Raw genomic sequence first — 57671 nt, 5'->3', positions numbered from 1 at the left:
TAAATATGGTTTAGAAAATGCAACTTTTTCTTTTCTTTCATCTGTTATAGAATATCCATTCCATATTACATCTATTTTTCCACCATTAAGTTCGCTTTCTTTCATTGTCCAATCTATTGGTTGAAATTTAACTTTTACTCCTAGTTTTTCCCCAACAGCTTTTGCTAAATCAACGTCAAAACCATTAATATCCCCATTATCATCTTTGAATCCCATTGGTACGAATGTATCATCTAATCCAACTACCATTTCGCCCTTATCTTTTATTTTTGCTAAATCAGTTTTATCTGACTTCTTTCCACACGCTATAAATGTTGTAGCTAGCATAGCTAAACTTAATACCACTGCAATTTTCTTTTTCATATATTTGTCCCCCTTAAATATCACTTTATTACTTTATCATTCTAAAGCATTAAAGGGGACATGTCAATATATTTTTGTAATATAATATCAATTAATATAAACTATTTTATATACCATTTTTAGGAGGTACCTTATGGAAATTAAGATTTTAACTTTAGACTATCTAGATGAATTTATAAATTTAGATTATACAACTTTCAATAGAGATGTCCCCAGATCAAAGGAAATGGGCTTATCAATGCTTAGAGATTGTAAAGAGGGAGCTTTCATGGCTATAGAGAACAACAAACTATTAGGCTTTGTTTTTTGTAGAGCTTTAGGTGACACAGGATATATTGGACCACTGGGAGTAGCTAATAATCTATACGGAAAAGGGATTGGTTCAAAACTTCTAGATAAAGCCATGGAGTATCTTAAAAATAAAAATTGTAAAATAATTGGGCTTGAAGCTCTTGCTGACAATCCTTCTGCACTATCTCTGTATATAAAAAAAGGGTTTACTCTAACTCTTCCCACATTAGTACTAAGAACCCCAGATACTTTGGCCAAATCTGGATTAACTGTAACTTCCTTAAAAACTAATTCTTCAGATTTCAATGATATAATTAGTAAAATCTCTACTCTAACCCGAAATGAAAGCTACGATTTTACTTGTGAAATTCAAAATTCTTTAAATAATGGGGGGTATCTATGCTACTACCAAGAAGGAGATAAGGTATTAGGGTTTATAACTTATAATAAAAATCAACTAGGAGATATGTGGGGATTAGTAGATAACTGTGATAATAAAAATGAAATTTTCATTTCTCTCATAAATAATTTAATTGATATATTACCAAATGACGGAGTAACTTTTAGAGTTAATAGCAAATATACAGATTTTATTACCTTTCTAGTAAATAACAAATTTGAACTAATGCGTGGAAATATACGCTTTGTGCTAAAAGATTACGAAGGTTTTAGCAAAGAAAGTAGTAACAGATTCCTACTAAGAGGATGGATAGTATAAAATGTAAAAATGATAGAAATCAGCCTTTGATCTCTATCATTTTTTGGCTCTTATTTACTTATAAATGAAATAGTTATTCCTAAAAGCAGAATTAATCCGAAATATTCTATTGCAAAAACAACTCGTTCATAAGGTTCTAAGTCATAATATAAATTATTATTATTTTTTTTCCTATTAACCAATTGAATTATACCTAATAATAAAATTAGCAGCATGACAGGATTGAAGCTTACAAATATAGCAATTATCGCTATAGGAATACCTAAAAACCACAAAAATGGTGATATTGCAGATGCAACCCTTCCTCCATCTAGTGGATATATAGGAATAAGGTTAAATAAATTAATAAAACAACCTGCATAACTTAATGCCAATAAGAAATCATTTTTAGTAACTAAATAAAACCCTAGACATATAAAAGCTATAAAGCTTCCAAAAAGAGGTCCTGCAATGGCTATTTTCGCTTCTTCTTCAACATTTTTAGGTTGCTCTTTTAATCTAATAAAAGCGCCTACAAATGGAATGAATAGGGGAAGAGAAACATCAACACCCAATCTTTTTGCCATTATAAAATGTCCCATTTCATGAAAAAATAATAACAAAACAAAACCTACTCCAAATGCAATACCATAAACTTTTCCATAAATAATAAACATGAAAAGCATTGATAATAGAGTTGCCGTAAAGTTTCCAAGCTTAAAAACCAACATTAGTATTTTAAACTTTGAAAGAATTAAGAGTAACAAACCTTTAGCTTTAACTAATATAGCTAATATAATACCTACAATACCTAACTTTCCCTTATTACTTTTAGATTTATTTATTAAATCTTTACTTTTATCCTCTGTATCTTTTAACAAATCAGTTTTATGATATTTATTTATCTCTATAGCATCATAGCTATTTTCCGAAGTTTCTATTGGCCTTTCATTTAATTTATACATGACTCCCCCTTAAGTGAGATTTCTGGAAAATATATGTTAATTATAATACACCAAATATAAATAATAAAGTTCAGTTATATTTACTTAAATTATACAAATGAATTTAATGCTGCGACAACTGCTACTGATGCTGCAATTATTACTATAATGTTTACCTTTAAATATGTGAGTATAACTGCAGTTACTCCTCCTGCAAGTCCAACTATTGGATACTTCCCTACAGATAAAATTCCTGGAAAAATCATTACTCCCAAAGCTGCATAAGGTACTGCACTAAGAAATTTATTAACTCTTTTAGAAAACTTAAAATTGCTAGTTATAAATAATGGAGTAATTCTTGAAAGCTGACTTATTACTCCCATAATAAGTATCACTAATAAATACCTCATATCTCTTCATCTCCTATTAACCATATTCCTAATGATGCACCTAATATTATTGAAATAATAATTGCCCATCCTTTATTAATATACTGACTCATCAACCAATTTAAAGCCATGCTTGTTATTGTTATAAGGCCAAGCTTTGATTTTTTTGATAAAGCTGGAATAAGAAGTGATATAAATAGTGCATAGAGTCCAATTTCCATACTTCTGCTTAACCAAGTAGGGATTATCGATGCTGATATACAACCTATTAATGTCCCGAAAAACCATGAACTATAAGCTGTAAACATAAGTGCTGCCATATATTCTTGAGATTTATCTTTTTTCATAGATATGACTGCAAAACTCTCATCTGTAATACCCAATGACAAGCCAAACCTCCACGGAAATGTTAACTTTTTATATCTATTATGGAAAGTTAATTCCATTACAATATGTCTTAATGTTAACATACCTGTAGCAATTATTATCTCCATTGCTCCTACCCCTGAAGCAAACATTGATACTGCCATGAATTGTCCAGCCCCAGTATACATCCACGCACTCATAACTAAGATGTCATAGGTTGGTAATGCTGCTTGTTTTGCTAATGCCCCGAATGTTATAGCTATTGGAATATAACCCAATGCTATTGGTACCCCCGCTTTTATTCCTTGATTAAAATGATCCCATTTTTTGTTTTGCCCCATTTTTTCTCCTTTCAAGTTCTTGCCTACTGCCTAAATATGTTTATAAAAATTATACTACTTAAGTTATTTCTTCCTCAAATAAAAATAAGAGCATTTAAGCTCTTATTTTTATGATTTCTTCTTTAAGTATATGTACACTGGAATTCCTATTAAAGTTATAACTATTCCAAAAATTGCATTCTTTGTATCAGTAAATAATGTATTTACTAATATATATATTCCACCTACTATTCCTATAATCGGAATTATAGGGTAAAGAGGTACTTTATATGGTCTTTCTAAGTCTTTATGTTTAGTTCTTAATATAAAAATTCCTGCTACTGCCATTACAAAGAATATCCAAACAACAAACACTGCTAAATTGGTTAATGTATTAAATGACCCGCTTAGTACATAAAGTATTGCAAGCACAACTTCTAAAATAAAGGTATTTAATGGTGTCTCAAACTTATCATGAACCTTACCTATTGTTTTAGAAAAAGGTAATAGATTATCCTTTGCCATAGCAAAAGGAATTCTAACGCCTGTTAATAAATATCCATTTAGAGCACCAAATATTGAAATCATTATACCTATTGCTATAAGTGCAGCTCCTGAATTCCCAAACAAGACTACCGCTGCATCAGAAGCAACTTTATCAGATGCCATAATTTTTGATAAAGGGAGTATGTTTAATATCGCAATATTAATAGTAATATAAACAACTATTGTAACAAGCAATCCTAAAATGATTGATCTCGGTAAATCTCTCTTAGGATTTTTAAGCTCTCCAGCCATGTTTCCTACTCCAACCCATCCGTCATAAGCCCAAAGGGTTCCTAACATAGCTGCTCCAAAACCTGTGGCAGCAACTGTACCTGCACTTGCTGCAGGGGTTCCAAAACTATGAGCTCCTCCATTAATCAATCCAAAAATTATAATTACTAATATAGGTATAAGCTTGGCTACTGTAGAAACTGCCTGTACTTTACTTCCTAGTTTTGTTGATAAGATATTTACAAAGAAGATAAATAAAATGATGACTATTGCCAATATTTTTTGCTCAGTTCCTGTCATTGGGATAAAGTATGTTGCTTGAGTTACAAAAACTATTGATAATGCCGCCACTATACTAGGTGTGTATACAAGAGTTTGCACCCATCCATATAAAAAAGCCCATTTCTCTCCATATAATTCTTTTAGGTAAACAAATACACCACCGGTCTTAGGAATAGCTGCCGCAATTTCTGCTATTGTAAGTGCAGATGCTATAGTAATAATTCCTCCTACTACCCATGCTAATATTCCTAGAAAAGGAGTTTTAGCATTGCTAAACACTACTGAGGCTTTAAAAAAAATACCTGATCCTATAACTACGCCTATTACCATTGTTATAGCTTCAAATAACCCAATTTGCTTTTTCAGGCTTTTTTCAACATTATTTTCAGTTTGCATAAATTTAAGTTCTCCTTTGCTGTAAAGAATTTATTCTGATATTTTTGGATTATATGCTTACATAATAAATTTATTGTATTAGCAGGGTTATTATCTGTCAACTGGAATTATACTCATATAGTGCAAATAGCAGAAACTATTTGTTCCTGCTATTTATCAAACATTTTTCTTACTATATTTAATCCGTCTAAAATCTCTTCTTTAGAAAAATTATATTTAATGAGTTTCTCCTCATCCCATTTGCTAATCTCATCATAAAAGGATAGTGCTGTCTCTAAGTTTCTAGAGGATTTACGTGACTCTAATGCTTCAAATATAAGATTTTCAGCCTTATTAATATCCCCTTCACTTACATATTTATTAACCATAATTTCAAGAAGTTGATCCTCTCCAATTATAATATCATCACTTTTTGCATCAATACTACTTTCTATAGCATCTCTCCCTTTAACTATAGCCTTTATTACCTGCATAGCTGCTTTTATCATTTTCATGATATAGTCATTTTCATACATCTATAAATTCACTCCTTGCTGAGCTATATATCTTTTAATATTTTCCATATCTCCTTATATCTTATTGTACATTAACCAAATTAATATGTAAAATTTTGTATTATATAGTGCAAAAAGATGATCTTATATTAAATATAAAAATCATCTTTATCAGTACAAATACTTAATCTTATATTTTTCTTATACTAAAACCAAACTACTAATACGTTTGAGCCTTCTTCACCGTCAATTGAATCTCCAGTAATATTCATACCTTCTATTTTCTCTACAATCTCTGGTGATGTAATTACTACTTTCCCATCAATTATATCTATATCTTCTAATGCTATCTTTATTTCTTTTTTGTTTTCATTACTCATTTTTATTTCCCCCTTCTAAAACCAAACTACTAATACATTTGAGCCTTCTTCTCCGTCAATTGAATCTCCAGTAATATTCATACCCTCTATTTTCTCTACGATCTCTGGTGATGTAATTACCACCTTTCCGTCAACTACTTCTATGTCCTCCAATGATATTTTTATTTCTTTTTTATTCTCATTACTCATTCCCATTCTCCCCTTTTCATATTTAATTTCAATAATAATTTATACCTCTTAAGTAAATTCAAATCTTTTAATCATTTGTCCTCTATTAAGAGTACTTATTCTCATCACCTCCTAACACCTATAATCAATGGCTATTTCATACAGCTTCATATTATTTCAAGCTCCGAAAAGCTAAAAATACTTAGTTAGAAAATAACATGCACTTAATCTCATTTTTCAATATCATATAATTGCTTTTTCTATTTTTGATCTATTGAGTAAGGCCCTAATAGAGTAATAAATCCATACATTTCGTCCTCATCCAGTTCTTCCATCGAAGCAAACTTATTGCATAGAATTTCTAATTCTGATTTAAATTCAACTATTTTTTCAGGAGCCACCTTGATAAACATTGCTCTTACATCATTCGGTTTGCTTTCATTATTAGATATATTATCAATAATCCTTGTGGCTAAATTAGAGAAATTCATTGCAGTAACCTTAGCTCTATTTTTATTGATATTAGTATCATTTCCTTGATTGTGCACGCGTATATTGTTGGTAGTTAATTCATATACCTTTTCCAATCTACCCTCTACAATTCTATTTTCCTTAAGCTTTACTACTTCTTTTTTTATCATTCTATTTATTGCAAGTTGAATAATATGAGGTGAAATTTTTAAATCGTAAGATAGATCTCTAATTGTACTTGGTCTAGTAGATAATGCTAATATAATTTCAGTATTTTTTATAGTATTATCACATTCTCCTGTTACATCATCGCACTCAGTTATTAAGTCAAAATTATATATTGTTTGAACCTCTCCCATAACTATTCCTCCTTACTATATTTTTAATATTTCAACAACCTTATCTGAGTTAAATCTTCCAATTACTGCCATTCCAATGTTATCATTAATAAATATATCATTCATAGCATCATTAATCATAAAATCAGTACATTTATTAATTTTTCTTATCTCATTTTCTAATGAAAAAACTTTATTATTTATCGCATTATTTGCTAAAAATCTTATATGTTTAGTTAAGTCATTCATACTAATTATTGCTCTTGTTTTAAGTATATTTTTTGCTTTACTAATTTCACTTTCAGTAAATCCTTCTGTCTTAGCTTTTCTGATTTCATTTAATATTAATTCCATTACTTGTTCGACGTTTGAGTTACCGCATATCCCTGCAAATGCTAGATTTCCTCTTTTGCTATATATAGATGTAAATGAATTAAGACTATATGCTAAACCTCTTTTTATTCTTACTTCATTCACTATTCTTGACTCTAAACCCGAATAGCCTAATATGGTTGAAATTATATCAACAGTTGAATTTGTTTCACTATGAGTATCATTCAACCTAAAACCTATAGAGAAGGCTGTATTTATACCTTTGTTATCACTATTTATATAAATACTTGATTCAGAGTTTATTAGTTCACTATACTTTCTAGTTTCTATATCTTCCCAACATCCAAACTTTTTCTCAATTAGATCTAATACATCATCGTAATCTATATCACCAATAATAACTAGCGTTGAGTTTTCAGGAGTATAACTTTCATGAATTACTTCTTTAACCCTATCTAACGTGATATCATTTATGCACTTAGATGATCCCACTATTATTCTTCCTACATCTAAATTCCCCCATAAAGCTTGGCTTGTCCTCTCTGTTATTTGATTAAATGATGAATAAAAATTGCTAGCCTCATTTAATACTATCTTTTTTTCCAGTTCAAACTTTTCACTACTAATATCTGAGTTATATAACACAATGTTCGCTAGTGCATCTAGACAAGTTGGTAACATGGTATTTATCCCGGTAAAATAGTAGTGTGTATGTTCCTTTGTTGTTGTTGCGTTATACTCAACTCCATTAAAGGTTATCTCATTCATAATTTCTCTATATTTATCATTATTAGTATTTGATGATGATACCACTAAATGTTCTATTAAATGTGATATTCCATTTGTCTCATCATCTTCATACTTGCTGCCTTGCTTAATCCATATACCGCATGACATTATATTTGTCTTGGGAATCTTATGCATAACTACATTTAGACCATTACTTAAACAAAATGACAATACCTCGTACAAGACACCTACTCCTTTAACTAATTTTTTTTATATTTATTTTATTTCCATCTATCCTTGTGAACAACACATGTATTTGATTTAAACTAATAGTTTCAAGACTATTTGTATTTTTTTTATAATCGTATACATCATACTCATAGCTCTTTTCAACTTTTGGTTTTTTACTAAAATACATAAATTCTATAATATCTCTTTCAAATGCAAATACCTGTACCAATCTACCTTTGTATTCCGAATAGTCTATATCATTTATTAAATTTTCAACGCATTCTATTTCACTATTAGGATCGATCCTTAGATGATTCTTATCTCTGCTTAGCATTTCAAACTTCTCCATGTTAGCTATTTTTAAATTTCTAAATACCTTATAGTGACTACCAAATATACTATATAGCATTCTATATGTTGTACTCATATACTTCATTAGTGTTTTAGATATAGAGTATACATATATATCTAAATATTCACTTTCAGTCCTAGTTTGAGTACTAAAATCAAAATATTGAGAGAATATTGCTGTATTATTTAAAATACTTTTTTCAATATTAGTATTGATATATTTAGTAAATGAACTATCTGATAATTTATTTGTAAATATTAATCTTTCTTTTAACTGATTATAGTATTCAGTTCCTGGTAGGACTGTAAATAAGTGAAGCTGTGTATCTTCTACTTGCATCATCCTTAAATCAAAAATCAACTTAAGAGTCAACTCTATATCCTCCAGAGTTTCCTCTGGAAACCCATACATAAAAGAAGCTCTGACTATTATGTTATATTTTTTTAGCAGTCTAACTACCTCATATACTTTATCTATTTTCAGGTTTTTATTGATTACTTTTTGTATTTTTTCAGAACCACTTTCTATCCCCAAGAAAATACTTCTGCATCCTGCTTTTTTCATTTTAGCTATACTTTCTTCATCTAACGTATCTACTCTTGAGCTGCAGGTCCATTGGAATTTTAACCCTAAGTCAATAACCTTATCACAAAATTCAATTAGCATTTTCTTGTTAGCAGTAAATAAATCATGTTGAAATATAAAATTATCTATACCGAATATCTTCTTATGATATATCATTTCGTCTATAATTCTATTTGTACTTTTTAATCTAAATCTTCTCTTCCAAAACATTTTAGTAGAACAGTATTTACAGCTAAACGGACAACCTCTACCTACATCTAATGAAATAGCTTTATCTATTTCTCCTTCAAGAAAGCTATAATCGATTAATGGTAGTTCATCAAGATTTTCAATTAAGTCCATTTTATTTACGACAACTTTACCATCTATCCCTACATATGCTATTCCATTTTCATTACTAAATTGTTTATTACTAAATAGCGTCTTGACTATATTCGTTATTGTCTTTTCACCTTCCCCTAAGCCAATTACATCAATCCAATTGTAAGTTTGCAATGTTTCTACTGCAGTCATGGTTGCTTGCGGACCACCTAACATAACCTTAATATTACAATCAATATTTTTGAGTTCCTTTGCTATCTCCAAAGTTAAGTAATAAGAACTACACATAGTGTAAAACCCAACTATATCAGGATTAGTCTCAATAATATACTTTAGCATTTCGGTAGTATCCTTTTTAAAATCACCACTATTTCTAACTTTTCCTATAGTAATTAGATAATCAAAATCTATTATTTGTACGTTGTATCCGTCTCTTTTTAATATTGTAGCAAGACTAAATAATCCATTTGAAAAATTATTTTTTTTAACCATTTCATTATAAGAATTGATTAATGTAATATTTTTCATATCTTTCCCCTCTTATATTTCATTTAATTTTGTTATTTGACCATTTAAGTATTGTAGGCTGAAAATAACAATTGTTAAACCTCCGAATAGTATGAATATCTCCCCTACCCCAATATAGTTCGAAATCATTCCCACAACACACGATGTTATTGGTATTGCTGATAGTACTATTGCGTTAAAAATAGCCGACACCCTAGTTAAATACTCTTTCTGAACCTTCTTATACATTGCAATTTGAATAGGGAAATTAATAAATATTATCCCTAAGCCCATTAAAAATGTTTCGATGCTTAATACTATTTCTATAATGTTTGCATTTAACATTTTATTGAGAACTAATAGACAGTAATTTACTCCTAAAATTACACCACCAGATATAAATATCATTCTTCCACCTAGCTTAGATTTTACTTTGGGAACAAATATAACGCCAATTGTCATCGCTAATATTAGTGGTACATTCATAAATGACATTGCTTCTGGACCCTTTAATAACACTCTTTCTACAAATGGAGCTTGAAGTGCATTATATGGTACAATTAATGCATTTATAAGTGCCCCAAAAACACATATATTTAATACAAGTTTATCCTTTAAGAGATATGAAAATCCTTCTTTCAAATCTCTTTTATATGAACCTCCGGTTAATTTTTCCCGAGCAATTTTTTCTGAGATATTCAGACTAAACATAAGCATTCCACATAGTACGAATGTAATTGCATCGATAATAATTGCTGCTTCTACGTTTAAAGTAGCTATAATTATAGGAGCCACCGCTAATCCTATTAACTCTGCAGCTTTACTACTTGATGCATTTAAAGCTACCCCTTGCTCTAAATTGTCATTTTTCAAAATTAATGGAACAATTGTGGTTGCTGCAGGCCCTCTACATGCTTCAAAGGTTGAATTTAAAAATGTTATTACATACAAGTGCCAAACTTCAATTCTTTGAGTTATAAAGAGAAATGCAATTAGAATTGTACACACCGCACGACCTAAGTCACAGATTGCAACTATGAATTTCTTTGAATAATAGTTTGATATAACCCCTGATGCTACTCCAAAAATAATATTTGGCAATCCATTAAATGCAAATAGCGTTGCTACTAGTACAGTTGATCCAGTAAACTTGTAGACTATCCACGCAAACGCTATTGTATCTATACCGTCACCAAATCTAGATATTGCAGTTCCTAGCATTTGCTTTAAGTAATTTTTATCCTTTATCAGTTCTATATTTATCAAATTCTTTTTATTGTTTTTTATAACTTTTCCCTCTTCCAAAGTTGCTCCTCCTTGCGTATTTTTAGATTTATATTTTCACTTATCTAAAATGTGAAAATTGAATCTCAGAGCTTATTTTTTTATTTGGTACAATTAACGAGGAAATGGATCTATAGACAATCCTTGTGCATTATTAACTTCCTTAAGTTCATAACTACTGAATGTACTAAATACATTCAATGATGAAATAATTATTAATCCAATAATTAAAAATCTAGTTCTCAATACTTTTTTCATACTCATTTCTCCCTACTAAATCATCTATATTTTTGGTAAAGTTTTTTTCTTTACCTTATTATAACAATCTGTAAAAAAATAGTAAAGATATTTTCTTTACTATTTTAAATAAACCATTTTTCATTTTTACTTATTAATCTAATCTTTACCCTTCTTTTCTATCAAGTTTCTTAAATATCGACATTTTTTTATGTAAATAATATTTGTTTACTGCATGTTTCTCTGTAATAAAAAAACGAGGTGATTAATCACCTCGTTTTTAAACTTAAAACAAATTCAGTTATTTGGTTTATCGTATCAAAATCTTTTATTGAATTATAGTATTTTATAAATTTCAATGTTAATATACATTCCAAATTCAATAAATCCAAAGACATAACTTCTAAAAATTGATTTTTTAATTCATCAATTTCCTCAGTTATTTCCATATTAATATAAACTTCCAATAGTTCCTCAAAAGAATTTAATAATATCTGATCATTTTTAGAAACCCTACTATATTTTATGCCTTTATCAAGATATTTTATCGCTATATCGTCATCTCCAGCCCTTCTCGCTGCTATTCCAATATCATAATATATATACTCTGAATAAGGTCTATGGGATAACTCCTCATATCTTTTCATCAACCCTAATGATTTATTCAAATACATTTTTATATTTTTTCTATCATTAATATTTATATAGGTTTCTAGCAAATTACATAACGTAACCATTTGAAACTCCAAGGCATTTAAATCTAATAGATCTAGTAATTGTTTATATTTTTTTATAGCTTCATTAAATTTATTAAGCTCTCTAAGGCAATTACCATGTATAGTCATGCACTCAAATTTTCTCTTAATACTTTTGTTTATTTCATCCGAAAAGTTCTTTTCTAACACGGAGAGCTCACTTAACACCTTTTCACGGTTGTTCATATTTTTATAGCTCAACAAGCTGTTAAACATAATATTATAAGCTAATTCTTTTGATATACTATCTTTATTAGCAATTGCTAAATTATTGTTGTAAATACTTTCATCATATCTTTTTAATCTTATACAACAATTACTTAATGTTAAAAGTAGCCTACAATATTCTTCTTTCGAAAGCAAACTATAGCTATTTTCATATGCTTTTATATAGTAAGTATACGCTGCTTCATAATCATTACTTTCATAATATTTATCTCCTAACAGCTTATATAAAGAATATTTTTTGAACTTGTCATTAAACCGTATTAGCAAGTCCTCCATTTTTAAGATATATTGTTCATAATTTTCTTTTATGAAATCACTTTCCTCGTTTGTAATCTTTAAAATAAACTCCTGAAAAACAAGTTCCAATTGTTTTTCTACTGTATCCTCGAAAAAATCCGGCAACACATTAAAATCAATTTTTTTATTCTTACAAATATGATTAATATTTTCCGAAAGTATTTTTGCTGTTGGTTCCGTTATACTCGCCTTATCATTTTCCATCATACTAATCAGATTACGCGTAATCTGATTGCCAGCCAATTCATGCTGCTTTATCCCGAGTTTTTCTCTTAACTCTTTTAATTTCATTCCCGGTGTTACTATTTCAAGATTCATTATCTAAGCACCTCTTTATATTGGTAAATTAAAACCCCTTAAGTAAAAGATTATCATTTACCTTTGTTATATTCAATATAATTTTTCATAAATTATTATAAAAGCCAGTAATGTATGTTCACATTACTGGCTTCTAGAATTTTATTTTTCCTTATTAAACAATGCCATTAAGTCTCCAAATGGATTATTAACTACTTCCTCTGCTTCTTTTTTCATTTTCTTCATATAATTTTGAACATCTCTTTTACTGTTTTTATGATCTTTATTATCAAATCTTTTACTAAATACAGATGCTTTTTCTCTAAAGTTACAAGTAGCACTTGCACACACATAAATCTGTCCTTCACCCTGTCCTCTAAGTTCTAATCTCTTATGACATTCTGGGCATCTAGCATTAGTAAATTTACTTACATTCTCTCTATGCCCGCACTCTCTATCTTGACAAACATTCATAACTCCATGCTTGCCTTTAACTTCAAGCATGTATTTACCACACTCAGGACATTTCTTTCCTGTAAGGTTATCATGTCTAAATTTATCACTACTGCCTTTTACATCATCAACTAGTTCTGCAGCATACTTTCTCATTCTATCTATAAAATCATTAGGGTTTTTCTTACCTTTACTTATAAGTTCTAACTCCATTTCCCATTCTGCTGTTAATAATGGAGATTTTAGTTCTGCTGGAACTAATTCTATAAGTTGCTTACCTTTTGATGTTGGTATTATTTCTTTTCCATTCTTTTCTATATAGAACATATTATATAGCTTTTCTATAATATCAGCTCTAGTTGCAACAGTACCTATTCCACCAGTTTCACCAAGAGTTTTAGCATGTGCTTTATCTATAGTTACATACTTTTGAGGTTTTTCCATTGCTGAAAGTAATGTACCTTCATTAAATCTTGCTGGAGGTTTAGTTTGTTGTTTTTTACTTTCTACTGATAATATATTTATTTTGTCACCCTTCTTTAAGCAAGGTAACTCTTGACTATCTCTTTCATCTTCATCCTCTGATAAGTCGTCTGCTCTATCATATACCTTTTTCCAGCCCTTAGATTTTATAACATTTCCTTTTGCTATGAAAGTCTCTCCATTTATATCAGAAACTATTGTTGTTTGAATATACTCATAAGGCGGAAGCATTACAGATAAGAATCTCTTTACTACTAATTCATAAATATGTCTTTCTTCACTACTTAAAAGGCCTATATTAACTTTTTCTTCAGTTGGAATAATAGCATGGTGATCACTAACCTTGCTATCATCAACAAAGCCTTTATGCGCATTTATCTTTCCTTTTAATATCTCTGTTGCTAATGCTCTATAATTTCCTATAGATATAGACTTTAATCTATCTGGCAGTGTTGCTACTATATCGCTAGAAATATATCTTGAATCAGTTCTTGGATAAGTTAATATCTTATAGTTTTCATATAATCTTTGCATTATTGATAGAGTTTGTTTTGCCGAATATCCATATATTCTATTTCCATCTCTTTGAAGCTCTGTTAAATCATAAAGAGCTGGTGCGAATTGTTTCTTAGCACTTTCACTAACGTCTACCACATTAGCTTCTTTACCTTTTGTTGCCCCAAGGATTTTATTTACTCTATCTAAATCGAAGATATTACTATTATTATTTTTATCTCTATAACTTAGGGTAAAACCTTTAGCTTTTGCATTAATTACATAATAATCCTTTGGTTTAAAGTTCTTTATTTCTTCTTCACGATTTACTATCATAGCAAGAGTTGCTGATTGCACTCTTCCTGCTGTAAGCTGTGCATTATGCTTACAAGTAAGAGCTCTAGTTACATTTAATCCTACAACCCAATCAGCCTCTGACCTACACTGGGCTGCCTTATATAAATTATCATATTGAGATGATGGTTTAAGATTTCTAAAACCATCTAATATAGCTTTATCTGTTTGAGATGAAATCCAAAGTCTCTTAGTAGGTTTATTCACCCTTGCCTTTTCGATAATCCATCTAGCAACTAGTTCTCCTTCTCTTCCTGCATCAGTAGCTATAACAATCTCATTGACGTCTTTTCTATTTAACTGCTCTTTTACAGCATTAAATTGTTTTCCACTTTGTTTTATAACTACAAGCTTTAAATGTTTTGGAAGCATAGGTAAATCTTCTAACTTCCAAGCCTTATATTTATCATCATAAGCTTCTGGATCTGCTAATGTAACTAAATGACCTAAGGCCCAAGTTACTATATATTTATCACCTTCTATATAACCATTTCCCTTTTTACTGCATCTTAAAACTCTAGCAAGTTCTCTCCCAACAGAAGGTTTTTCTGCTAAAACTAATATTTTACTCATATATTATTTCCTTTCACTTATCTCTTCTTTAAATAAGAGATTTTTAAAAACTCATTTTATTATACACTAATTAAATAAAAGAAATCTTCTTATATTTATTTTAATATAAGAAGATTCCTAAAAATTATATACAATTAAATATTATTGCTTAAATTCTAATATACTACCTCAATTTAATACTATATATACTACTGCACTGGAATTTCTACTTTTGATATTGTATATGCTATATTCATTGTTCCTCCAGCCTTATCAAAAAATACTCCTACATGCTCTGTGAAAAAACCATTTGATCTGAACTTTCCCCCTAGAGGACTTTGCTCTTCGGCTTCTATTGTGTCATTCACCCATTTATCTAAGTCATTCTTCTTAAAGTCATACTTTTCATCATACATTGCTAATATCATATCTTTTAGCATCTGATATTCTTCTAATTTAAACACTCTATCTATCGGAACTGTCACCAATACTTCAAGTGCGAATGCACCCTTTTTAGTCTCTGAACTTGCTCCCATATTGAAATTAATATTTTCATATTTATTCTGTGCGCCATCATTTATTTCTACTTTATTAGTCATAACCATATCAATTTCTCCAAAAGATGCATCTCTTTTATCTGGATGAAACTCGGCACTTGTATCCATGTTACTTGATACATTATATTTGGAAAATATCTGTTTAAATTTATCGATATGGTCCCTTGTAAATTTGTATAAATCTTCCTTGGTTTTTATTATTTCCGAAATATCTTGTCTGTCTAATTGTTTCTGTGATGTCTTTTGCCCTTGTCCATCAGCTGCATTCTCTGCTTTTGCTGATGTGTCCTCTGTCTTCGCTTTATCATAACCTTTACTCTTATTTGAGCATCCTGCAATCCCTAGCATTAATATTCCCGCTATTATACCAGCCATTATTCTTTTACTCATTTTTATACCTCTACTTTATTGAATCTCTACACTTATTTTACCTTCAGTACCCATAACTGTCAAAAATTATATCATTTCTAATATATTGTTATATACTTCTTGTTTTCTTAAGGATTATTTCTATAGTTCACGCAAAAATGGAGTATTGAATATATAATTCAGTACTCCATTTATAGTCATCATATTAAATAACTAACCAAACAGTTTTAGTAATTCTTCTTCTTTTAAGCCCTTTAATATTTCTCCTGAATCTAACCCATTTTCTAAAACCATGTTAATCAATTCTTTCTTACTTTCTTGTAGCTTTATAATCTTTTCTTCTACAGAGCCTTTTGCTATAAGCTTTATTACTTCTACTACATTTTTTTGTCCAAATCTATGAGCTCTATCTGTTGCTTGATCTTCTACTGCAGGATTCCACCATGGATCGAAATGAATAACCACATCTGCTCCAGTTAGGTTAAGTCCAGTCCCTCCTGCCTTTAATGATATTAAAAAGACTTTAGTTTCATCCACGTTAAATGAATTAACCATTTTAATTCTATCTTGAGCCTTTGTAGCCCCATCTAAATAAAAATGTTCTATTTTGTTTAATTTCAACAATTCACTTATTCTCTTTAACATAGTTGTAAATTGTGAAAAAACCAGGACTTTATGCCCTTCCTCTATACTTTGATTAAGGATTTCTAAAAATGCCCCCAGCTTTCCGCTTTGCTCACTATAGTTATCCACAACTAATGCAGGATCTAGGGATAACTGTCTTAATTTTGTAAGATAGGCTAATACTTTAATATTAACTCCTGATTTGCTAAGTTCCTCTCTAATTCTTTCCTTAGCATAATCAGCATATGCTTTATATATTTTCTCTTGTTTTCTTTCCATATCTATTAAAATATTTTTTTCTATCTTATCAGGCAATTCTAATATTACATCCCTTTTTAACCTTCTTAAAATAAATGGTTTTATAAATAAAGATAGATTATTTATACCCTCTTCCTGCTTTTCAAATATTCTTTTAAATTTCTTTTCACCATATAAATATCCTGGCATTATGAAGTCAAATATCGACCATAACTCAACCAAAGAGTTTTCTATTGGGGTACCCGTTAGCGCAAATCGTCTTGCTGCATTTAAGTTTTTAACTATTTCTGCATTTTGTGATGAGGAATTTTTAATATTCTGAGCCTCATCAATTATCAAATAATCTAAAGAAACCTTTTTATATAATTCTTCATCTCTTTTTAATACTCCATATGAAGTTATCAAAACATCTATTTCATCTAACTTGCTGATTGTTTTATTTCTTTGAGTTTGAGTTCCAGCCATAACCTCCACCTTTAAGGAAGGTGCAAATTTATTAAATTCTTCTAGCCAATTATAAACTAAAGAAGTTGGCGCTACTATAAGAGTCTTTTTGCCTTTATTAGATAATATAAATGTGATAGCTTGAAGAGTTTTTCCAAGCCCCATTTCATCCCCTAATATTCCACCAAACCCTAGGTAGTCTAAGGACTTCATCCAACTATACCCTATTTTTTGATACTCTCTTAATTCGCCATTCAACTCTTTAGGTACATCAACTTTAAAGTTCTCTAGAGAATGAATTCTTTTCTTCATTTCATCTATGCATTCTAATCCATTTATAAATGTTGTTCTTTCTTCATTAGCCAGAGAATCAATTACCAATGCCTTATTTTTAGGTATATTTATCTCACTCTCTATTTCATCTCCAAGGGTTATACTCTCAATAAATCTATGAAGCTTTTTCAATTCTTCATTATCCAAATCAATAAAAGCTCCTCCTTTTATCTTATGATATTTTTTATTCCTATTTATTGAGTATATAATATCTCTCGCATCCTCTGGAGAAAGTTCATCTATATCATATTGGAATGTAAAATAATCTCTTTCTTCTCTCATTAACGCATTTATCTTAATTTCTTTTACTACTTTTTCTTTTTTAACTCTATCTGAATAATATATATTTCCTAATGTTATAAGCTTCTGAACTCCGTCTCTTAAAAAATAGAACTCCCCTGCTTCCCCACCTTTAAGTACAAACTTTCTTGCTCCTATAGAAAAGTTAAGCATCTCAATTACATCTAGAATTTCTTTTTCTTTATCAGATTCCCTAGTTATAAATTTGTCACCAAAATCTTCTGGCTCATCTAAAGGATTTATTATTACTTCACCATATCTAAATAGTGTTTCCATTGTTATATCTTTTTCTCTATCTAAATAGAAATCAACCTTAAGTGGTTCATTAATAAAACTCTCTCTCATATTTCTGTCTAAACTTATATCTGAAGTTACGCGTTCTATTATGGGAAGTAAATTACCTAGTACTTGATTCTTAAACTTACTGTTAATAACCTTTTCTTTCCCTAATTTCTCATATATACTTCCATACACTTCTACTTGTTCTTCTGACGGCAAGTAAACCTTAGATTCATTTAAAAATACATCCTTGGTTTTATTTAGCGCAATATATCCTTCTTTTTGTGTAAGAAATATATGGTTTCCCTCTTCTCTTATGCTATAGCTAATAGGTAAGTTTTCTTTTACAACTTTCACTTCTCCTATATCTTCAAATCCTATCTTAAGAAATATTTTATGATTTCCCATAAGGGATAGGGTTTCTCTAAGCTTATCTATAGGTAGAGTCATGGCCTTACCTTTGATTATACTTTTGTTATACAAAGAGAAGCTTCCTCTTAAAAAATCCTCCATGGCCATTTGTGTAATTAAATATTTTATAAGATTTTTATCTTCCTTACTAAAAGTATGCTTATTTCCTTGGAAAACAAATTCTTTACCGAATTCAACAACACCTTTGCTTCTATATGCCTCTAGAAATTCTCTTAAACCTTTTACAACATACAGCTTGTTATTTCCTATTTTGAAATGTATATTAAAATACCATCCTTCAATTTCTATATATGTTTCAAGCATTATTTTTTGCTTATATAATCCTTGTCTCTGCATCTTAAAGAAATCCATTAGCATCTTTTCTTCATCTTCTATTCTTTTTGAACTGTGGATTTCTGAAGTCTTTACTGTTTCTTGATCTTGATTTAACAGATATAATAGCAGAGCATTAATATGCTTACATCTATAATTTACTCTTCTCACTGAACTCTTTTCATAATCTTCACAACTACAATAAGTTTGCTCAAGTTCAGCATTTTTTTCACTTATTATCACTGAACTATAATAGGTATTAATAAGATCTTGAGATAATACATCACCTTTTATTATGTAAAGCCCTTCATTTTGTTTGTATTCTCCGCTTAATATGCAGCCTTGATTATAAACATTTTTAGCTTTTGAAATATCTATATCTGAACATCTATCTAACACTTCATAAAGTGCACTTTTTATATTCATTATTACAACTCCTAAAGTAATTTCTAACAAGTATTTTAACTAAAAACCTATTATAATTATAGCCCATTTTTGTAGAAGAATAAAATAAAGTACACCAAAACCTATAAAAGTTCTAGCGCACCTTATTTTGTTGAGTATAATCTTATACTATATCTAATTTATTTTCTAATACTTTAGTAGCTCTAAAGAATAGTGCTACTGCTAAGATGCACTGTATTAAAATCATCGGAATATTTATTACGATCCTAAACATTTTATTTACATAAAACTGTATTGTACCAGCTGGCAAAAAAATTGCCGGGTATGCATAATTAATAAATAAAAACATTAATGTTACTAATATACTTACTACTATGACTACTATTGATGCGATTGCATAATTACTAATTCTGCTTCTTACTAGTGTTGTAGTAAATAAAATGATGATGTATATTGCTATGGTATTAAAATTCAGCATAAAAATATTATGAAAATCTAAAAATAATTCATTTGCAAAAACTTCTTTAAATCTTGAAGCTAATAATATAATCACAAACCCCACGCAACTAAAAAGTGATTGTATTAATATAAATCCAATTATGTGTGAAATAAAAAATTTCTTTCCTGATATATTGGATAAAAATAACAATCTTCCTCTTGAACTAGTTAATTGCATTTGCAGCATTATTACACTAACTATTAAATTAATATATAATATTAATTCAGTATACCTCTTTATAATATTAAATATAAATTCATGTCCTCCTCTTAAAGGATTAAACACTAGAATATTCTTATTATAGAACACTGCTACCAGGCTTATTACTATAAATAAAAATATCTCGATTATATAAAACACTTTCAATTCTTTATATCCAAACTTTAATATATTTCTCATATCTCTTACCTCTTATAAATTTCCCTATAAATTTCTTCAAGAGAATTATTTCTTTCCTCTCTTAAAATTTCTGAATCTCCTTTTAAAAATATCTTTCGCTCCTTAACAAAAGCTACTTCATCAAATATTCTTTCAAGTTCGGCTACAAGATGTGTTGTTACTATCATAGAGGATTCTTCATTTAAATTATTTATTATAATATCAGTAACCTCTTCTCTATCTAACGGGTCTATGCCAGATAGTGGTTCATCTAATATGAAAAGTTTTGCTTTTCTACTCAAAGCTAGGATAATGGCAAACTTTTCATACGTTCCCTTAGATAATGACTTTATTTTTTGATTCCTATCTATTTTAAATCTATCCAATAAGCTATTTGCTTTCTCTTCATCAAAATCCACAAAAAATTCTTTATAGAATTCAATTCCATCCTTAACCTTCATCCACCAACTAAAAATATTTTTATCTTGTAACATAGAAACCTTACCCTTAGTCTCTACTCCCGCTAATTTTCCATCTATATATATTTCTCCTTCAGTGGGTTTCAAAAAACTTTGTATTAAATTAAGGAGTGTAGTTTTCCCACTACCATTTGGACCTAATATTCCTAATACCTTACCCTTTTCTAATGTGAATTCAACTCCATCAAGTATAATTTTTTGACCAAAAGATTTCTTAACATTCTTAACCTCTAATAAAATCTCCACTAATGCTTACCCCCTTAATATCTAGTATTAATAAAATCTATTACTTCCGTTTTGGTGAAACCTAATTCTTTCATGTTCTTTATAAATGTATCTAATACTTCATTTGCACTTTCTTGTTCTAATCTTTTTAATATATTTACATCTTCAGTAATATATTTACCCAAACCCCTTTGAGTATATATTATTCCTTCTGTTTCAAGTTCTGAATATACTCTTTGAATTGTATTAGGATTTACTTTAAGTTTGCTAGCTAGCTCTCTTACCGATTCTAATCTATCACCTTTTCTTAATTCTCCAGATAATACTCTTCTCTTTATATAATTCATTATTTGAAGATATATGGGCTCTTTATTATTAAGTTCAAAATCTATTTTAAACACCTCCATCGTAGGTTTACTAGTGTACTATTTAAATAGTACAGTTCTTCAACTGTGAAATCAATCTTTAATATGTTTCATATTTTAAATTCAGCAGAGGTTTTCTTCATATTGCTACCACTTCCTAACTATTACTAGTTACTCCAAATATAAATATAGCTCAGAATATTACCATAATATTCTGAGCCTAAAATTAAAGCATAAATTTTTCTATTACATGAGCTACGCCATCCTCTTCATTTGTTGGCGCTATATACTTAGCTATTTCTTTTATCCCTACTGTAGCATTCCCCATAGCTACTCCTAACCCTGCATATTCAATCATATGCTTGTCATTTTCTGCATCTCCAACGCAAATTACTTCATCTCTAGAAAGTCCTAAATATTTAGCTAATGCCTCAATACCTACACCTTTATTACTTTCTTTGTTTAAAAACTCTAGAAAAATATCTTCACTTCTTAATATTGTATATTTATCATAAAATTCTTTTGGAATAAGAGATATTCCTCTAGTTAATATATCAGGTTCATCTATCATCATGAACTTAATGTATTCATCCTCATCTTCAACTAATCTAAAATCCATCACCTTTAAATCAAACTTATTTCTTAAAGCTTCAATCTCTGAATACTTGCTTATCTTAGGAGTTATCATTCCATACTTTTTTGAAAATCCGTGAATATTTACCCCTATTTCTTGACTCAACTTATATAAAACATCACCATCTCTAGCTTTTAAGCAATGTGACATTATTACTTCTTTTGTTTTTGTATTTTGTACTAATGAACCATTATAACTTAAAACATAATCTTCTTCAGATATTAAATCCAAAGGTTCAAGATATTGATACAATCCCTCTATAGGCCTTCCAGATGCTAGTACTACCTTTATCCCATTTCCCTTAGCCTTTCTTATTGCATTTTTTGTTTTATCTGATATAGTTTTATCCTCTCTTAATAGAGTTCCATCCATATCTATAGCTATCAACTTGTACATAAACTTCTCCTTTAACTTTTACTGTTTATCAGATAATATAAATCTTTCAATTACATGTGCAACCCCATCTTCTTCATTTGTTGGAGCTATATAATCAGCTATTCTTTTAATATCATGAGAAGCATTTCCCATTGCAACTCCAAGCCCAGCAAATTCTATCATATGCATATCATTTTCAGCATCTCCAACTGAAATTATTTCTTCTCTTGTAATACCTAAATGATTTGCTAAATATTCTAGTCCTTTTCCTTTATTACTATTTTTATTTAAAAACTCTAAAAATGACTTATCACTTTTTAAAACTGTATACTCTTCATATATATTATCAGGAATTAACTCAATACCTTTTGATAAAATTTCCGCATCTTCTGTCATTATTATCTTTGTAATTTCATCCTCTTCTTTTATTTCATAAAAGTCCATTTGGACTAAAGGTTTATTTATTTCATCACATTGTATTTGAATATATAAATTATTTTTTGGTGCAACTAATCCATGAAATTTAGAAAATCCGTTAATATCTACCCCCATATCCAAGCTAAGTTTGTACAAAATATGTGCATCCTTTCCTGTTAGTAGATTACTTACTATTTTTTCTTTAGTCCCAGTATTTTGTACTATGGCTCCGTTATAACTTAAAACAAAATCTTCTTCTGATATTAAATCCAGTTCTTCTAAATAACTATTTATGGCTTCCATAGGTCTTCCAGATGCTAGAACTACTTTAATCCCACATTTCTTTGCCAATTTCACTGCATTTTTTGTTCTTTCTGATATTGTTGTGTCATTTTTAAGAATTGTTCCATCCATATCTAAAGCTATCAACTTATACTCTATTAAAGTCCTCCAGTATCATAATTTCTAGCTTTATTATTGCATACGCAGCATACTATACCAATAGATTTTCATATTTTGAAAATCTTTTAATTTCTAATAATTTCATTCATTTCTAGGCGTAATATTTTCATACTAAGTTTTACCTCATACCAGGCTCCACTAATTTCTTCCCTAATAATAAAACTTATGTTACAATATTGAGGATAGTGCAAATTTATAAAAAAAGGAATGAGAAATATTGATTAATGTAACTAACGTAAGCTTAAGATATGGTGACAAAAAACTATTTGAAGATGTAAATATTAAATTTACTCCTGGTAACTGTTATGGAGTTATAGGGGCAAATGGTGCTGGTAAAAGTACATTCTTAAAGATTCTTTCTGGAGAAGTTCAACCAAATACAGGTGAAGTTTCTATTCCAAAAGATATTAGAATGTCTGTTCTTAAACAAGACCATTATCACTATGATAATTATTCTGTACTTGAAACTGTTATAATGGGAAATGAAAGACTATATCAAATAATGAAAGAAAAAGATGAGATATATGCAAAGGCTGATTTCACTGATGAAGATGGTATTAAAGCTTCTGAACTTGAAGGTGAATTTGCTGAACTTAATGGATGGGAAGCTGAATCTGACGCTTCATCATTACTACAAGGTTTAGGCGTACCTACAGAGCTTCATGATAAACAACTTTCTGAACTAGTTGGTGGAGAAAAAGTTAAGGTATTATTAGCTCAAGCCTTATTCGGTAATCCTGGAATACTAATCCTAGATGAGCCTACTAACCATCTTGATATTAAATCTGTAAATTGGTTAGAAGAATTTTTAATAAACTTTGAAGGAACAGTTATAGTAGTATCCCATGATAGACACTTCTTAAACAAAGTTTGTACAAACATGGCCGATGTTGACTTTGGTAAAATAAAGCTATATGTTGGAAACTATGACTTCTGGTATGAATCAAGCCAACTTGCTCTACAAATGTCTAAAGATCAAAACAAGAAAAAAGAAGAAAAAATCAAAGAACTACAAGACTTTATTGCTAGATTTAGTGCTAATGCTTCTAAATCAAAGCAAGCAACTTCACGTAAAAAGTTATTAGATAAAATAACCTTAGATGACATCCAACCATCTAGCAGAAGATATCCTTTTGTTGGTTTCAAACCTGAAAGAGAAGTTGGTAATGATATTTTAAGAGTTGAAGGACTTTCAAAAACAATTGACGGCGTTAAAGTTCTAGATAATGTAAACTTCATTGTTAACAAAGAGGATAAAATCGCTTTTGTTGGAGAAGAAATAGCCATAACAACTCTATTTAAAATAATAATGGGTGAAATGGAACCTGATTCTGGAGAATTCAAATGGGGCGTTACTATCACTAACGCATACTTCCCAAAAGATAACTCAGATTTCTTTAACGATGTAGATTTAAATCTTGTAGATTGGCTTAGACAGTATTCTGAAGAAAAATCTGAAAGTTACTTAAGAGGATTCTTAGGTAGAATGTTATTCTCAGGAGACGAAGCTTTAAAAGAAGCTAAAGTTCTTTCTGGAGGAGAAAAAGTAAGATGTATGTTATCTAAAATGATGTTGACTAATGCCAACGTACTTGTTTTAGATCAACCTACAAACCACTTAGATCTTGAATCAATTACAGCTGTGAATAATGGATTAAGAGATTTTAAGAGCAATGTATTATTTACATCTCATGACCATCAATTCATAGATACAATAGCTAATAGAATAATAGATATTAAAGCTGATGGAACTATCGTTGATAAGCAAATGTCTTATGATGAATATCTTTCAATAAGCTAATAAATATTTATATAAGCGAAAAAGGCTGAGGTAAAGCATTAATATGCTCCACCTCAGCCTTTTTTAATATATTCTTTATTTTATAATTTTTCTGCTATTATATTTTTAACTCTTTTTGGTAATTCATCTAATTCTTCTTTAGTTAAATCTGCTGTCTCTATCATAGGATGGATAAAAAGCTCTACATCTGCAGGTGTTATCTTGCTTCCATTCTGCTCCATTAATTTATAAGATCCTTTTATTGTAACTGGAACAATTGGAACTTTTGATTTAGTTGCTAATTTAAAACTTCCTGCCTTAAATTCACCTAACTTATCCCCTTTACTTCTAGTTCCTTCTGGGAAAATAACCATTGAAGTTCCTTTCTTAAGAAGTTTAATTCCTTCAACTATTGCCTCACCAGATTTTCTAATACTGCTTCTATCCATAAAAACACAGTCTATATACTTCATCCATATATGAACTATTGGAATCTTAGTTAGTTCTATTTTAGCTATAAATCCTTTAGGTTTATCTATATATCCTATAAAAAGAGGTATATCAAAATTCCCCTGATGATTACTTATGAAAAGTACACCCCTGTCTTTTGGTACATTTTCTTCTCCATGCACAGTTACCCTAGCTCCACTATATTTTATTTGAGATAGAGCCCATTTTCTAACCACATCATTTATTCCTTGGATTTCTTCTTGGGTTTTTCCTCTCTCCACAGCACCTTTATACTTAATCATTTTAGGTATTGTTCCTATTAAGCTTAAAGCAAAATGTACAAACCATATTATTGTTCTAAACATAATCTTATCCTCCACCAAATATTGTCTAGTTATATTATATATCTAATTGCTACATAAATTAAAGAAAAAACTGCTGGTTATTACCAGCAGCTTTCTATATTAGATAATGTTATACTCTTAAACAGCTTCCTCATCAAAAACTCCATTTGTAAACTGACTGTTATATAAATCAGCATAGAATCCATTTTGTTCTAGAAGTTCTTTGTGAGATCCTTGTTCTATTACTGTACCTTGATTCATAACAAGTATCAAATCTGCATCCTTAATTGTGGAAAGTCTATGTGCTATAACAAAGCTTGTTCTTCCCTTCATTAAGTTATTCATAGCCTTTTGAATATATACTTCTGTTCTTGTATCAACACTACTTGTAGCTTCATCAAGAATTAATATTGCTGGATCAGCTAATATAGCTCTAGCAATAGTAAGTAATTGTTTTTGTCCTTGAGATATATTTGATGCTTCTTCGTTTAACTCTGTATCATATCCATGATCTAAAGTTCTAATAAAGTGGTCTGCATGTGCAGCCTTAGCAGCTCTTATTATCTCTTCATCAGTTGCTCCCTTACGTCCATATGCTATATTTTCTTTTATTGAACCATTAAATGACCAAGTATCTTGTAATACCATACCAAATATATTACGTAGATTTTCACGAGTTAATTCTCTTATATCTACTCCATCAAGGGTGATTTTTCCACCATTAACTTCATAGAATCTCATAAGCAAGTTAACTAATGTTGTTTTTCCTGCTCCAGTTGGTCCTACTATTGCAATTGTTTGTCCTGGTTTAACATCTATATTCATATTTTCAATAAGTTTAGTGTCTTCTTTATAACTAAAGTCAACATTTTCAAACTTAACAGCACCAGTTGGATTATCTAATACTTTTGCATCTACTGGATCTGGAACTTCTTCTGCCTCATCTAACATTTCAAATACACGTTCTGCAGCAGCTACTGTAGATTGTATAATATTTGCAATATTAGCTGTTTGGTTTATTGGCTGAGAGAATTGTCTCATATATTGAATAAATGCTTGTATATCTCCGACTTCAATAGCTTTCTTAGTTGCTAGATATCCTCCAGTAACACAAACTACAACATATCCCAAGTTATTAACAAATCCCATTAATGGCATTATTAATCCTGATATAAATTGTGCTTTCCATCCAACTTTATATAATTCTTCATTTACATTGTTGAATTTTTCTAAAGATGCTTTTTCTCTTCCGAAAGCTTTAACAATATTATGACCAGTGTACATTTCTTCGATATGTCCATTTAATTCACCTAAATGCTTTTGTTGAGCTGCAAAGTATTTTTGAGACTTACCAAGTATAGGTCTTATTACAAAGATACTTATTGGTAATACTGCTATTGCAATAAGTGTCATAATTGGACTTATTGTTAGCATCATAACTATTATACCTACAATACTTACTACTGATGTAATAAGTTGAGTTAATGATTGTTGTAGAGTAGTACCTACTGTATCTAAATCATTAGTAAATCTACTTAAAACTTCTCCCTTTGTTCTTCCATCAAAGTACTTAAGTGGTAGCTTTTCAAGTTTATCATCTAAATCTTTTCTCATTGCATAAACTGTATTTTGAGCTACTCCTGACATTACCCATCCTTGAATAAACATGAATAATGCGCTTATTAAATAGAATCCTATTAATAGAGTAAGTATATTTCTAATATACTCAAAATCTATAGCTGGCTTATTGTCTGAAAATATTGTTTTTACTGTATCTACATCTCCAGATTGTATAGCTGTATTAGCTTTCTTCAAATCATCATTTGAAATATACTTAGATAAAATATCTTGTACTTTCTTTTGCTTTTCTTGCATATCTGGTGTTTGCTGAGCAGCTAGTGCTTTTTGCATTTCAGCCTGAGCTTGAGCTTGTATTTGTTTTGCTTGCTCTGGATGAGCCTTTATTTGCTCTTGAATCTTAGCTTTTTGCTGTTCAGTTTGTGTTTTTATTTGTTCAGTACTTTTCTCTACAGCATCAGTAACTGCAGTATATTCATATTTTGAGATTAATCCATCAAATAACTTTGTTGTTGCTTTACCCATTATCTTAGGACTTACTATCGTAAATACAGTACTTATTATAGCTACTATAAATACTGTTATTAAGCGAACCATTTGTGGTTTTAAGTAACCTACTAATCTTTTACCTGTACCTTTAAAGTCTTTAGCCTTTTCTCCGCCCATTACAACGCCGCCCATTGGACCTCCGCCCATTGGACCTCTTCTCTTAGGTGCATTATTCTTCATTTCACTCATGATATCTCCTCCTCTGAAAGTTGTGAAGATACAATCTCATGGTATATTTCACAAGTATTTAGAAGCTCTTTATGAGTTCCTTTCCCTACTACTTTACCTTGATCTAATACTATAATTCTATCTGCATCCATAACTGTACTTACTCTTTGTGCAACTATTAATACTGTTGCATCTCCTGTTTCATGCTTAAGTGCTGCTCTTAACTTTGCATCAGTTTTAAAATCTAATGCTGAGAAACTATCATCAAATATATATATTTCTGGTTTTCTTACTAAAGCTCTTGCTATAGCTAGACGTTGCTTTTGTCCTCCAGATACATTGTTACCACCTTGAGCTATAATTGAATCATATCCATCTTTCATATTAGAAACGAAATCTGCTGCTTGAGCTACTTCAGCTGCATGTCTAACTTCTTCGTCTGTAGCATCATCTTTTCCGTATCTTATGTTATCTGAAATTGTACCTGAAAATAGTACTGCTTTTTGTGGAACTATTCCTATCTTATTTCTTAAACTTTCTTGAGTAATATTTCTTATATCTACTCCATCCACAAAAATATTTCCGCTTTCTATGTCATAAAAACGTGGAATCAAGTTAATTAACGCTGATTTTCCTGATCCTGTACTTCCTATTATAGCTGTAGTTTCACCAGGTTTTGCATCAAAAGATATACCATCTAAAACAGCCTCTTCAGCTCCTGGATATCTAAATACAACATCCTTAAATTCTACATGTCCACGTTCTTCATAGCTATTATCTGGAACTTCTGGATCTAGTATTTCTGGTTTCATTTCCAAAACTTCATTTATTCTTACTGCAGATGCTGAAGCTCTTGGTATTAAAATAAACATCATTGCAACCATTACTACTGAGAACATAATTTGCATTGAATATTGGATAAATGCCATTAAGTCTCCAACTTTCATTTCTCCTAAATCTATACGATTTGCTCCAAACCAAAGTATTCCTACTGCCATTACGTTAAATATTAACATCATTATTGGCATTAATACTGCCATTAACTTGTTAACTTTTATTGCTGTATTAGTTAAATCTCTATTTGCATCCTTAAATCTATCTTTTTCAAAATCTGTTCTGTTAAATGCACGAATAACTCTTATACCTGAAAGTCCTTCTCTAACTACAAGGTTTAATTTATCTACTTTCTTTTGCATGCTTTTGAATAATGGCATACCTTTTACAGCTACAAAAATCATCATTGCTAATACCAATGGGATTGCTACTGCTATAACTCTTGAAAGATATACATCTTTTGAAAGAGCCATAATAAGTGCTCCTACAAACATAATTGGTGCCATTACAAGCATTCTTAATCCCATAACCATTACTGTTTGAACTTGAGTAATATCATTTGTAGTTCTAGTAATAAGTGAAGATGTTGGTATCTTATTAAATTCGTTAAGGGCAAATCCCTCAACATGTGTAAATACTTCTCTTCTTATATCTTTTGAAAATGCTAATGCAACCTTTGACGAAAAAAGAGCCGCAAGTACTGAACATGCTGCGCTTCCAAGCGCCACTAGAAGCATTATTCCACCTTCTTTAAGTATATAGTCTACATCACTATTTACTATACCAGTATCAACTATACTTGACATTATATTAGGCAAGTTTAATTCTGCCATTACTTGCAAAAATATAAGCACTAATACTGCACAAACTTGTAGTGAATATTTTTTTAAAAATCTTAATAACTTGATCATTTGCTTCATCTCCTCATATAGTCTTGTTTAAAGTTCTGAAAATCCTGGACTACATTCTTCTCCATTTATTTTCACTAGATTATCTTTCATTTGCATTAATAATCTGCGAAATAGTATTAGTTCTTCATCCGTGAATCCCTTAAAACAATCTTTTTTAATTTCATCATAGAATCTTTTTAGTTTTAAACTAAGCTCTTTACCTTCTTTAGTAGTATATACTCTAAGAACTCTTTGATCTTGCTCATCACTTTTTCTTTCAATAAGTCCTGCTTTTTCAATTTTTTTAATCATTCCTGTTACGGTTGCAGGTTTAACATTTAAAGTCTTTGCAAGTTGATTTTGGCTAATTCCTTCATTATGACCTACTACCCCTAATAAATGAGCTTGCCCTGGGTGTAATCCAATGGTCTCTAATAATTTATGAGCTCTATAGAAATTCAACTTTATCACCTGCGAAAAGATACCATATAATGAATCCCCATATTTTTCTTCCACTTAACTCACCTCCAATTAGTTAGGTGACTAACTGTTTATAATATTAACACCCCACAAAATTTTAGTCAACAGCTTTATAAAACAAACTTATTAATAATCTATTAACAAATCCTTTTCATTTTCCTAAAGTAGCTATTTTTCTAATATCTCACTATATTCTCACAATTTTAACAATGCCTATTCTATGCGAATGTAAATATTTTCTTGTATTATTTTTATTTGTTTTTCTTTAAATATTTTAGTTAGGCAAGCAAATTAATTATATTTTATAATTATATTCATTGTCTTAAGTTTTGTTCATCATTATTAATAGTATTTTTGACAAAAATCTGTATTAATATTATTGCTTATTGATAATAATTATTATATAATAGTTAATAACTAAATATTAGTTAATTATTTAAAGGATGTGTTTTTATGATATCAAGTCTTTTTATTGCTCATGGAGCACCAAACATGATATATGATGATAATAAATATACTCAATATTTGAAAGATTATAGCAAATCCATACCCAAACCCAAAGGAGTTATTATTTTTTCAGCTCACTGGGAATCAGACACTCAACTTATTGGCACTTCATCTCCTTATTCCATGATATATGACTTTTATGGATTCGAAGATAAGCTCTATAAAGAAAACTATACTGCAAGCTCAAACTTAGATCTAGCAAATAGGATTAAACGTTTGTTAGATATTAATAATATTAAAAGTAAATTTGATGATAAAAGGGGAATAGATCATGGAGCTTGGTCTGTACTCAAATTAATGTATCCAACTATTGATGTTCCAGTTGTATCTATGTCTGTAAATCCCTTTCTATCAAACTCCAATCAATATGATATTGGAAAGGCTTTAGAACCTCTTAAAGAGGAAGATATCCTTATAATAGGTAGTGGTGGTATTGTTCACAACTTAAGGGCAGTTGATTTTTATAGTAATTCGATTACTCCTTGGGCTAAAGAATTTAATAATTGGATTCAAAACACTATTTTAGAATGGAATACAGATAAACTCTTTAATTATGAACGCTTAGCTCCAAGCTCTAATTTAGCTGTTCCTAGAAATGAGCATTTTATTCCTCTTTTGATTGCTATGGGAGCTGGCGATAATAATAAGATAGCTGAACATTTAATTGGTGCCTACCAATTTGGGAACTTGGCCTTAGATGTGTGGAGATTTAATTAAATATATACCTATTAAGTTTTACTCCCTATACTATAAATCCCCTTTTATGATAAAATAACTTTAGTAATCATAAGGGGGTTTATTTATGAATAAAAAAATAGGTTTTATAGGCTGTGGTAATATGGCAAAGGCGATTATTGGCGGTATTATATCTTCTAATTTTATATCTCCAGAAGATATTACAGCTTCAGCCCTTTCGGATAAAACATTACAATCTGTAAAAGAATCGTTTGGTATCAATGTTATAAGGGATAATAAATCAGTTGCCATGTCTTCAGACATTATTGTTTTAGCTGTTAAACCACAATTCTTTAATGATGTAATTCCTGAAATAAAGTCTTCAATTAATAAGAACGCTATTATTGTTACTATTGCAGCTGGAATTACAATAAAGTATCTTGAAGATAACTTAGGTAAGGATGCAAAAATTATACGAATAATGCCAAATACAGCTGCTCTTGTTGGTGAAAGTTTAACTATGTTATGTAAAAACTCACTTGTTTCTGAATCTGAGTTTAACTATATAGTAGATATGTTCAATAAAGTTGGTAAAACAGAGATTGTGGATGAACCAATGATTGATAAAGCTTTAGCTATAGGTGGTTCTTCTCCAGCTATGGTTTATATGTTTATAGAAGCTATGGCAGACGGGGCAGTTCTTCACGGTGTACCAAGAGAAAAAGCTTATAAAATTGCAGCTCAAGCAGTTTTAGGTTCTGCCAAAATGGTTTTAGAATCAGGAATTCATCCAGGTGCATTAAAAGATATGGTTTGCTCTCCTGCGGGTACCACTATAGAAGCTGTTTACTCTCTTGAAAGAAATGGTTTTAGAGGTGCTGTTATAGAAGCAGTTGACCTTTGTACAGAAAAGGCCATTAATATGTCTAATTCAAAAAAATAAACATTAAAGTTCAGGGTTTTGTAATTATCCATAGCTCTGAGCTTTTTTCTTTATTAATATGTACCTTATTAAGGTTATTTCAAACCATATATACTGTTAAAGAAAAGTGTTGAAATAAAAAATATTTATATTTTATATATAATTTACCCCATTAAAATCTACAGACTTAAATCCCATATTTATTAGTTTTCGGTTACCTCTTATACATGAGTCTATTAAAACTTTACAAATATCGTATTTATCAATAATTATTCTAAACCAATTTATATAAAAACTAACATATTTAGTTGCAACACCCCTAAAGTTTCTAATAAATTGCTTAAACAATATCCCTTGTCTTCTTACTAACCCAATATCCACATCCTTAACATTGTATTTAGAACTCCCATCCATGCATATCTTCAAATTATTTTTCTTAGCAAAATTAACATAAAGCAGATTCCTACATACACCAATAACCTTAACCTTTCTCATCTTACTTCCTAAATGTTTATCCAGTACTTCTCTGCTAATGTACCCTTTTGATACTGCCTTTAAATATTTATTATCTAATAAATCTCTACAGTTAAGAATTGATATAAAACTTCTTCTGAATATTTCATTATCAACTATATAGCTATCACTTAACACTTTAAAGTTCTTGTTTTTAGAGTGATTTCCTTTAAAATTTTCTTTCATTCTAAGTTCATCTATCTGAACAATCTTTGAAAATTCCCCATCTTTTATTCTATGCTCTACGGAACTTAAAATTTTGTGTCTCCACTGAAAACTTGTAACTAGACTTATTTTTAATATCTTTGATATCTCTCTTAAAGTCATACCTTCACTCATATAGTGGGTGTACCTTGCCCACTGCTTAAGTTCCTTCTTACTATAACTTACTGGAGTTCCAGTCATCTCAGAAAAGCTTTTTCCACAATCTTTGCAAATATATCGTTGTCTCAAAGCCTTTGTCTTTCCATTTTTGCTTATATCCTTAGAAAAACATCTAGGGCATTTAACTTCTTTATTAACAAGGATGGCTGATATACTATCTTCAAAATTAATATTCTCTGTTATCTCTTCATTCAAATCATTTTTAAACATTTCTACCATATGCTCCTCCAATTCTTTTACTAAATTCTTGACCATTATTTAGATTTATAATCTGTGTTTTTTATGGAAGTCTACTCTCTTTTAATCTTCCATAAACATTTCAACACTTCTGTTTAACAGTCCACATGGATCAGCGAAAGAATTTATATAGAGAATAAAAAAAGAGTACTAAGATAATAAATATCTTAGTACTCACTAAAAATCTTTTAAAACTCTCTTATTAAATTTGCCATCTCTATTGCAGAAACAGCTGCATCATAACCTTTGTTTCCTGCCTTAGTTCCAGCTCTCTCTATTGCTTGCTCTATTGAATCTGTTGTTAATATTCCAAACATTACTGGAATACCTGTATTTAAAGATACATTTGCGATACCTTTTGAAGCTTCTGCACACACATAATCAAAGTGCGGTGTTGCTCCTCTAATAACTGCTCCTAAACATAAAACAGCATCATATTTTTTACTTTCAGCCATTTTCTTTGCAATTAGTGGTGTTTCAAATGCCCCTGGAACCCATGCTATTTCAATATCTTCCTCATTAGCACCATGTCTTTTTAAACCATCTAATGCTCCGCTTAAAAGTTTTGATCCTATAAGTTCATTGAATCTTCCCACTACAATACCAAATTTCAGACCCTTTGCTACTAAATTTCCTTCATAATTTTTCATAATTATATCCTCCTATAAATTGTTTTGTTTTCTATACGCTATTAGCGCTTCAATTGTAATTATCTTAAGTCCATGTTTTTCAACATATTTCATTAAGTCACCAGTTCTTGCCATTGTTCCATCATCATTCATAATTTCGCAAATTACACCTGCTGGTTTTAACCCTGCTAGCCTTGGTAAGTCTACAGCTGCTTCTGTATGTCCAGGTCTCTCTAAAACTCCTCCTTTTTTAGCAACTAAGGGAAATACATGTCCTGGTCTTCTAAAATCCTCTGGTTTAGATGATTCATCTAGTAGTTTAACTATTGTTTCTGCCCTTTCAAATGCTGATATACCAGTAGTTGTATTAATATGGTCTACAGAAACCGTAAATGCTGTTCCATGATTATCAGTATTATTCTCAACCATTGCATTAATATCTAACTTATTTGTCAATCTTTCTTCTAATGGTGTACAAATAAGTCCTCTTCCATATGTAGCCATGAAATTAATATCTTCTGGCTTAGCTTTTTCTGCTGCCATTAAAAGATCCCCTTCATTTTCCCTATCTTCATTATCAATTACTACTATAATTTTTCCTGCTTTAATATCTTCTATTGCTTCTTCTACAGTATTAAACTTAAACATTTTACCCCTCCACTTTCCTAAAATCCATTTTCCATCAAAAACTCCATTGATATAGAGCTCTTTTTCTTTTCTTCTTTTCCTTTATTTAATCCTAAAAGCTTCTCAACATATTTGCCTATTACATCGCATTCTAAATTAACATAATGTCCTTTTTTCTTATTAAGAAGTGTTGTTTCTTCTCCTGTATGAGGTATTATAGAGACCTTGAATACTTCATTATCAACATAAGCAACTGTTAAGCTTATTCCATCTATTGCAATTGAACCTTTTTCAACAATATATTTAAGGACTTCCTTAGGCGCCTTTATGGTTACCCATACAGCATTTGACTCTTTCTCATTTGATGTAATAATTCCAACTCCATCAATGTGCCCACTAACAATATGTCCTCCTAACCTATCACTTGCCTTTAACGCTCTTTCAAGATTCACCTTCGCTCCAGTTTTACATTCGCCAAGATTACTTCTCCTCATGGTTTCTGCCATAACATCTGAGTAATATCCATCACTCCAAAAATCAGTAACTGTTAAGCAAACTCCATTTGTACTGATGCTATCCCCTATCTTACTATCCTCTAGTACTTTTTTAGCCCTAATTTTTATTCTTGCTCCATCACCAGATTTCTGAATAGATTCTACAAATCCTACTTCCTCAATGATTCCTGTAAACAAAGTCAATAACCACCTTCCTTTATATAACCCTCTACTAGAATATCTTCTCCAACAACTTTGGTTGTAACCTCATTTAATCTAAAACATTCATCTATGCTATTTACGCCTTCTCCTTCTACTGAAGTTTTGGCATCCCTTCCTCCGATTATTTTAGGTGAAATATAATATTGAACTTTATCAATTATGCCTTCTTTTAATGCTGAATAATTTAAGGTTCCTCCACCCTCTAATAAAATTCCATCTATATTTTTTCTTCCAAGTTCCACAACTAGCTCCTTAAGGCTTACCTTTGCATCTTTCTCCGGCAAGACAATAACCTCTATACCTTTGTTTCTTAGAATATCAACTTTTTCTTTTGGCGCTTTTTGAGTTGTAGCTATAATACAATGAGAGTTTTCATTTATTTCTAAAACCTTTGAATCTAGTGGAATTCTCAGATTACTATCAACTATAATTCTTTTTGGATTTCTTCCATTAGGAATCCTACAAGTTAATTGAGGATTATCTATTATCACAGTATCTACTCCAACCATTATTCCTGATAATGAGTTCCTAAGTACTTGAACTTCTTCTCTCGCCTCTTCTCCTGTAATCCACTTTGATTCACCAGTATGAGTTGCTATCTTACCATCTAAACTTATGGCAGATTTTAATACTATAAACGGCTTTTTAGTTACAATGTACTTATTAAACACTTCATTTAGCTTTTTACATTCTTCCTCTAGTATTCCTACTTCAACTTCTATCCCATGCTCTAATAACTTATTGATGCTCTTCCCCGCTACTAATGGATTTGGATCTTTTTGTCCTATAACAACTCTAGCAACTTTATTCCTTATTAATGCATCAACACATGGTGGAGTTTTACCGTAATGATGACAAGGCTCTAATGTCACATAAACTGTGGACCCTTCCACACTCTCTACAGCACTAGATAATGCATTTACCTCTGCATGAGGTCCTCCATAAAATTCATGAAATCCCTCCCCGATTATTTCATCATCTTTTACAATTACTGCACCTACCATAGGATTAGGATTAACTTTTCCCGCTCCTTTTATAGCTAACTCCAATGCTTTTTTCATGTAAAATACATCCACTAAATTCCCTCCCTTTAAAAATAATTTCTATATTATTTTTTCCTTTTTTAAATAAAAAAACCTGAGTTATTAAAACTCAGGGCATTAAAATCAAATATTATCCACAATGAATAAAAAACTATAGTTTTTTTCCACAAAAGATAAACAAAAAGCTCTGAAATTATAAAATTTCAGAGCTATGCATTCAATCAAAGTATATAGCTAACCTAATAAATAGATTACACTATACTCTTAATAATCTTCTTTCATCCAGACTTTACTGTCGGCCTCGGAATCTCACCGAATCTGCTAAAATAGCTCGCGGGCTTTACCGCCGGTAAGGAATTACACCCTGCCCTGAAGACTTATATATAATTTTATACTAAAAGCATATATTAACGTCAACCACTTGTCAATTAATTAATGACTAGGTGTAAATCCGCAATATCCTATTTTATCGCATCTATCTTTCATTTCCTCCCACTTGCTATTCTCTTTAATAGTTTCAAGTGCTGAAGGATATAGAATATAATTTTCTTTAAATATATGATCTCTTAGATTAAATATAAGATATTTTGCTGTTTCATCTAAATCTGATTTAAATGCTTCAAAGTTCACATATTTAGCATTCTCTCCAAGAGATTTTATTCTTCTCTTTTTCTCTCTTAAATCCTCATGTTCCATTTTCATAATTCTTGTAGGACCAGTTATCCCTAAAGCTTCCATCTCAGGGAAAAGTACTTGTTCTTCTCTTTGATGGTGATTCTCTGCATCTAATATATTATCAGCTAACTCAACTAGCTCTCTAGCTATATTACCTTCTTCATCATAATTATTCAGCTTTTGAATTTTATTGTTTAATACCTCTAGCTTCTTTAAGAGCTTTAATATTTCCTCATGTTCTTCTATCATAGTATTTAAAACGTGTCCCTCAGTAATGCTTGTCTTGATCTTATCCAATTCATCCTTAAGAACTTCCATATGAACTTCACACAAGCCTCTTAATTCTTGAGGATTCATTCCTTCTTCTATAAGATTTTGTTCTGCTATAGATAATTCAACTGGACTTATTTCTTTAACTATACTTAAAGCCTCTTGTCTAACTTCCTCGGTTGCACCTTCTTGATTTAACTTCTTTAATATTATTGATAAATTCTCTATTCTTTCCTTGTTCATCTTATTCTCCTCCACTATACCCTTTGAAACAATATACTGTTTTCTTTATAAATATGGATAAATAAATCTTTTTCTAAGTCATGTAGCTTATTATATACAAGTTTAAAAGTTGTACATGCTCCTTCTGGTGCTTTAAAGTCTCTAGTAATCTCTTCTAGTTCCTTTAGGATATCTCCTGCCCCATCATGCTCTGCTTCAGTCTCTTCTATATATTTCTTAACTTCTACTCTTAGATTTTCATCTTTGGTAATAAAATATCTCTCCATTAATGGGAATAGATTCTTCTCTTCTTTTATTAAGTGTTCCTCTAACTCAACTTTAAGACTTCCAAATAACCTATGAACTTTAAGTAGCTCTTCACTATGATGTTCAAAATGAACCTTAAGTATTTTTAGTAAAAGTTCATCTATCTCTTTAATACTTCTAAAAGTGTACGCATGGTGTGTATTAATTACATTTTCAATTAGTTTAATTGAATCAACTTCTCTCCAGTCGATATATTCACTATTGGAATTTTTGAATTTCTCATATTCTTCATTTAACTTATCAACAAAAACATCAACATTTAATGCCTTTTCTCTTAAAGCTGCTCCTAAGCTATCATGTCCTCCACAACAATAATCTATCTTTATATCATTAAATATTTTTGTCGAGTCCGGGAAAATTGAAACTACTTCTCCTAGCTTTAAATTCTCATTTATAACTCTACTCATAAATAATAACCTCCTGAATTTCTTCTCTTTATGAGTTAATATTAATCCAATTTCGAATTTTAAAATATGATTTAAATCACAAATAAAAAAAGATAAAAAATCAATTTCATACTATGATCTGAAATTAATTTTTTATCTTATCATTTATTCAACATATTCAACTAATGCTTCTCTATCCTTTACAACTATAATCTTATTTCCTTTAAGTTCGATTACCCCAAGGTCTTCTAACTTAGATAGTTTTCTGCTTATAGTTTCCCTTGTTAATCCTGTATAATTAGCCATTTCTTCTCTATTTATAGGAAGCTTTATTTGACTTACTCCATCCTTTTCCTCTCCATACTTATCTAAAAATTCTAAAAGCATGTGAGCTATTCTTATTTCTGCATCATTCGTTGCCAAGTTTTGTGCTAGTTCCTCTGTTTCTGAAAGTTTTTTAGTAACTTCCTTTAATATCTTAAATGCAATAGCTGAATTTTTTTCTAATATCTTATCCATATCTTCTTTAGTCAACGTACATATCTTAACTTTGCTAATAGCTATTACAGAAAACTTATATATATTTTCATCCGTAAACAGATTAAGTTCTCCGAAGAACTCACCTTCTGAAAGAATTCTTATAATCTGCTCCTTTCCATCCTTAGTTATTCTAGACAGTTTAACTTTACCTTCATTTATAATAAATAATGTCTCAGAACGTTCCCCTTCCTGACATAGTACTTCACCATTTTTATATTCTCTATGTCCTGTCATATCTTTTATTTCTTTTAATTCAGCCTCTGATAAAAATGAAAATATCGGAACCTTCTTTACACACAAATCGCTATGATTACAATTTCCACAATTACAAACTTTCATATGTTCACCCCTATTTAAATAAAGTTACTCTGTAAAATCAATATGATATAATATACTTACATTATATAATTAATAGGAGGCTATTACTATGGTAAAACATGAAGATAAAGTGAGAATTTATATTGGAACATATACAAAGACTGGTAGTAAGGGCATATATACACTTACTCTAGATAATTCAAATGGTAAATTAGAAGATTTAAAAATTGCTGGAGAATTAGACAATCCTACATACATTACTTTAGACTGTAAAAATAACAGACTTTTTGCTGTAGCTAAAGAAGGCAGTAATGGCGGAGTAGCTAGCTTTTCCATAAATACAGAAACTGGAGAATTAACTTTTATAAATAGTCAGGTATCTCCTGGATCTCCTGCTTGTCATGTTAGCATGAACAATGATAAGGATTACTTATTTTCAGCTAATTATCATACTGGTGAAGTCAGATCCTACTCTGTTAATGAAGGCGGAGTTCTTAGCAACCCAATTTCAGTAAAACTTCATGAAGGATCAGGCCCAAATAAAGATAGACAAGAAAAAGCTCATGTTCATTTTGTTGAATTAACTCCTGATGAAAAGAATCTTTTTGCAGTAGACTTAGGTATTGATAAAGTAGTAAGCTATTCAGTTGATAACGGCTCATTAGTTTACGATTCTGATACTACTATTACTTTACCAGCTGGTGCAGGTCCTAGACATTTGACTTTCCATCCATCTATGAATTTTGCATACTTATTATCAGAACTTTCATCAGAAGTATTTGTATTAGAAAAATCTGCTGACGATAATTCTTATAAAATAAAGCAACAAATTTCTGCTCTACCAGAAAACTTTGATGGTGAAAGTATAGCTGCAGCTATCCATTTATCACCTGATGGTAAATTCCTTTATACTTCAAATAGAGGTCACGATTCTATCGCAGTATTTTCAGTAGATTCTAATTCTGGAGAAGTTGAATTAAAGGCTATTACACCTGTTGGAGGAAAAGGTCCAAGAGACTTTGATTTAGACCCTACAGGTAAATTTATAGTTGCTGCTAATCAAGATACTAATAACTTAACTTTATTTTCTATAGATAGGGTAACCGGATTATTGACTAAACTTGAGCAAGAGATTTCAATTCCTACTCCAGTATGCGTTAAATTCCTATAATATATAGATTTAAATTTCTATGCTTTCCTTTTGTATACTAACTAACTAATAAGTGCATACTTCCAATATATTAATTTTACTATATAATAAATATTAAATGTAAAATTATAAACAATATTGGAGGTACTAAAATGAATGAAGTTTTAAAAGCAATTGAAGCAAGAAGAAGCATACGCGCTTATAAGCCAGAACAAATTAAAGATGAGGAATTAAATGAGATATTAAGAGCTGGAAACCTTGCTCCTAGTGCAATGAACCAAAAACCTTGGAATTTTACTGTAATTCAAAATAAAGAACTTATAGAAAAATTAAATGATTTCTGCAAAAAAGCCATGCAAAGAGATAACAACAAAGATTTAAATCTTTTTTATAATGCTCCTACACTAATAATTGTTTCTAGTGATGCTAAAGCTATAGCTCCAGAAATAGATGGAGCCCTTGCTTTAGGCAATATGTTCTTAGCTGCAGAATCTCTAGAAATAGGTTCTTGTTGGATACATGCAGTAAAAGCTTTATATTCTACTGAGGAAGGTAAAGAATTAATAAAAGAACTTAATTTACCTGAAGGATATTCTATAATAGGTTCAGGAGTTTTTGGATATAAGGTTGCTCCTGCAAATACTCCAAGAAAAGAAGGAACTGTTAACATAATAAAATAAAGATCAAAAATCGCACTAATAGCTTAGTGCGATTTTTTAATTTATTTATATTAGTTTTCTTAATTCTTCTATAGTTTCATTTGCTTCTTTAGTTATCTCCTCTGGGTAACCTATATATTCTAGAAGCTTAATGGCATTACTTTTAGTTCCTATTCCTCTCTTAATATGGTAATCAAAAATTAATCCCTTTTCCTTACTAACATCATCTTCAAAATGATAGAAATTATATTTATCATCAAAAGATCTAGTTATTTCTATATCATGAGTAGAAATAAGACATAGTACTTTTGCCTTGTGGAAATAATTAAGCAATGCTCTAGAAGCACTAATTCTCTCCAGTGGATTAGTTCCTCTAAATATCTCATCTATAAAGCAAACAACATTCTTACCTTTTTCTTGTTCTTGAAGAATATTTAATATAGCCTTAGCCTCCCCCAAATAATAGCTTCTGCCCTCTAAAATATCCTCCTTAGGATTTAATGAGGTTATTATGTGGAAGAGGTCCCCCTCATATCTTCTTGCCGTACAAGTATATAATGTTTGAGCAAAAAGACAATTTAACGAAATCATCTTTAGGAATGTTGATTTACCTGACATATTACTTCCAGTTATTATTGCTCCAGTTTTATTAACTTCTATTGAATTAGCAATTGGATTTTCTAACAATATATGATATCCTTCTTCAATTTTTATCTCTTTCTTCTTAGTAAATTCAGGTTTAGAATAATATCTTAAATCTTCTCTTAAGGCAGCTATAGAGCAATAAGTATCTATTTCTCCTATTAATTTATATGCAGCATATAAATCTTCTCTATACTTAGGCAATATTTCAATAAATTTATAATATCCTCTTTCTTGAAGTAAGAAAAATAAAAATATTAAATCTAACAGAGAATCTATTTCCTCACTCTTTGATATATAGAACATTTCTTTATTTATAGGTTTTATTCTTTCATAAATATCACAAGCTTTATCCCTAAACTCTCTAAATTCATAATCATCTATTTCTTTAATCTTCTTTAATGTATTTATAAGTTTAGCCAAGTAAGGTATATTCCAGAGTTCAAATTTATTTTCCCTATGATAATGTATCTCGATATTTACAAGATAAATAACCAAAGCAACAAATATGAATCTTAAATCTATCCAAATAGCCCCTAGTATACATAACGGAATAAGGCTTCCTATTATCATATATACTAATCTTTTGAGCTTGCTTCCCTTTTTATCATCAAGTATAAAGGAGAGTACTTCTCTTTTCCCTTCTCTACCTAAATCAAAAAATAAGTAATTTAACTTATCTCTTAAGTTTTTATTCTCTTTTATTTCATCAACTATTTTATCTCTTTTTTCAAGTTCCTTAATATCAAAGATAGGATTTGTTAAAGTATACATTAGCATAGCTTCCCCAGGAGAACTATTAGTTCTATCAACAGTCTTAAATACTTCCTCCATTGATAAATCTTCAAAGCTTTGATCATTTATGTAATTTTCTTCTTTTTCTACACTTCTTATTATGTTGCAGTCTTCTTTTATCTTCTCAAGATTTCTCTTGGATTTATGACTTTTAGGCCAATAAGAGTTTATAAGTCCTAGCATTTGTTGTTTATTAAATCCCAACATCAAAAGTTCCTCCAAATATAAAAATAACCATAACCTATTATAGCACACTTATAATAAATTATGGTAAATATGGTTTTATGATACATAGTCTATAAGTTCATAAATATTGTCAAAAACTTTATTATATTCTAGTTGTTTTCTACCTATAACTACTACTTTAACCTGCTCTTTTAATGCAGCTTCTATCTTTTGAACAGTTCCACCTTCTACACCTGAATCCTTCATTATTATTGCTTCGCACTTATATTCCCTTAAAACAGCTCTATTAAACTCTTCTGAGAACACGCCTTTAACTGCTATTATATCTTCAGGCTCAATTCCAAGATTACATAGTTCCTCCATGACTTTTAATGATGCAAGAACTCTGTGAATGATTCGATTTTCTATTTTTAAATCTATAAATTTTTTTATATTTCTACTGCCTGTTGTATTTAATATATTCCCTTTTATGCTAGAAAGAGAGTTATTAAGTTCACTATAATCCGATATTATATTAACTAATCTATGCCCCCTATATTTATCAATTACTGAAGGTCTTTCGTATCTTATATATTCAATTGATAACTCATTGGCCACTTCCATGGCATTTATCGATACCTCTAATGCATAGGGATGGGAAGCATCGATTAGCTTTCTAACTCCATTCTCTTCTAGCATATTTTTTAGTTCCTCTTTATTTAATGGCTTAGTGTTTAAAAACTTATATTTATATCCCTTTAATAACTCTCCACCATAATTAGTAGCTGTGGATACAAATATATCTTCTGTGAATTTATTAAGTCCTTCTAATAATTCTTTTCCTTCTGAAGTACCTACAATTAATCCTATCATTTTTATTTCTCCAATTTATATCCTCTCGGTGTTATAAAGAAACCATCTTTTATAAAGCTTTTTGAATTCCCTATAATTACTATAGAAAACATGTTAACTTCTTCATCTATAAAATCCTTAAGAGTAGTTATCCAATATTCTTGTCCCTCTCTTAATGCATTTTTTACAACCCCTACTGGAGTATTTTCTCCTCTGAATTCCTTTATTATTTCTATTGCCTCTTTTAAGTAATGAGGTCTTCCTTTTGATTTAGGGTTATATAATGAGATAATAAAATCCCCTTCTGCTGCGAGCTTAACTCTCTTTTTAATATCTTCATAATCTGTCATTAAATCTGAAAGAGAAATATTACAATTATCATGCATAAGTGGTGCTCCTAGTATAGTTGCAGCTGCTGAAGATGCCGTTATTCCAGGTATAATCTCAACTTCTTCATTCCCTCTAAGCTCTAATATAAGCCCAGCCATTCCATATATTCCTGAATCTCCTGTACTTATTAATGCAACATTTTTCTCTTTTGAAAGCTTAAGTGCTTCTCTACACCTTTCTTCCTCACCCTTCATTCCATTAGAATAAATTTCTTTATCCTTAACTATGGATTTTATCATATCTATGTACTTATTATATCCAACTATTATATCTGATTTTTCAACTACCTCTTTTGCTCTAAGAGACATATGTTCAATTCCCCCAGGACCTATTCCTACTACATAAAGTTTTCCCATGCTATTCTATCCTTTCTCCAATACAAAGGGTCATCCCTTCCTTTGCAATTCTATTTACTAATATATCTCCATCACTTAAGTAAACACATGGCTCTGCCACAGAGCTTACCCCTATAGATTTTTTTACAAATTCACTACCTTTAAATAAATGTTCAACCTTTTCTATACTTTCTCTTGTATGAATATCCATCGGAACTTCAAGCTCCTTCGCTAAATTTAAAATAGCCTTTTCTTTACTCTTTAAATCTACAGTACTTATCTTAGCTACTGCTTTTAATAAATATCCATGCTCAATTAATGCTTCCTTTATAAATTCACTTAATTTATCTGATGACGTATCCTTCTTACACCCAATGCCTAGTATTATATTTTTTCTTATAAGTACAAGAGCATCTTCATTTAACAATTTATTTGTAACAACAACTTTTCCTTTTGTATCTATATCTTCCTCTACATATCCTTCTGGTATTTCTATCTTACCTAATGTATCTATAAACCCTATCTTCTCACCTTCTGTAAGCAAACTAGAAATTTCTTTTGCTTTCTTCATATCATTAATTAGTAGATTATTTTCTTTAGCTATAATATCCGGCGCCTTTATTCCTAATGCATCTGTAGCTGTTGTTATTACTGGAGTTGCATTAATTACTTCTGAAACCTTAAGTGCTAATTCGTTTCCGCCTCCTAAATGTCCGCTTAAGAGACTTATAGAAAACTTTCCAACAGCATCCACCACAACTACACCTGGATCCACTGTTTTTCCTTTTAAATATGGAGCAATTGCTCTTAAAGCTATTCCAGTTGAAGAAATAAATATAATTCCTCTAGCATTTTCCATAGCTTCCTTTGCAACATTACTTAATCCAGCTCTTACTATAACTTCTTTAGTAATTATCCTTCCACCTAATTCTCCTGATATATTCTCAGCTATTTTATCTCCTAGCTTCGATAAACTTAGAATATATAGCATTTTCTATACTCCCTTTCTAAACTCGTGAGTAAAATGCTTATCATAAAGTAAGGATTTTTCATACTCACAATCAATAAATTCCCCTACTAATATTTGAGCAGTTTTCTTTATCCCTGCCTCTTTTACTTTTTGTGAAATATCATCTAAGGTTCCTACTATTATTCTTTCATCCTCCCAAGTAGCTTTTTCTATCACTGCAATTGGGACTGTCCCTGTACCATATCCCTTTTTAAGCTTATCAACTACTTTATCAATCATCGATACTGATAAAAATAGTGCCATGGATGCCTTATGCGCTGCTAATCTTTCTAAGTCTTCTTTCTCAGGTACTGGAGTTCTTCCTTCTACTCTTGTTAAAATTACTGTTTGACTTACACTTGGAAGGGTGAATTCTTTTTTAATAGCTGCTGCAGCTGCTGTAAAGGAGCTTACCCCTGGAATTACTTCATAATCTATTGAAAGCATATCAAGTTCATCCATTTGTTCCTTTATTGCTCCATAGATTGATGGGTCACCAGTATGAAGCCTAACTATTGTTTTTCCTTCAGAATGTTTTTCCTTTATTACATTTATAACATCCTCAAGTGTCATATTTGCTGAATTATATATTTCGCATTCTTTCCTGCAAAACTCTAAATGCTTTGCATTTACTAAAGATCCTGCGTATATTACTACATCACATTTAGTTAATATATCTCTTCCTTTTACGGTTATTAAGTCTACATCTCCAGGACCTGCTCCAATAAAATAAAGCATAAATACCCCTCCTTATCTACTTGCTAATATAAGTGACATATATTCACACTCTTTAAAGATTTCCTCTTTATCGTATATTATAGCTTCTCCTTCTCTACCAGCTCTTCTTACCATAACATACTCAAAACCTTTTTCTTCAAGAGTCTCAATTACTTCTCTTTCCTTTTTATATACCTTCATTACAACAACATACTTCTCATCTCTTATTTCATTAACTTTCCCTGCTGGAATAACTAATAGAGCTTCATTCCCCATAACTACTGGCCTGTCTGTTAATGATGCAGCAGCACAAAATGAAGTTATTCCTGGAATCGTTTCTACTGTAAAACCATTATTCTGTATATATTTAAGAAGGTGTACGTATGTTGAATATACTAATGGATCTCCTATAGTTAAAAAACTTACGGTTTTGCCCTCTTCTAATTCTCTTTTTATAGTCTCATATATCTCTTGCACTTTCGATTTAGTATCTTTTTTTCCCATAGGGAAATGAGCAATTATTACCTTAGTATCCTTATTTATATACTCCTTAGCTGTTTCATATGCAATACTTACTCCCCCTTCTTCTGAAGTTGGTGCAACTATAACCTCTGAAGCTTCTATTGCCTTAACCGCTTTTAGTGTTAATAGTTCTGGATCTCCTGGGCCCATTCCTATTCCATATAATTTATTCATTTGTAGTTTCCTTTCTTCCACTAACTATAAAGATTCCATTATTGCTTGTTAGCATATAACTTCCTTTTACATTCTTGCTTATGTTGACCTGCGTTATCTCAATATTATAATTTAAAGCCTTTAGTGTCTCACATGCCTTATAACAATTATCTATAGTAATAAAGTTTAAAACTATTTTTCCTAAGTTCTTAAGTTTTTTATGAGAAACTGAAATTATTTCTTCTAAGTTTCCTCCACTTCCACCTATAAAAATCCCATCAAAATTATCATCAGTGAAATCATTTAGCGTCTCTAATGCCTCACCTAATATAACTTCAAGATTGTCACAATTAAATTTATTTTTATTCTCTAATATAAGGTCAAAAGCATCTTGCTCTTTTTCAATAGCAATCACATCTTTGCACATCTTGCTCATTTGAACGGACACAGACCCTGTTCCAGCCCCTACATCAAGTACTTTTGAAGAGTCTTTAAGTTCCAATTTAGAAATTGATAAAATCCTTACTTCTTCTTTAGTCATAGGAACCTTTCCTCTTATAAACTCTTCATCTTTTATATATATCATTCTCTCTCCACCACCAATACGCTTAAATTACTAAACATTTTACTCATTATTTCTTCAGGTGCTCCAATAGTTATTTTCTCATCTTCATAAGATAAATTTTCCCCTACATAAATTCTAGCCTCTATGTTTTCTTCAAATATATCCTTTGCCAATTTATTAGGAGTATTTTTATTGTCAGTAAGCCATATGGTAAGTTTTGAAGATTTTATTTCCTCAATAAATTCTCCTTCTCTTCCATGTAGTGAAGATAATTTCGCTTCATTCCAAGGAAGAGACAATTTACTCATTAAATATTGAAAGGAACTTAATCCTGGAATCACATTTATTTCTTCTTGCAAGTTTTCTTTTAGATAGTTCAATACTCCATAAAAGGTTGGATCTCCAGAAGCTACTATACTAATGTTTTTATCCACATTATCTTTGATTATATCCACAATATCTGCAAGTTTTTGCACTTTTTTCTTAGTATTATCAACAAAAGCTATTGAATCTATAGCTCTACTAAAGCCTATTATTAGTGAGCTATCCTCTAGAACTTTTACAGCTTTTAAAATCATATACTCCTTACTTCCAGGTCCTAATCCAACTAAATTAATCATAGTTCTCCTTTTCACTTGCAAATAAAAGCTTGGGTTCTTTTCCTCCCCAATATAAGACTACTTCAACTTCTATTTCATTACCAGTATATTGCTCCATTTTATTCTTAACCTTAATTCCTATATTCTCATATACTTTATGATACTCCTTAGGAATGATTTTCACAGCACCTTCTGTGGTCTTTTCATTATATACTTTATTAACTAAATCCAAGGGACATCCCATTAAAGCTAACTCTAAGGCAAGTATTTCTAATCTCATATCACATACCTTTGAGTGGGTATTAAATACTCCTCCCGCAACTTTTCCAAGCTTTCCGATATGCCCAATTATAGTAACTTTTCTAACCCCATTATATTTGGCTGCATCTAATGCACTACCTACATAGTTTGATATAGTTACCATCTTGTTTTTGTCATATCCCAAGGTCTCTCCATATCTTTCTCCCATATTTCCAAAAATAAATATTATGTCTTTATAATAGGCAGACTTAGCTCTCATTTCTATTTCAATGGTTTCCTTAAGAGCCTCTTCTGACATTGGGTAAACTATACCAGAGGTTCCTAAAATACTTATTCCACCCTCTATATTAAGTCTTGGATTAAAAGTCTTTTTTGCAACTTCTTCTCCCTTTGGTACGTAAATAGTTATTTCAACTCCATTATTTTCTGGAAGTACACTTAGCACTTCTCTTTTTATCATTTCTCTGGGAACTGGATTTATAGCAGGCTCACCTTTTTTCACGTAAAGCCCTTCTCCCTTAACTACTCCTACACCTTTTCCACCCTTAAGAATATAACCACTTGGAATCTTCTTTGCCTTTGCCCATATATCAAGCCCATGGGTTACATCTGGGTCATCTCCTCCATCCTTTATAATGGAACAGCATATATAATCCTCCCTTTTTTCAATGGAATCAATCTGTAGATTAAGCTTTATTCCACTTGGAGTATCTATTTCTACATAATTTAATTTCTTTTCGCTATACAGCATCATAGTTGCTGCCTTAGCTGCAGCTGTTGCGCAAGAACCAGTTGTATACCCACATCTAAGCTTTTTCCCACCTGCATTTACATACATTTCAAACATTATTCTCTCTCCACTAAAAGGTACATTAAAGCATTAACTATAGCTGCTGCTACATTGCTTCCTCCTTTTCTACCTCTTATTGTTATCATAGGAATATTTAGCTTCTCTATTTCTTCCTTCGACTCCTTTGCTCCCACAAAACCAACAGGCGCTCCTATAATAAATTTAGGACTTGCTTTTCTTTCTTCACATAACTCTTTTAAAATAAACAATGCAGTTGGTGCATTCCCAAACACAAAGAATTCTACCCCTTCCTCTACTGCTTTGCTAACAGCTGCCATTGATCTTGTTGTTTTTTCTTCTTTTGCCTTCATAGCCACTTCTTCTAGTGAAACATATGTTATTACTTCACACCCTAGATCTTTTAAAGCCTTTTTATTTATACCAGCTGCAACCATGTTGGTATCAGTATATATCTTCACTCCACTTTTAAGTAACTTCTTAGCTTCTTCTATTGCACCTTCTCTTATATAAACTAAATCTTTATATTCAAAATCTGCTGTAGTATGTATAACCCTCCTTACAATTGAAAGTTCTTCCTTATTAAAGTTATGCTCGCCCATTTCTTTTCCTATTATTTCAAAACTCTTTAATTCTATTTCCATAGGATTTTTAACGTAATGCATCTTTTCTCTCCTTACAACTAATTATAATTTCTTTTATAAAATCTAAATTAGAGAAAAAGTGTACATGTCCATATGCCCCAAGAGTATTATTTTTTATATATCCACATGTCCACTCTTTTAATCCCCCGTTAAAGGTCTTTTTATTAAGCTTATACACAGTTTTATTACTACATTCAACCTTAGATTTATGGAACTCATGAGAATTTATTGATAAATTTCTTTTAATTAATTGATTCCTTGAGATATCTATGTGATTATATCCAAAATTATTTAACGTCTTAGTCATATAAGCTTCTCCATCAAAAAAGCCAACCATATTAGTATTATCAATAGACTTCATTAAATACATAAGCCCTCCGCACTCAGCATAACAGGGCGTACCTTTTTCTAGTTCATTCCTTAAACTGCTTAGAAAACTAGTATTTCTAGTAAGTTCATTACTGAAAACTTCTGGATATCCTCCACCTAAATATATCAAGTCCAAATTTTCTGGAACTTTTTCATCTTTTAGAGGAGAAAAATATATAACTTCTCCAGCCTCCTCCAGAAGTTCTATGTTCTCCTTATAGTAAAAAGAAAAGGCTATATCTTTTGCAATTCCTATTCTAATTCCTACGGAATCCAAGTGATAATTATCTTTAAATTTATCTGTTTCCTTCATTAATTCTAAGATTGAATTTACGTCTACATCTTCTTCTATAAGACTTGATACAACATCAATCTTTTCTTGTAAATCTGTAATCTCTTGACTTTGAACAAGCCCTAAATGTCTTGATCCTAAAGTAATTCTATCATCTTTGGGTAAGTACCCTAAAACCTTTATATTTAATGTTTCTTCAATTAATTGCTTAAGGAAAATATAATAAGATTTGCTTATATTATTTAATACTATTCCTGCAAATTCACAGTCTGAAAAATTAAGTATTCCTTTTAGTTCTGCTATAAAAGTAAGACTTGAAGCCTTGGGAGAAATTACAAGAATAATCGGAAGTCCTAAAATTTTTGATACATGTGCTGTTGAGGCTTCTATAGTTGTTCCTATTCCATCATACACACCCATAACCCCTTCAATAATTCCTATATCCTCATTATTCCTACTATAAGCTGCCTTAAGTCCTTCTTCTCCCTGTAAAAAGAAATCTAAATTTCTAGAAGGCTTTCCTGTTATTTTTTCATGAAAGGCTCCATCAATATAGTCTGGTCCCACTTTATACCCTGCTATATCATAACCTTTTTTCTTCAATAGATTCATTAAACCTATTGTAAATGTTGTTTTGCCTCCTCCAGATGAATTTGATGCAATAACTACAGATTTCATATAAAAACTCCTTCAAGATACTTATTACGCTCCACTATAATTCTATCCCTTTAAATTTTCTCCAAACCCTTGGAATTTACCACTTAGGGCATCTTCTAGATGCTTCATATAAATACTTCTTACTTCTTCATATTCACCTAAACCAACATTGAATTCTTCAACTTCTATTCCCTCACCCTTAAGTGTAGATGCCCAAGAATCTTCTTTCTTTGAGAAAATATCTTTTCTAGCATGATCTCCTACTACAAGTAAGAATGGTGCTAGTACAACACTTTTTATATCTCTATCTTTCAAGTATTTTATAGTATTTTCTAATGATGGATACGCCTCAATTGTTGCAATTATTATATTACCATGGTCTAAATCTCTAAGCCTATTTTGAAAACATCCATAACAAGAGTTGCCTGGGTGATGAGTTCCATGCCCTGCTAATATAACCCACTTATTTTTAGGTAGATTATTTGAAATTGCATAAACTAAATCATCATAATCTAAGTTAACCTCATCAGATTGAAAATATAGCAAAGGACGTCCTACTCTTAAATAATTGAACTTACACTTGTAAATATTAGCTACCTTTTTTATATAATCAAATTCTTGTCCAGGTATTATATGTAAGGGTTGTATAGTTACCTCTTCATATCCTTCATTCAGTAAAGAATCTAACGCTTCTTCTGGCGTAAAAATGCTGATATCATGTTCTTTTTTTAGTTTTTTGATAATCTTATGTGAAGTAAATGCTCTAATTACTTTATACTCTTTCCCAAATCTTTCTTCAACTTCTCTCTCCATCGGTACTATATTTTTTTCTAATGCATCTAAGTAAGATGTCCCAAAACTTAAAACTATAATTGCTTTTTTCATAACAAACTCCTTTATGTAAAAAAATAAAACCTTCTGAATAATGTCAGAAGGCTATGAGAAATAATCAAGGTAATCCTAAAATCACTTTGTCCATTTAGCCACCCTCTCCATCGCTCGTAGAGATGAATTTTTATCGTGAGACTTGATTAATACTTGTTTAAAAATTGCGGTTTCTGGCAATTTTTATGGCATGTATTACTCTTAGCCGAACAAAAATTCCTAAAAAGTTTTTTAGTGAGACTCAATTTTATGGCATGCATAAATTCCTAGTCGAACTTAAAAACTTTGAGAATTTATAATGTGAGACTTAATCAGTCGCATAAAAACCCTATTAGTGTAAAAACTTAGGCAGGTATTCTGGCTCAAGTGTCATAATCTTAGCTTATCTTCCCAGTTTCCCAGTGATTCTATAACTAAGACTCTTCTTTTACAGCGGCGGGACCGCACAGGAATCTCACCTGTTTCCCTATTATACTAATTCCCTTTTGGGACATTTAAAGGCTTTATTTAAATAAATTTATTTTATCCTATTAGTCACCTATGTTTTATCAATATTTACTTTGTATGAAGATTATAGCATTGTAGTATAACTATGTCTATAACAATACTTACTATTAATAATGAACTCTTACTAACCAGAATTTTATCTTTTTATCACTCCACCCTAGATCCCAAGGAACATTATTTCTATCAGTATTATGACAAGTAACTAATGTATACCCCTTTGAATCTACTCCTGATACTACAGAAATATGTGTGATATCGCCTTTTTTTTCATAGGCCACAAAATCTCCCGGCAACAATTTATATGATGCCTTATAAACTTTTTCATAACTTCCATGTGCAATAACAGATGCTCTTCCACTATGTATCATATATGAGGTAAACTTATCTGCATTTACCCATGGTCCTGTAGCACTTCCCTTACTATAATTCCAAGTAGAGTTTTTTTTGAATTTACCTCCTTCATGGAGTACTTGTGATGCAAAGTTTGCACAATCTCCTCCTTCTGGATTAAAATCTCTATAATTCTTATTATATTTAAATCCATACTCAGGTAGTGAAGCAGCTCCGCAGTAGGTATCTGCATATTGCATTGCTCCCTTTCTTCGTTCATTTATGTCGGAAATATCCCTAGTTTCCTGGGAAATAATATGTTGTTTTATACTTTCTGCTTTTATATTGTCTAAACTAAGGGAATCAGCAAATGGATCTGTATACCATTCCTTAGTTATTACCCATTCTCCTTCTTGTTTAGTAAGTTGTAAAGAATGATATGTACCTATTCTAGAACTATTAACAATGTCCGGAAGATTTTCATATATATATTTATACTCTGTGTTACACATTATATTAAAGGAATATCTATCATTCCCACCTCTACTTCTTCTTATAATTACTTTAGGAATTATTTCAGTGAATTTAACTCCTTGCTTTTCTGCCCAGTTATTTAAATATTTCACTTTTCTTTCTTCATATTCATAAGCCCATTTTCCATACTTACTATTTGTATCATATAGTGATTCTATTAGTTCTAAGTTTTTATCCAAAATAGCCTTATTTCTATTAATAAATATGTCTTGAACAAATTCCACCAGTTCCTTATCTTCTGCTTCAGAAAGAGTAGTTTTTTCTTTATTATCGTCTAACTTATCTTCAATTAGTTCAATAGCTTTCTTTACTTCTTCATCATCTACTGGTGCACCTTTATACCAGCTTCCATCACTTTCTTTCCAGTTTCCAAAATATTTTGCTTTTATTATTATTTCTGGCCTATACTCAAAGTGAAGAATATCAAAATGCCCCCATTTTCCTCCCCAAACAAAGTTATTCTTTTCAAAAACCTGAACTAAATCCTTTGAATATGACTTAAGTCTTTCCTCTGCCTTTTTTTCAGTACTCCACTTCCAATAATCTCTAGGATCACTTTTAAGATCTATCGCTATTCCAAAGGAGTGTGGACTTAATCTTCCAGTACCTGAGATAACTCTATAGTTATAAGTTCCACTAGCTGGATAAAGACAATTAGATATATCTGGTTTTGTCTTTGCTAATGGTATCAATTCTTTTAATGATGTTTCTAATGCTGTTCTAGCTCCGTTTTTATCATTAAACCTATAACCTGCAAATCCATATTGTAATGGCTTTAGATTTTTCTCAATCTCTCCTTTTGATGATCCATATACTTCATGTAATAAGTCATAATTTCTTCCTCTTCCAGGATCAAAGTCCTTTTTCATCACTGTTGTTGTAAATTCCAATGGATAAACTTGTTCTAACATATCTTGAAGATCAGGATTATCTAATTTTTCTTCATGCCCTTTTTTTCTCATATCATCATATAATATCTTTTTGCCAGACTTCATTATAATTAAAGTTCTACTGCCATCAATCTCAATATCTTTTATATACCCTGGATAAGCTAACATAAGTGTCAATATATCTTGCTTCATTTTGCTTTTATATTCTTCATTAATGATTTCTTGTGACATAACTGGCATTTGAATATTTAGCAATATACACACTAAAATCATTGATATCCATTTTTTCATCCTTAGTCACCTCATCTAGTAGCTTTAATTTTTTTTATAACTATATACTGTCCAAAGAAATCGCATAGTATGTAATATGAGTTTTAAATATGAAACTTAATTTATGATTATTATTAATTCTAGTTGAACTTAAAACTCAACTGAATTTTTGATAGTTTTTAAATTTTTTTTACTTACAAAGTTCTTAAACTATAGTATAATTTTCTGAAATAATTCATTTTGAAGGAGGGCATGAGTATGGATCCTATAAAACTTTCTAAAGAAATTCATGATGATATTATCAACTGGAGAAGGGAACTTCATAAAATTCCTGGAACAGGCTTAGATATAGAAGAAACTTATAATTTCGTTTGTAATGAATTAACTAAAATGAATATTGAGTTTATCACTCTTAGCAAGACTGGAATATGCGCACTAATTAATGGCGAAAATCCTGGTCCCACTATTGCCATTAGAGCTGATATGGATGGATTACCTATAAAAGAAGAAACAGGTTTAAAATTCGCCTCAAATAATAATTGTATGCATGCTTGTGGACATGATGCCCACACTTCAATGTTACTTGGAACAGCAAAAATTTTATCTAAATATAAATCTATACTAAATGGTAATGTTAAGTTGATTTTTCAACCTGCAGAAGAAATCTCAGCTGGAGCAGAACCTATGATTGCTGAAGGAGTTCTCGAAAATCCAAAGGTAGACCGAGTTTTAGGACTACACATAGGTGGATTTTTCCCAGAAGTAAAGGCTGGCATGATTGGTGTGAGAACTGGATATACAACTTCTGCAGTTGATAAATTATCAGTAACAATAAACGGCAAAGGTGGTCATGGTGCTTTACCACATCTTTGTGTAGATCCAATATCAATAGGTGCTGAAATGATTTCTGCTCTTCAAAGAATAGTCAGCAGGGAGATAAATCCTCTTCATCCAGTAGTTATTACAATTGGTTCTATTGAAGGTGGTTCTACTTGGAACATCATTCCAGAATCTGTGCACTTTCAAGGCACAATTCGAACAATTTTTCCAGAGGATAGAGAACTAGTTGAGAAAAGAGTTATTGAAATCTGTAACGGAATAGCTTCTACTAATGGATCATCTGCGGATGTAGTTTATGATAAGATTTGTCCTTCTGTTAATAATAACTCAGAAGTAACTAAAAGCTTTATGAAATCAGCTCTTAAAATTGTTGGAGAAGAAAACTTAGTATACTTAAAAGAACCTACTATGGTTTCTGAAGATATGGCTTACTATCTTCAAAATGTCCCTGGAACATTCTTTTTCCTTGGCTCAAATAACCCTGAAAAAGGAATTATCTATCCACATCATCATCCTAAATTTGATGTTGATGAAGATGTTCTTTGGATAGGTCCAGCAATATTTGTTCAAGCTGTATTAGATTATCTTTAAAAAAATCGTCAAGGCGATTATGAGCCGTCGATTTTTTTCTCGCATCTGCCTTTCCAAACGCATGTGAGGAAAATTTGGCAGGCGACTAATTCTATTTTTTATTCTTTAGGGGGGCTAGTAAATCCTTAGATTATAATTCAAACTTATAATGTTATCTACAACCTTAAAATATTATAAATTCCTAAAGAATAATAAAGCTAATAAGGTCATGGAGATTATAACTCTTCCATGACCTTATCATTATTTATAAATCACTAAATTATTATTTATGAAATCTTTGAATGGTCCTTCTTTAACCTCTTTCCATTCATTATTTTCTAACTTAAGATCAATAGTAATTTTTTTAGCCTCATCTGATATATTAGGATTTTCAAAATACTTACACATTTTACTTGTTGCAAGTTCCATGACTTTTTTCATAAAAGCATCTTTAGTTTTATATTCTTTAGCTAATTCTTTCATTTCACTTTCAGATACTATTTTGTCTGGAGTTAACTCCTTACGATCTAATATCATAGGATTAACTACAATTTCAACTTTAGCATTTTCTTTATCAACATTAACAGTATTAATGTCATATTTTATTTTTGTCATTCCTCTTCTTAATGAATCCACTAGCTTATTTAAGGTTTCTTTATCAATTCCACTTGCATCACTCGCTATACCCTCACTAAATCGCTTGTCCAACTCATTTGTAAATTGCTTTACTTCATCATTGGATATTCCTAGTTTCTTGGAATCACCCATCTCACTTTTCACTGCTAAATCCATATAAAATTTTATGTACTCACCTGGTGATGGTGATGTTTCAGTTGGTTTTTTGCTACATGAGATTAATAACGCCATAGACATTATAAATGCCAATGATAATGTTAAAACTTTAAAATTCTTCTTCATTTTCCCCCTCCTTCCGTCTAATTATATCACCCTAAATCTAATTATAAAATCGAAGTTTTTTCCAAAATTAAAGCCATGAAAACTTTAATTTATCTCCATGGCATATCTGTTATTTATAAATAATTAAATTATTTTTTATAAAGTTTTCAAGGGTTCCTTCATTTACTTCTTTCCATTCACCTTTTTCAACCTTCAATTCTATAGTCACTTTTTTAGTTTCATCAGATATCTTAGGATTCTCGAAGTATTTGCATAATTTATCTATAATTATTTCTGTTGCTTTCTTTTCCAATGTAGCTTGATCTGTATATTGTGAAGCCAATTGCATAATCTCATCTTGCGATATTAGCTTATCTGGACTAAAGTCATTTTGTTCTATTACCATTGGATTTATTGACATTTCAACCTTAGCACTCTTACTATCAGATTCTACTGTCTTTATGTCATATTTGATTTGTGACATACCTTTTCTTATTGATGTAACCATTTTGTTTAGGCTTTCTTTATCTACGCCACTAGTGTCATTTTCTACAACCTTACTATATTGACTTTCCATTTGATCCTTAAACTTCTTAACTTCATCACTAGATATACCTAGTTTTGCCGCATCTCCTTCAGTATTCTTCACTGCTAAATCCATGTAAAATGTTAAGTATTGATCTGGTGTGACCGCTGGTTTTTTGCTACATGCAGACATTAAGGCCATTGACATTACTATAGCCATTACTGCTGAGAAAAACTTAATATATTTTCTCATATTATCCCCCCCTTTTTTTCATACATATCATCATATGAGGGGGTGAAATGATTGGTTACTAGAAAATATAACTTTTTAGTAATTTCTTTTATAGTTAATTATGTATATAAATAATACAAGCCATGGAAATCATTAAAATGTACCCGTTGTAAAGGACAGTTTAAAAAAAGACTATATAGCAGACTTAAGAAGATGATTTCTGTATT

Annotated in this window: 55 protein-coding genes, 2 pseudogenes and 2 riboswitches (1 of these 59 running past the window's edge); of the genes and pseudogenes, 7 read left to right on the top strand and 50 right to left on the bottom strand. The window is 30.4% G+C overall.

The features are described from left to right. A protein-coding gene (locus L1S47_RS10805; protein ID WP_238883577.1) for an amino acid ABC transporter substrate-binding protein crosses the window boundary here: on the bottom strand, positions 1–363 show its start. 444 nt of this gene lie to the left of the window's left edge; the window shows 363 of its 807 coding nt (coding positions 1–363); it begins with the start codon at positions 361–363; the stop codon falls past the left edge of the window. Positions 364–496: 133 nt separating this feature from the next. Here L1S47_RS10805 and L1S47_RS10800 point away from each other — a divergent pair, with 133 nt between their 5' ends. Then, entirely contained in the window at positions 497–1372 is an 876-nt protein-coding gene (locus L1S47_RS10800) for a GNAT family N-acetyltransferase (protein ID WP_238883576.1), read from the top strand. Between the two features lie 50 nt (positions 1373–1422). On the opposite strand, the gene L1S47_RS10795 is transcribed toward L1S47_RS10800, so the two are convergent. The 21 genes from L1S47_RS10795 to L1S47_RS10695 form a co-directional block, all read right to left on the bottom strand. Next, entirely contained in the window at positions 1423–2316 is an 894-nt protein-coding gene (locus tag L1S47_RS10795; protein WP_238883575.1) for a site-2 protease family protein, read from the bottom strand. A gap of 89 nt (positions 2317–2405) precedes the next feature. Further along, the gene (locus tag L1S47_RS10790) at positions 2406–2705 is read right to left on the bottom strand and encodes an AzlD domain-containing protein (protein WP_238883574.1); all 300 of its coding nucleotides are present in this window, start codon (positions 2703–2705) and stop codon (positions 2406–2408) included. Further along, a complete protein-coding gene (locus L1S47_RS10785) occupies positions 2702–3391 on the bottom strand; it encodes an AzlC family ABC transporter permease (protein WP_238883573.1) in 690 nt (229 codons plus the stop codon). Before L1S47_RS10785 ends, L1S47_RS10790 begins: the two co-directional genes overlap by 4 nt. A gap of 108 nt (positions 3392–3499) precedes the next feature. Continuing rightward, positions 3500–4825, bottom strand: coding sequence for an APC family permease (locus L1S47_RS10780; protein WP_238883572.1), 1326 nt, complete (start codon positions 4823–4825; stop codon positions 3500–3502). Positions 4826–4974: 149 nt separating this feature from the next. Beyond that, positions 4975–5340 carry a DUF6483 family protein gene (locus tag L1S47_RS10775; RefSeq protein WP_238883571.1) on the bottom strand — a complete coding sequence of 122 codons (366 nt, stop codon included), beginning with the start codon at positions 5338–5340 and terminating at the stop codon, positions 4975–4977. Between the two features lie 185 nt (positions 5341–5525). Next, positions 5526–5699, bottom strand: coding sequence for a hypothetical protein (locus tag L1S47_RS10770; protein WP_238883570.1), 174 nt, complete (start codon positions 5697–5699; stop codon positions 5526–5528). Between the two features lie 15 nt (positions 5700–5714). Next, entirely contained in the window at positions 5715–5888 is a 174-nt protein-coding gene (locus L1S47_RS10765; protein WP_238883569.1) for a hypothetical protein, read from the bottom strand. 239 nt (positions 5889–6127) lie between these two features. Next, positions 6128–6697 carry a hypothetical protein gene (locus tag L1S47_RS10760; RefSeq protein ID WP_238883568.1) on the bottom strand — a complete coding sequence of 190 codons (570 nt, stop codon included), beginning with the start codon at positions 6695–6697 and terminating at the stop codon, positions 6128–6130. 15 nt (positions 6698–6712) lie between these two features. Then, positions 6713–7981 (bottom strand): pitrilysin family protein, encoded by a 1269-nt coding sequence (locus L1S47_RS10755; protein WP_238883567.1) that lies wholly within the window; start codon positions 7979–7981, stop codon positions 6713–6715. Between the two features lie 13 nt (positions 7982–7994). Beyond that, a complete protein-coding gene (locus tag L1S47_RS10750) occupies positions 7995–9755 on the bottom strand; it encodes a B12-binding domain-containing radical SAM protein (RefSeq protein WP_238883566.1) in 1761 nt (586 codons plus the stop codon). Between the two features lie 12 nt (positions 9756–9767). Next, positions 9768–11039 carry an MFS transporter gene (locus L1S47_RS10745; RefSeq protein ID WP_238883565.1) on the bottom strand — a complete coding sequence of 424 codons (1272 nt, stop codon included), beginning with the start codon at positions 11037–11039 and terminating at the stop codon, positions 9768–9770. Positions 11040–11132: 93 nt separating this feature from the next. Beyond that, on the bottom strand, positions 11133–11276 hold the full coding sequence (locus L1S47_RS10740) for a hypothetical protein (protein WP_238883564.1): 144 nt from the start codon (positions 11274–11276) through the stop codon (positions 11133–11135). A gap of 248 nt (positions 11277–11524) precedes the next feature. Then, the gene (locus tag L1S47_RS10735) at positions 11525–12853 is read right to left on the bottom strand and encodes a helix-turn-helix domain-containing protein (RefSeq protein ID WP_238883563.1); all 1329 of its coding nucleotides are present in this window, start codon (positions 12851–12853) and stop codon (positions 11525–11527) included. Positions 12854–12994: 141 nt separating this feature from the next. Beyond that, positions 12995–15190, bottom strand: coding sequence for a DNA topoisomerase III (locus L1S47_RS10730; RefSeq protein ID WP_238883562.1), 2196 nt, complete (start codon positions 15188–15190; stop codon positions 12995–12997). A gap of 188 nt (positions 15191–15378) precedes the next feature. Further along, positions 15379–16116 (bottom strand): hypothetical protein, encoded by a 738-nt coding sequence (locus L1S47_RS10725; RefSeq protein ID WP_238883561.1) that lies wholly within the window; start codon positions 16114–16116, stop codon positions 15379–15381. Positions 16117–16308: 192 nt separating this feature from the next. Next, complete coding sequence (locus L1S47_RS10720) at positions 16309–19503, bottom strand: SNF2 helicase associated domain-containing protein (protein WP_238883560.1); 3195 nt, start codon at positions 19501–19503, stop codon at positions 16309–16311. Between the two features lie 142 nt (positions 19504–19645). Then, on the bottom strand, positions 19646–20380 hold the full coding sequence (locus tag L1S47_RS10715) for a hypothetical protein (RefSeq protein ID WP_238883559.1): 735 nt from the start codon (positions 20378–20380) through the stop codon (positions 19646–19648). 5 nt (positions 20381–20385) lie between these two features. Further along, positions 20386–21084: an ABC transporter ATP-binding protein gene (locus L1S47_RS10710; RefSeq protein ID WP_238883558.1), complete on the bottom strand. Its 699-nt coding sequence runs from the start codon at positions 21082–21084 to the stop codon at positions 20386–20388. A gap of 14 nt (positions 21085–21098) precedes the next feature. Next, the gene (locus L1S47_RS10705) at positions 21099–21470 is read right to left on the bottom strand and encodes a GntR family transcriptional regulator (protein ID WP_238883557.1); all 372 of its coding nucleotides are present in this window, start codon (positions 21468–21470) and stop codon (positions 21099–21101) included. A gap of 184 nt (positions 21471–21654) precedes the next feature. Next, complete coding sequence (yidA, locus tag L1S47_RS10700; protein ID WP_238883556.1) at positions 21655–22458, bottom strand: sugar-phosphatase; 804 nt, start codon at positions 22456–22458, stop codon at positions 21655–21657. 18 nt (positions 22459–22476) lie between these two features. Then, the gene (locus tag L1S47_RS10695) at positions 22477–23283 is read right to left on the bottom strand and encodes a Cof-type HAD-IIB family hydrolase (protein ID WP_238883555.1); all 807 of its coding nucleotides are present in this window, start codon (positions 23281–23283) and stop codon (positions 22477–22479) included. 250 nt (positions 23284–23533) lie between these two features. On the opposite strand from L1S47_RS10695, the gene L1S47_RS10690 reads away from it, so the two are divergent. Continuing rightward, positions 23534–25117 carry an ABC-F family ATP-binding cassette domain-containing protein gene (locus L1S47_RS10690; protein ID WP_238883554.1) on the top strand — a complete coding sequence of 528 codons (1584 nt, stop codon included), beginning with the start codon at positions 23534–23536 and terminating at the stop codon, positions 25115–25117. Positions 25118–25197: 80 nt separating this feature from the next. On the opposite strand, the gene L1S47_RS10685 is transcribed toward L1S47_RS10690, so the two are convergent. The 4 genes from L1S47_RS10685 to L1S47_RS10670 all read right to left on the bottom strand — a co-directional run bounded on the left by L1S47_RS10685 (position 25198) and on the right by L1S47_RS10670 (position 30425). Next, complete coding sequence (locus L1S47_RS10685; RefSeq protein WP_238883553.1) at positions 25198–25911, bottom strand: 1-acyl-sn-glycerol-3-phosphate acyltransferase; 714 nt, start codon at positions 25909–25911, stop codon at positions 25198–25200. 117 nt (positions 25912–26028) lie between these two features. Next, the gene (locus L1S47_RS10680; protein WP_238883552.1) at positions 26029–28206 is read right to left on the bottom strand and encodes an ABC transporter ATP-binding protein; all 2178 of its coding nucleotides are present in this window, start codon (positions 28204–28206) and stop codon (positions 26029–26031) included. After that, positions 28203–29930, bottom strand: a complete 1728-nt coding sequence (locus L1S47_RS10675) for an ABC transporter ATP-binding protein (RefSeq protein ID WP_238883551.1) — start codon at positions 29928–29930, stop codon at positions 28203–28205. The genes L1S47_RS10680 and L1S47_RS10675 overlap by 4 nt, the downstream gene beginning before the upstream one ends. A gap of 27 nt (positions 29931–29957) precedes the next feature. Further along, positions 29958–30425 carry a MarR family transcriptional regulator gene (locus L1S47_RS10670; RefSeq protein ID WP_202766718.1) on the bottom strand — a complete coding sequence of 156 codons (468 nt, stop codon included), beginning with the start codon at positions 30423–30425 and terminating at the stop codon, positions 29958–29960. Positions 30426–30842: 417 nt separating this feature from the next. Here L1S47_RS10670 and L1S47_RS10665 point away from each other — a divergent pair, with 417 nt between their 5' ends. Together L1S47_RS10665 and proC are read left to right on the top strand one after the other, a co-directional pair. Beyond that, positions 30843–31613 (top strand): class III extradiol ring-cleavage dioxygenase, encoded by a 771-nt coding sequence (locus tag L1S47_RS10665; RefSeq protein ID WP_238883550.1) that lies wholly within the window; start codon positions 30843–30845, stop codon positions 31611–31613. Positions 31614–31698: 85 nt separating this feature from the next. After that, positions 31699–32514 carry a pyrroline-5-carboxylate reductase gene (gene proC / locus L1S47_RS10660; protein WP_238883549.1) on the top strand — a complete coding sequence of 272 codons (816 nt, stop codon included), beginning with the start codon at positions 31699–31701 and terminating at the stop codon, positions 32512–32514. A gap of 132 nt (positions 32515–32646) precedes the next feature. Here the strand turns inward: proC and L1S47_RS10655 are convergent, their stop codons facing one another. The 8 genes and pseudogenes from L1S47_RS10655 to L1S47_RS10620 all read right to left on the bottom strand — a co-directional run bounded on the left by L1S47_RS10655 (position 32647) and on the right by L1S47_RS10620 (position 39401). Further along, positions 32647–33645 carry an IS1 family transposase gene (locus tag L1S47_RS10655; protein ID WP_238883548.1) on the bottom strand — a complete coding sequence of 333 codons (999 nt, stop codon included), beginning with the start codon at positions 33643–33645 and terminating at the stop codon, positions 32647–32649. 170 nt (positions 33646–33815) lie between these two features. Further along, a complete protein-coding gene (gene ribE, locus L1S47_RS10650; RefSeq protein ID WP_202766715.1) occupies positions 33816–34277 on the bottom strand; it encodes a 6,7-dimethyl-8-ribityllumazine synthase in 462 nt (153 codons plus the stop codon). Between the two features lie 21 nt (positions 34278–34298). After that, a pseudogene (gene ribB, locus L1S47_RS10645) lies at positions 34299–34904 on the bottom strand (3,4-dihydroxy-2-butanone-4-phosphate synthase); the annotation flags it as partial. 17 nt (positions 34905–34921) lie between these two features. Beyond that, positions 34922–35575, bottom strand: coding sequence for a riboflavin synthase (locus L1S47_RS10640; RefSeq protein WP_238883547.1), 654 nt, complete (start codon positions 35573–35575; stop codon positions 34922–34924). 2 nt (positions 35576–35577) lie between these two features. Then, entirely contained in the window at positions 35578–36675 is a 1098-nt protein-coding gene (gene ribD, locus L1S47_RS10635; RefSeq protein ID WP_238883546.1) for a bifunctional diaminohydroxyphosphoribosylaminopyrimidine deaminase/5-amino-6-(5-phosphoribosylamino)uracil reductase RibD, read from the bottom strand. A gap of 233 nt (positions 36676–36908) precedes the next feature. Beyond that, positions 36909–37023, bottom strand: a riboswitch (FMN riboswitch). 51 nt (positions 37024–37074) lie between these two features. Beyond that, positions 37075–37830 carry a DUF438 domain-containing protein gene (locus L1S47_RS10630; protein WP_238883545.1) on the bottom strand — a complete coding sequence of 252 codons (756 nt, stop codon included), beginning with the start codon at positions 37828–37830 and terminating at the stop codon, positions 37075–37077. A 14-nt stretch (positions 37831–37844) separates the two neighbouring features. After that, positions 37845–38543, bottom strand: coding sequence for an iron-sulfur cluster repair di-iron protein (ric, locus tag L1S47_RS10625; protein WP_202766710.1), 699 nt, complete (start codon positions 38541–38543; stop codon positions 37845–37847). Between the two features lie 144 nt (positions 38544–38687). Then, positions 38688–39401 carry a Crp/Fnr family transcriptional regulator gene (locus tag L1S47_RS10620; RefSeq protein ID WP_238883544.1) on the bottom strand — a complete coding sequence of 238 codons (714 nt, stop codon included), beginning with the start codon at positions 39399–39401 and terminating at the stop codon, positions 38688–38690. A gap of 88 nt (positions 39402–39489) precedes the next feature. Between L1S47_RS10620 and L1S47_RS10615 the strand changes: the two genes are divergently transcribed. After that, positions 39490–40551 (top strand): lactonase family protein, encoded by a 1062-nt coding sequence (locus L1S47_RS10615; protein ID WP_238883543.1) that lies wholly within the window; start codon positions 39490–39492, stop codon positions 40549–40551. Between the two features lie 131 nt (positions 40552–40682). Next, on the top strand, positions 40683–41210 hold the full coding sequence (locus tag L1S47_RS10610; RefSeq protein WP_202766707.1) for a nitroreductase family protein: 528 nt from the start codon (positions 40683–40685) through the stop codon (positions 41208–41210). 45 nt (positions 41211–41255) lie between these two features. Here L1S47_RS10610 and L1S47_RS10605 read toward each other — a convergent pair whose 3' ends face one another. The 14 genes and pseudogenes from L1S47_RS10605 to L1S47_RS10540 form a co-directional block, all read right to left on the bottom strand. Continuing rightward, positions 41256–42833 (bottom strand): hypothetical protein, encoded by a 1578-nt coding sequence (locus L1S47_RS10605; protein WP_238883542.1) that lies wholly within the window; start codon positions 42831–42833, stop codon positions 41256–41258. A gap of 75 nt (positions 42834–42908) precedes the next feature. After that, positions 42909–43664, bottom strand: a complete 756-nt coding sequence (locus L1S47_RS10600) for a cobalt-precorrin-6A reductase (protein ID WP_238883541.1) — start codon at positions 43662–43664, stop codon at positions 42909–42911. 2 nt (positions 43665–43666) lie between these two features. Continuing rightward, a complete protein-coding gene (gene cobJ / locus L1S47_RS10595) occupies positions 43667–44389 on the bottom strand; it encodes a precorrin-3B C(17)-methyltransferase (RefSeq protein WP_238883540.1) in 723 nt (240 codons plus the stop codon). A gap of 1 nt (position 44390) precedes the next feature. Continuing rightward, on the bottom strand, positions 44391–45359 hold the full coding sequence (gene cbiG / locus L1S47_RS10590) for a cobalt-precorrin 5A hydrolase (RefSeq protein WP_238883539.1): 969 nt from the start codon (positions 45357–45359) through the stop codon (positions 44391–44393). A 3-nt stretch (positions 45360–45362) separates the two neighbouring features. Beyond that, entirely contained in the window at positions 45363–46115 is a 753-nt protein-coding gene (gene cobM / locus L1S47_RS10585; protein WP_238883538.1) for a precorrin-4 C(11)-methyltransferase, read from the bottom strand. A gap of 12 nt (positions 46116–46127) precedes the next feature. Next, positions 46128–46790 (bottom strand): cobalt-factor II C(20)-methyltransferase, encoded by a 663-nt coding sequence (locus L1S47_RS10580; RefSeq protein WP_238883537.1) that lies wholly within the window; start codon positions 46788–46790, stop codon positions 46128–46130. Further along, the gene (gene cbiT / locus L1S47_RS10575; protein WP_238883536.1) at positions 46783–47355 is read right to left on the bottom strand and encodes a precorrin-6Y C5,15-methyltransferase (decarboxylating) subunit CbiT; all 573 of its coding nucleotides are present in this window, start codon (positions 47353–47355) and stop codon (positions 46783–46785) included. Before cbiT ends, L1S47_RS10580 begins: the two co-directional genes overlap by 8 nt. After that, positions 47352–47954: a precorrin-6y C5,15-methyltransferase (decarboxylating) subunit CbiE gene (gene cbiE / locus L1S47_RS10570; protein WP_238883535.1), complete on the bottom strand. Its 603-nt coding sequence runs from the start codon at positions 47952–47954 to the stop codon at positions 47352–47354. The genes cbiT and cbiE overlap by 4 nt, the downstream gene beginning before the upstream one ends. Beyond that, the gene (gene cbiD, locus L1S47_RS10565; RefSeq protein WP_238883534.1) at positions 47947–49041 is read right to left on the bottom strand and encodes a cobalt-precorrin-5B (C(1))-methyltransferase CbiD; all 1095 of its coding nucleotides are present in this window, start codon (positions 49039–49041) and stop codon (positions 47947–47949) included. The genes cbiE and cbiD overlap by 8 nt, the downstream gene beginning before the upstream one ends. Further along, entirely contained in the window at positions 49041–49667 is a 627-nt protein-coding gene (locus L1S47_RS10560) for a precorrin-8X methylmutase (protein ID WP_238883533.1), read from the bottom strand. The genes cbiD and L1S47_RS10560 overlap by 1 nt, the downstream gene beginning before the upstream one ends. Next, the gene (locus L1S47_RS10555; RefSeq protein ID WP_238883532.1) at positions 49654–50985 is read right to left on the bottom strand and encodes a cobyrinate a,c-diamide synthase; all 1332 of its coding nucleotides are present in this window, start codon (positions 50983–50985) and stop codon (positions 49654–49656) included. The genes L1S47_RS10560 and L1S47_RS10555 overlap by 14 nt, the downstream gene beginning before the upstream one ends. A gap of 42 nt (positions 50986–51027) precedes the next feature. Beyond that, complete coding sequence (locus tag L1S47_RS10550; RefSeq protein ID WP_238883531.1) at positions 51028–51849, bottom strand: sirohydrochlorin cobaltochelatase; 822 nt, start codon at positions 51847–51849, stop codon at positions 51028–51030. Positions 51850–52178: 329 nt separating this feature from the next. Beyond that, a riboswitch (cobalamin riboswitch) is annotated at positions 52179–52362 on the bottom strand. 101 nt (positions 52363–52463) lie between these two features. Then, positions 52464–53510 carry an amidase domain-containing protein gene (locus tag L1S47_RS10545; protein ID WP_373689066.1) on the bottom strand — a complete coding sequence of 349 codons (1047 nt, stop codon included), beginning with the start codon at positions 53508–53510 and terminating at the stop codon, positions 52464–52466. After that, a pseudogene (locus L1S47_RS10540) lies at positions 53496–54401 on the bottom strand (M15 family metallopeptidase); the annotation flags it as partial. The gene L1S47_RS10545 and the pseudogene L1S47_RS10540, both read right to left, overlap by 15 nt. A 237-nt stretch (positions 54402–54638) precedes the next feature. Here L1S47_RS10540 and L1S47_RS10535 point away from each other — a divergent pair. Continuing rightward, positions 54639–55811 (top strand): M20 family metallopeptidase, encoded by a 1173-nt coding sequence (locus L1S47_RS10535; protein WP_238883530.1) that lies wholly within the window; start codon positions 54639–54641, stop codon positions 55809–55811. Between the two features lie 240 nt (positions 55812–56051). Here the strand turns inward: L1S47_RS10535 and L1S47_RS10530 are convergent, their stop codons facing one another. Beyond that, positions 56052–56708: a DUF5105 domain-containing protein gene (locus L1S47_RS10530; RefSeq protein WP_238883529.1), complete on the bottom strand. Its 657-nt coding sequence runs from the start codon at positions 56706–56708 to the stop codon at positions 56052–56054. A gap of 109 nt (positions 56709–56817) precedes the next feature. Further along, positions 56818–57465, bottom strand: coding sequence for a DUF5105 domain-containing protein (locus L1S47_RS10525; protein WP_238883528.1), 648 nt, complete (start codon positions 57463–57465; stop codon positions 56818–56820). Positions 57466–57671 lie beyond the last annotated feature (206 nt).

Source organism: Clostridium sp. YIM B02551, from assembly GCF_022324735.1.
Taxonomy (GTDB): domain Bacteria; phylum Bacillota; class Clostridia; order Clostridiales; family Clostridiaceae; genus Clostridium_T; species Clostridium_T paridis.
This window is presented reverse-complemented; position numbering and strand designations above follow the sequence as displayed.

Bases quoted from the DNA above. Each gene is read 5' to 3' on its own strand.
- L1S47_RS10605 (WP_238883542.1), bottom strand. From the start codon at position 42,833: ATGTTGGGATTTAATAAACAACAAATGCTAGGACTTATAAACTCTTAT.
- L1S47_RS10530 (WP_238883529.1), bottom strand. From the start codon at position 56,708: ATGAAGAAGAATTTTAAAGTTTTAACATTATCATTGGCATTTATAATG.
- L1S47_RS10740 (WP_238883564.1), bottom strand. From the start codon at position 11,276: ATGAAAAAAGTATTGAGAACTAGATTTTTAATTATTGGATTAATAATT.
- L1S47_RS10615 (WP_238883543.1), top strand. From the start codon at position 39,490: ATGGTAAAACATGAAGATAAAGTGAGAATTTATATTGGAACATATACA.
- ric (WP_202766710.1), bottom strand. From the start codon at position 38,543: ATGAGTAGAGTTATAAATGAGAATTTAAAGCTAGGAGAAGTAGTTTCA.
- L1S47_RS10720 (WP_238883560.1), bottom strand. From the start codon at position 19,503: ATGAATATAAAAAGTGCACTTTATGAAGTGTTAGATAGATGTTCAGAT.
- L1S47_RS10785 (WP_238883573.1), bottom strand. From the start codon at position 3,391: ATGGGGCAAAACAAAAAATGGGATCATTTTAATCAAGGAATAAAAGCG.
- proC (WP_238883549.1), top strand. From the start codon at position 31,699: ATGAATAAAAAAATAGGTTTTATAGGCTGTGGTAATATGGCAAAGGCG.
- L1S47_RS10620 (WP_238883544.1), bottom strand. From the start codon at position 39,401: ATGAAAGTTTGTAATTGTGGAAATTGTAATCATAGCGATTTGTGTGTA.
- L1S47_RS10705 (WP_238883557.1), bottom strand. From the start codon at position 21,470: ATGGAGGTGTTTAAAATAGATTTTGAACTTAATAATAAAGAGCCCATA.
- cbiT (WP_238883536.1), bottom strand. From the start codon at position 47,355: ATGATATATATAAAAGATGAAGAGTTTATAAGAGGAAAGGTTCCTATG.
- L1S47_RS10680 (WP_238883552.1), bottom strand. From the start codon at position 28,206: ATGAGTGAAATGAAGAATAATGCACCTAAGAGAAGAGGTCCAATGGGC.
- L1S47_RS10550 (WP_238883531.1), bottom strand. From the start codon at position 51,849: ATGAAAAAAGCAATTATAGTTTTAAGTTTTGGGACATCTTACTTAGAT.
- L1S47_RS10610 (WP_202766707.1), top strand. From the start codon at position 40,683: ATGAATGAAGTTTTAAAAGCAATTGAAGCAAGAAGAAGCATACGCGCT.
- ribE (WP_202766715.1), bottom strand. From the start codon at position 34,277: ATGAAAAATTATGAAGGAAATTTAGTAGCAAAGGGTCTGAAATTTGGT.
- L1S47_RS10765 (WP_238883569.1), bottom strand. From the start codon at position 5,888: ATGAGTAATGAGAATAAAAAAGAAATAAAAATATCATTGGAGGACATA.
- L1S47_RS10715 (WP_238883559.1), bottom strand. From the start codon at position 20,380: ATGAGAAATATATTAAAGTTTGGATATAAAGAATTGAAAGTGTTTTAT.
- L1S47_RS10600 (WP_238883541.1), bottom strand. From the start codon at position 43,664: ATGATAGGATTAATTGTAGGTACTTCAGAAGGAAAAGAATTATTAGAA.
- L1S47_RS10675 (WP_238883551.1), bottom strand. From the start codon at position 29,930: ATGATCAAGTTATTAAGATTTTTAAAAAAATATTCACTACAAGTTTGT.
- L1S47_RS10655 (WP_238883548.1), bottom strand. From the start codon at position 33,645: ATGGTCAAGAATTTAGTAAAAGAATTGGAGGAGCATATGGTAGAAATG.
- cbiD (WP_238883534.1), bottom strand. From the start codon at position 49,041: ATGTTTGAAATGTATGTAAATGCAGGTGGGAAAAAGCTTAGATGTGGG.
- cobJ (WP_238883540.1), bottom strand. From the start codon at position 44,389: ATGGGAAAACTTTATGTAGTAGGAATAGGTCCTGGGGGAATTGAACAT.
- L1S47_RS10750 (WP_238883566.1), bottom strand. From the start codon at position 9,755: ATGAAAAATATTACATTAATCAATTCTTATAATGAAATGGTTAAAAAA.
- L1S47_RS10630 (WP_238883545.1), bottom strand. From the start codon at position 37,830: ATGAACAAGGAAAGAATAGAGAATTTATCAATAATATTAAAGAAGTTA.
- L1S47_RS10725 (WP_238883561.1), bottom strand. From the start codon at position 16,116: ATGAGTAAAAGAATAATGGCTGGTATAATAGCGGGAATATTAATGCTA.
- yidA (WP_238883556.1), bottom strand. From the start codon at position 22,458: ATGTACAAGTTGATAGCTATAGATATGGATGGAACTCTATTAAGAGAG.
- L1S47_RS10685 (WP_238883553.1), bottom strand. From the start codon at position 25,911: ATGTTTAGAACAATAATATGGTTTGTACATTTTGCTTTAAGCTTAATA.
- L1S47_RS10560 (WP_238883533.1), bottom strand. From the start codon at position 49,667: ATGCATTACGTTAAAAATCCTATGGAAATAGAATTAAAGAGTTTTGAA.
- L1S47_RS10795 (WP_238883575.1), bottom strand. From the start codon at position 2,316: ATGTATAAATTAAATGAAAGGCCAATAGAAACTTCGGAAAATAGCTAT.
- L1S47_RS10730 (WP_238883562.1), bottom strand. From the start codon at position 15,190: ATGAGTAAAATATTAGTTTTAGCAGAAAAACCTTCTGTTGGGAGAGAA.
- L1S47_RS10665 (WP_238883550.1), top strand. From the start codon at position 30,843: ATGATATCAAGTCTTTTTATTGCTCATGGAGCACCAAACATGATATAT.
- L1S47_RS10760 (WP_238883568.1), bottom strand. From the start codon at position 6,697: ATGGGAGAGGTTCAAACAATATATAATTTTGACTTAATAACTGAGTGC.
- cobM (WP_238883538.1), bottom strand. From the start codon at position 46,115: ATGCTTTATTTTATTGGAGCAGGTCCTGGAGATGTAGACTTAATAACC.
- L1S47_RS10780 (WP_238883572.1), bottom strand. From the start codon at position 4,825: ATGCAAACTGAAAATAATGTTGAAAAAAGCCTGAAAAAGCAAATTGGG.
- L1S47_RS10790 (WP_238883574.1), bottom strand. From the start codon at position 2,705: ATGAGGTATTTATTAGTGATACTTATTATGGGAGTAATAAGTCAGCTT.
- L1S47_RS10775 (WP_238883571.1), bottom strand. From the start codon at position 5,340: ATGTATGAAAATGACTATATCATGAAAATGATAAAAGCAGCTATGCAG.
- L1S47_RS10525 (WP_238883528.1), bottom strand. From the start codon at position 57,465: ATGAGAAAATATATTAAGTTTTTCTCAGCAGTAATGGCTATAGTAATG.
- L1S47_RS10800 (WP_238883576.1), top strand. From the start codon at position 497: ATGGAAATTAAGATTTTAACTTTAGACTATCTAGATGAATTTATAAAT.
- cbiE (WP_238883535.1), bottom strand. From the start codon at position 47,954: ATGATTAATTTAGTTGGATTAGGACCTGGAAGTAAGGAGTATATGATT.
- L1S47_RS10770 (WP_238883570.1), bottom strand. From the start codon at position 5,699: ATGAGTAATGAAAACAAAAAAGAAATAAAGATAGCATTAGAAGATATA.
- L1S47_RS10555 (WP_238883532.1), bottom strand. From the start codon at position 50,985: ATGAAATCTGTAGTTATTGCATCAAATTCATCTGGAGGAGGCAAAACA.
- cbiG (WP_238883539.1), bottom strand. From the start codon at position 45,359: ATGCTATATATTCTAAGTTTATCGAAGCTAGGAGATAAAATAGCTGAG.
- L1S47_RS10535 (WP_238883530.1), top strand. From the start codon at position 54,639: ATGGATCCTATAAAACTTTCTAAAGAAATTCATGATGATATTATCAAC.
- L1S47_RS10580 (WP_238883537.1), bottom strand. From the start codon at position 46,790: ATGAATAAATTATATGGAATAGGAATGGGCCCAGGAGATCCAGAACTA.
- L1S47_RS10735 (WP_238883563.1), bottom strand. From the start codon at position 12,853: ATGAATCTTGAAATAGTAACACCGGGAATGAAATTAAAAGAGTTAAGA.